Here is a 57,671-nt window from a genome sequence, read left to right on the forward strand (position 1 = left end):
GAATGAGCCAGTAGGAAGGCTCATAATGATAAGGGGCAAAAATCCAGTATTCGCCGCCAATGCGGTAGCCCCTCAACTGATGATGCGCGAGGATCAGTTCCTGCAGTTCCATATGAAAATTCCCTGTTTTCCTGAAATCAAAGAGCGTGATTTTCTGTCATCCATATCAGGGTTGTCAAAGGAATAGCTATAAATACAGACACTTAACCATTTAGACATAGGCCGAAATGACTATTAAAAACAAATATCCGAGATAATGTCTGGTCTATTTTTGTGGTGTTTACTGGCGGTCTAGCTGTAAACCTGAGGCAAGTATATTCGCGGCAGAATTTGGGCTTGTCGTTGAAAATCCACCTAGAAACCGATCGGACCCTGTTGGTTTTATCTATTGGATATCTTGGTTACGTCTCTTTGTAGGCTGTTCTGCTTCTCAGAAATCCACCCATCTATTTTGCTCTTTGTCCAGCCTTACCCGGATCATTGCGTATTCGTGATTCTCACCTTCAGTTGACGAACCAACATTTCCTATGAGGATTCTTAACTCCTTAGCATTACAAAGCGCTATTTTTTCACCCAAATATTCAGACAAAAGATAATGCAATTCAGCACGAACTCTTTTCTCCTGTGACTTAAAGCTGTTTAAAGATTCATAGGCAATACTATAAGCTTCATCTTGAATACACTCTTCCTCTTCAATGTATACAACATACTCATCATGTAAAAAATGAATTCTCTTCGGATCGTTACCATTCATTAAAGACGCCGCTAACAACTTGATTTTTTCCATAACACTTTGGTGGTTGCCCGCTTCCACCATTAGACCAGCTGAGATAGAAAAAACTACTTCGCGGCCCTCTATATTTGTGCTTCGTACTAAAATTATTCCTGTTCCTTCCACTGAATAATCACATTCAAAGCGATACTCCTTGCTGACCTCTAGAGGCTTTTTGGTTGAGACAATTATCATTGCCAAAAAATCCTCTTTCTCCGTATCACGACAGCCTGATGCATCGCCAAGAATACGGAATACTGTACCCAGTTCCCATTTAAGCTGTTTTCGTTTGGAATCGGCTTCCTCCGGCTCAAAATAGAAATATGTCAGCAATGTATCTATATCACCTTCCTCAAAACTATTAACAAACTTCTCTTTAATAGGGTTATCTGAAGCTAAAGCAATAGATGATATCAAGACACATAAAACAAATAGAGCGATGCTTTTATAAAACATGAGAACCACAAATTGATGACTTAAAACAAAGACTAGCGCTATAGATCTGTGTAAGCATAATAGAGCTTGCTCATAACTAATCAACAATTAGCTATCAGCCAAGCAGTGATAAGACAATTCATTGATGAATAATTTTCGTCTAATAGATTATGACGACCTACTCATATGAGGGGCTACTGGTCGAAATCCGTATGCAAATATTTTAAAAAACCAAAAGCGGGCCCATAAAATTCACGAATCAGAGAAAAACCTGAGCAATTCGATCACAACGCATCTTTTCCGTGTTCCAACCAGGCAGCACATTCTGGTGATAGAGTGCGGGTGACCGCTGATTCATATTGAGCAATTTCCTGATCCGTCAGTATATGCTTCCAGCGGCCATTAGTTCCTTTATGAAAGAAGGCTTCCGGGCCATCCTTGAATTCACCTTCAAACAAGGGAGCGTATTTTTTTGCATCATTCTTCATATTCTCAAAGGTCACTTCTTCAGCAATGTCGGATCGCCGAGTTGCGGAAAGCGAAACCCCAAGATGGTCCGCGATACGTTGAATTTCGCCGGTTAGGTCGGCCAGTAAATCAGCAAAGTGCACAAAAATGATATTGGGTAGATGTCTATATTCCCACCAGCTTTGAATAAAGTGAAAGTGTGACCAAAAGGGATATCCATCCTGCTCCCAGTCAAACCATCCCTTGCTGATCCAATCCGCCCAAAATTCTTGAAAAGTTTCCGGCCTGGGAGGAAATGAAACACCTTCATGACTATTTAGAAGAGCGAGCAACTCATCAGAGTAGTTGCCGTAGTGGTTCCACAAAGACACGGCAACATCCCGACCATCACGTCCCAATACGATGTATCTAACCTGGGGAAAATAGGGCAACCCATCCAGGGGCAGATGAGTTTTGATAATGCGACGGTGCGGTTGTGCTTCCAATAACGCGATCAGATCCTGCAACGGATCTTGTTGCGGATCTGTACGCCAATCCAACCAAGGCGCGATATCCAGCAGCGATTTTGGATTGTAATCCGACAACAACAATTTCACAGCAATCCACTGTGTCCATGTGGTGCCAGATTTAATGGAACTCGCTACAACCACATCGCCGTCACAGGGAGAAAATGCATTCCAGCGCGTACTGTCCAGATGATGGTGCTGGTATGTGTGAGAAACGGAGGGCAACGATTTATTTAGCATCTGGCGGCCTCTTCCAATATATCAACCGCCCTGCGTACGTGGTGTTCTTCTGTTCGTATTTGCCCAATACAAAAGCGTAAAACGTATCGTCCGTTTAACTTTGTGTGGGTCAGATAAATCTGTCCCTCCTGGTTCACCTTATCGAGGATTCGCTCATTGGTTTGGTTGTCCCCTTTGTGGCGGAAGCAGACAAGGTTGAGAAAGGGCGGCGCTGCCAGTTCAAAAGAATTTGATTCTTCTATCAGGTCGACAAATAGTTTCGTTAAGCTGACGTGTTTGCGAATGTGTTTCTGCAATCCTTCGATTCCATAATATCGGATAGTCAACCAAAGTTTCAGCGAGCGGAAACGCCTCCCAAGCGGGATCTGCCAATCTCGATAATCGATCACGTCGCCGGTTTCAGTCGCCACATTCTTCAAGTATTCCGGCAAAATGGAGAGCGCATTAGTCAACGCGGTTTTATCGGCGACATAAAAGCAGTCACAGTCATGATTGACTAACAGCCATTTATGCGGGTTAAAACAATAACTGTCCGCATGTTCCAGCCCCTGATGCAGATATTGATACTCAGGACACACTGCAGCCGAGCCCGCCATAGCGGCATCCACGTGCAGCCACACTCCTTCTCGTTGACAAGTACGACCAATTTCCGAGACGGGGTCAACCGCCAATGATGATGTAGTGCCTATCGTGGCGCACACAAAACAGGGTACCAGACCGTCCTGTCGATCTTTTGCTATTTGTGCGGCAAGCGCATCAGGCAGCATCGCAAAGTTATCGTTCACATTGATCAGGCGCAGGTTTTCACTACCAAGACCGGTAATACGAACGGCCTTTTCTATCGATGAATGGGTTTGGGTGGAACAGTAAGCAACCAGTTTGTCTTGGTAGCCCGCCCGGTTGCTTCGTCCTTCTGTCGCACGCTCGCGAGCCGCCAATAACGCACATAGAGTGGCGCTACTGGCATAATCCTGCAGCACGCCGCCGCCCGTCCCCGTGGATTTAAATTTGTCCGGCAAATCTAACATCTCTACCAGCCAGTCCAGCACGTGGGTTTCCAATTCTGTGCAGGCCGGACTGGTCACCCATAACATACCTTGAACCCCTAGTCCGGCGCATAACAGCTCTCCCAAAACCGAAGGAGCGGAACATGAGGTGGGGAAATAAGCAAAGAAATTTGGCGATTGCCAATGGGTCAGGCCGGGCAAGATGATGTTTTCAAGATCTTTGACCACATCCTCCAAGGATTCGCCAACGCTGGGAGGTGAAGGGGGTAATCGTGAGCGCACTTCGTTTGGAGCTACCTGCGAAAGAACCGGGAACTCCTCCACCCGCCCCCAGTAATCAGCAATCCAGTCAATGATCTGGTATCCCTGCCGACGAAATTCCTCTGGGGTCATATGAAGATCTGTTGCGGAAGGTGTTTTATTTTTCATGCGAGCTATCCCTGATAATTAATTAGTGTGAACAGACCCTGATATTTCCTAATGCCGTTTTGATTCGCATGCGATTATGCTGTGTATGCTCGGCCAAGCGATGCAAAATTTCCATGTCATAACCGCCGCTCCCTTTTGAATTCCGCTCTCGAATACTAAAATTCTCCTCCGCTACTTTGATGTGCGGATAGCGGAATTTAACCAGCACTTTCAATATCTCTAACAAGGCAATGGCCACCGCTTCAACCTTACACGGATTCCTCTCTTTTAAGGCTCTCTCGGTTACAGAAACATAGGATTCCGCCAACCCTTGCAGCCTCCGGTAATCTCTAATAACAATCGGTGAATATTCGATATTGTGTTCAAAATACCTGTGGTAATCAGCGTCCGGACAATCGACCCCCCACATAGCCCAATCAATAAGAAGTAGAGGGAGTTGTGCAGCACTGTGTCCAGCCCATAAACGCCCCCCTATCTTCAGTGGCTCAAAGTAAGGTCGAAGTATGTAGGAAAAGGTTTCGGGAGAAATCTTTCTCTTTACCGTGACAATCGATGAAGTCAAAATTTGCAAGCAACCGGCACACCTAAGCAGTAAATCTGCGCATTCCTGACTTTCGGGATCAAACGCTTCTGCTACTGGAAACAGGCAAAGTAGCTTTAAAAGGTCCTCGATTGACGTGCTAAGAAGTTCGATAAAAAGAAGCTCTTCATCCATCCCTGTGAAGCTACGCCTTCTTTTGCCTGATGGATTGCGAATAGAGTATGAGTAGACATTATCTCTCGGTATCTCTTGAGTAATTTTGGATATACTTAACAAGAACTGTTCCAGCCCCGGAATTTCATCCAAACTTGCGCCATGCCTGAGCAAAGAAGAAGCCAAGAAACATAAATCTCTTGTCATTGCATGTGCAGTTATCTGCGAGATGTATTGCGTCTGCACGCTAGATAGTGCGAGGCTGTTCCCTTTTTTAATAATGCCTTTTACATGGCATAGGTGATTGCAATGATGAAACTCATCCATAAAGAATTCATCTAGCGAGAACGGATCCAGGAGGGATATTTGTTTCGTTGACTCAATCAATCCTTCGATCATTTTGCATCTTCCTAACTTTGTGTAACGTTCCGTCACATTGAGGAAAAGGCTTAAGTAGTAGTCCCTTTTATCATCCGAGATTGCGCAACCATCTGATTAGCTTCAAAGGATACGCTCATCACAAGATGTTACCGCTCAGGTGATTTTGATTAAGTATGTGCTATTCCGGTCAGGATGCAAGAAACTACCTCTCACCAGATATAGTGGTGATAGACCTCGTTCATGCAGCCACGGGAGGTATGTAACCGTGCCAACCCAACCCCATGATCTGTCGCCCATTTTTGACTCCTTGAAAAATTCAAAATGTCTCACTGACATACTGGGCTGTTGAATCACGCGTCGAGCCATGCTCCAACCACACAGCACAATCCGGGGACAAAGTCCGGGCGACCGCTAGTTCGTATTGGACGATTTGCTGCTCCGTCAGTATATATTTCCAACGGCCATTAGTTCCTTTATTAAAAAATCGCTTCGGACCATCTTTCAACGCGCCTTTAGGCACGGGAGCGTATTTTTCCGCTGCATTTTTCATATTCTCAAATGTCAGTTCTTCAGCGATTTCGGATCGCCGGGACTCTGAAAGCGAAATCCCAAGATGATCTGCGATACCCTGAATATTTCCGGGTAGATCAGCCAACAAGTCAGCGAAGTGCACAAAAAGAATATTGGGCAAATACCTGAAATCCCACCAGGTTTGGATAAAATGCAAATGTGACCAATAGGGATAGCCGTCGTGTTCCCACTCAAACCATCCTTTGCTGATCCAGTCCGCCCAGAATTCATTAAAGGTGCTGGATCGTGGGAAAGGAGCGCCTTCGTAGCTGTTTAAATACGCAAGGAACTCGTCGGAGTAATCTTCGCAGTGGTTCCATAAAGATAAAGCCACATCCCGTCCGTCACGTCCCAGCACGATATACCTAGCCTGGGGGGAATAGGGTAATCCGTCCAAGGGGAGATGAGTTTTGATTACACGCCGATGTTTTTGAGCCTCCAACAGCGCAATTGGATCTTGTTTCGTGTCTTTGCCTGGGTACGGTCGCCTTTCCAACCAGGGTGAAATATCCTGCAATCGTAAATCGCGATTTGGAAATAGTAATTTCAACGTAATCCACTGTGTCCAGGTGGTGCCCGATTTCATGGAACTCGCTATGATGATATCGTCGGCTCGGGGCGAAAAAGCATTCCAGCGCGTGCTGTCCAGCAGGTGATTTTGGTATGTGTGTGAAACCGTGGGCAGTGCTTTTTTCATTAATTGGCATCCTTTTCCAATTTTAATGACTTACTCTCCTGAACACCTCTCTTATGGTGGCGATCATACTACCTAATTTGGTGTCCGGGATTATTAGACCACTACACATTGGTGATTTTGCTATCTCAACTTCTGCAAAAAATAATCTTATTACAGTTCATACTGAGTCATGGGTTTTAGCAAGTTCCGAAGTGGTCAAAGCTACCAGTTTGTTAATTGCCAACTCCCTGTTACCGAGGTCCGCTCACAAAACACAAACATTAATATGCTTCCACAACATCAAACACTATTACCCGCCGCAAACCCGGACGCCCAGGCCCACTGGAAATTGTGACCACCTAAGTGTCCGGTTACATCGACCACTTCGCCGATAAAATACAAACCTTCCTGTAAATTGGACATCATGGTTTTGGAGGAGATTTCCTTTGTATTGACGCCACCTAAGGTCACTTCTGCTGTGCGGTATCCTTCTGTGCCGTTGGGTTTGATCTTGAGATCGGACAAAACGGCGGCGATGTCCGTCAGGCGTTGGTTGGAGTAGCTTTGCATATTGCCGGACCAGCCTTTCCACTCACAGAGAATCTGCGCCAGACGCTTTGGTAAAATTTGCGACAGCATCTGTTCCAGGGATTTGTTGGGGGCCTCCTGTCGCCATTGTTTGAGAGTGGCCTCCAGGTCTGTGTCCGGCATGAGACGGATATGTACATCCTCTCCGGGATTCCAATAACTGGAAATCTGTAGAATGCCGGGTCCGCTAAGTCCTCGATGAGTAAAGAGAATGGGCTCTTTAAAGCTGATGTCGTTCGCCGTCACCACAGCATCAGCGGCTATTCCGGAAATGGGAGAAAAACGTTCCAGATCAGCGGGCTGGAGCGTCAATGGCACCAACCCTGCCCTTGTTGGTAATACCTGATGCCCAAACTGCTCGGCGATTTTATATCCGAAAGGTGTGGCCCCCATGGTGGGAATGGACAGCCCTCCGGTAGCAACCACGAGTGCTTCACACTGAACCTCACCGGCGGTGGTCTGCAATAGAAAACCTTCCTTTGATGCTTCTATCGAATTGATGGTAGTTTTCAGGGAAACCTCAACACCCGCCCAGTCGGCCTCGGCTAGTAGCATGCTAAGGATATCCTTGGCACTATGTTGACAGAATAATTGTCCGGGTGTTTTTTCAAAGTATTCGATACCGTGCCTTTCCACCCACTCCAGAAAGTGATGAGGGGTATATCGCTTCAAGGCGGAAATACAAAAATGAGGGTTGTCCGAGAGGAAGTTAGCCGGGGTGGAATTCAAATGGGTAAAATTGCATCGCCCGCCTCCTGACATCAGGATCTTCTTTCCGGGCTTGTTGGCATGATCCAGCACCCGCACTTTTCTACCTCTGTAGCCGGCAGTAATAGCACACATCAGCCCGGCAGCCCCGGCCCCTATGACCACCACATCAACAATTGTACGACTCAATGAAAACTCCGATATGACAAGCCACTTACGGTTCCAAACGCTCAATGCGCTGGAACTTATTGTTATCATCAAAATAGATGACAAAAGTACCGTGCACCCCTTCGCGGGTGACAAAGCGCTGCAGGATACCGGTGGGGAACTGAACCCTGAGTCCGTCCCGACTGACCGTCTCCACCATGCTGGCGACCCGCTGATAGTGTTTTAGATATTCATCCGCCGATATATTCAGATCGACGATTATCTGTCTCATAGAAAAGCCCGATGCAGCATTCACGATGCGGCCTATGGTACCACAGAGGCCTATTATGGTTGGCCAAAGATAGACAACATTTTTGGCTAATTCAGGAGTTTCCCAATGTCAGGTACTTGATAATGATGTTATCAATAATATCCTCTTCGCGGACCTCGTTAATCAGGCGGTTAATACGTTCACCAAGGCCATCATTCTGTTCAATAATTCTTCGAGACAATGCAATGACAACCGGACGGGTGGATATTTCCTCAACGACCTGCAAATCATCGAAGTAATGAAGTTTTCTGGCTTGGTACATAAAAGTTATGTCTTCCGAAATGGCACAGTCCACCCGGCCGTACATGGTGAGTTTAACCAACTGTTCTGCGCTATCTACCTCAACCGGGTTTTTGAAGCGACTGATATCCAGGTTTGGAAAGCGATAACTGAATCCTCGAAGGATTCCGGCTTTCACACAAGGAATCATTTCCGGTGGGGAGCCGGACTTCGGAGCATCTTTTCGGGAAATGGTGGACACGGTGGAAACATATAAAGGCACCGAGAGCCACAAGGTTTCCAGCATATCCTGATCATTATAAGCCGTTGTCGTTAGCAGCCCATCAAGGAACCCCTGTTGCAGCATCAGACTGATACGGGGACGGGGAAAGCTCTTCAGATCAAACGAAATTGACGCCCGGCCCAGAACTTCGCGAACGATTTCATAGTCGATACCGGCAACCTGCCCGCTTTCCTGATGATATACATAGGGTTCCACGTCCTCAGCGGAAGCCAGTCTCAGAGGTCGAACCTCGGCATGACTATATTGGCTGCTCACTCCCCAAAGAGTGAGCAAAACCCAAATTGGCAGCTTTACCAGAGACATTTATACACCGCAGTGAACCCTTTGATCCGAGAGGATTTCTCGTGGAAAGAATCCTGGAGAGATCAAATACAGATATTTCAAGCGTAGCCCCGGGGTACAGGCTTGTCCATTCATTGCCAGCTCCTCCGTTTCTCGCCTTCTCCCCCATCTCCTCCATCTCCGTTCCTGAGCTCCGCCACCAATCCGTTCATGAGCTCCGCCACCAAAATTGTCCTCTTTCCTGGGCCTCTTTCCTGGCGCTTCTCATCCCAAATATCCCTCTTAGCCTCAATTAATAGGATTTTCCCGACTGGACACCGATTGTCCTGCAACTACGCTTATAGGTGTGATGACAGAACAAGGTCGCAACAATGAAAACAACAGTGTCTTGTCTATGTCTGGCTCTTTTAGTTAGTCATCCTGCATTTTCTGCTTTTGCAGATGAAAGAATTCAGATCAATGGTTTCGGCAGCATTGTGGGAGCGACAACCCTCGATGATGAGAAGCCTTATTTTGGTTATGACGACAACATTGATTTCAAGAATGAGTCATTGTTTGGCCTGCAGGTCCGGGCAGATATGGGCGCTAATCTCTCTGCCACCGCCCAGATCCTGGCTCGCGGCGCAGAAGACCATGAAGCAGAATTTGAATGGGCCTATTTAACGTACACGTTCAATAATCAGTGGACGGTTAAGGCCGGTCGTTTCAGAACGCCCTTCTTTGAATACAGCGACACCATTGATGTGGGCTATACCTACCATTGGGTCAGGCCGCCGAAGTTTGTCTACGTCCCCTTATTCAATAATCTGGACGGCATCAACGTCACCTATTCCTCGCCCATCGGTCAATTCGATTCCACGCTGGATTTTTTCTACGGCTCGGTCCGGGAGACGATCCCATTAGGAGAGGTGGATCTTGAATATGTTGCCGGCGGTTCCTGGAGAATAGGAGTAGACTGGATCGGCATGCGCTTCTCTTACTTTCGTTCTGAGCTGTCCATTCCTCCCATCCTGCCAGGCCTGACCGAGATTCTTCCGGCAGACCCTGACGCACCATCCACTGCACCGCCATCTACCGGCCCCACAGTTTCTGCAGAGGTCGCCGAAGCCATTCGGGCCAAGAACGATGTGGGAACCTTTGGCAGCATATCCTTGAGAGTCGACTATCAAAACGCCTTCCTGATAGCGGAAATCACCAAAAGCAGAATTGAAGAGAGTGCCTTCGAAGATCCACTCGCCTATTACATTTCGACCGGCTACACCTTCAACCAGTTTACGCCACACCTCACTTTTGAGGTGTTCGATACCAAACCGAAAACTGAAATCCTTGATATGGTCCCGAATTCAGATCCGGTCAGAAGTGAGCTGGAGAGCCTGCTCGATCAGACAGATCAGGACAACACCGTGATAACGCTGGGGGTGCGTTATGATTTTCACCACAGTGCATGCCTCAAATTTGACGTGAGCAAAGTTGATTATGACAAGGGCGGTCCTTCCAGGATCGATACAAAACTGTTCAGCACAGCAATTAGTTTTGTCTTTTGATGGAGCGCCCCATGTTACTGTTACGCAGCAATACGATACTGATGGTCATTCTTTCCATTTTAATACTGATACCAACATTCATACTGGCCCCAGCGGTAAAAGCGGATATCGCCGTCATCGTCAATCCGAATTCTGAACTATCTCTGAGCCCCGAGGATATCCAGAACCTCTTTCTTGCGAAAAAAGCCTTCTTCCCTAACGGAAATAAAGCCACACTCGTGACAGTTGAAAGCTCCTCGGCTCTCTTTGAAGAGTTTTGCCATAAAGTCGTTAACAGGCGACCAAGACAATTTCTATCTTACTGGGCTCGTCTCGTTTTTACCGGGAAAGCAGCTCCTATGATTCGCGCCTCCAGCGATCAGGATATAAAAGTATTGATTTCCCAGAATCCAAACTACATAGGTTTCATTTCCACATCGGAACTGGACGATTCCGTTAGATCTGTGCAGCAATATTAAACATCGCAAGAGAAAAGATACCTGCCCGAGGTATAGCCATACACTGCTCTGGCTGCAGTTTTTGGAACTGCCAAGATCGAAAAAACATGAGTTTGAATATTTTTTAACCATTCATTTGACACTGTTCAACTTACAGACTATCTAGGGTAGTGTCTGTAACCTCAATAAGAAAATATCCAGTATTTGTTTTCTAATTTGTTTTCTCAGGGACAACCGTCTCTGTCGAAAACCAGGGAACCCAAGGAGCAGTCTTTGGCTGCATGAATGCATGATGCATAAGGAAACGTACTATGTCCCTTCAACAAAACAGCCTTCAGCACAACCTCTCCTACCTCTACTTCCAGTTCAGTTGTACTTAGCTTCTTTTCCGGCTGGATCGTAAAACCGTTCCACCCCTTAAAGACTTCAAAACATCAGCTGTAACAACTCCAACAAGATGGTTAATCACATCGGACAGTCATCCGGGGCGTGATGCCATTCAATCGAACAGCTCAACCAGTAGAGGAATCTGATAATGAGAACACCTCCTGTTTTACTCATTGCTATTGCACTTATCGGCCTGACAAGCAGCATTCTTAGTTACGCCGATCAACCCGAAAATTCCTGGCGAAAGCCCCCGATATTGCCGGTCCTCAACCCAATGTTCTATGACTCGGAACATTTCCTGGAAGATATATCCGTCATCTCATGTGAGTTGGAAAATGGGAAAAATTCCCTCTGTTTTAAGTTGAAAGTCAAAAGCAACCCAGTGCCAAATGGTCCCTATTGCCCGGAAACCATTAATGATATTGGCGGTGTCTATCCTTATGATGGCGCCACAAATCCCGGACTACGAGTCTTAAAACGGGACCTTTTTGAGGATATGGAGCACGACGGTTACGATATCGTGGACGATAACGGGAATATCCGATTTGTCATGCTCAGGCCGGGAGAGCAACCCAACCTGGATCCAGACCTGTCTTACTGCATCGAGGTGGAGCCCGATAACACTTTGCAACTTACCTACATAATCCCCGTTTTCCCCAGGTTTGCTTCCAAACCCACTCCCATGGATGATGCCATGGATATTGTGGGTCTATCGCTGATTGGTATGCCAATCAACGGACTGCCCCCCTCTGTCGCCAACGGCATACCGGGAGCTCCCAGCGGTTTAGGCAGCATGCCCGCATTGGATGCTTGTGGAGGGCACATTAATGAGGGGTTCTATCATTCCCATATATTCCCGGAAACCATCAATCAGATTTATGCGGATCATCAAATTTCCGAGATTCGCTGTGAAGAGGTTTACCAGAAAGGTTCAGGGGATCTGCTGGGTTATGCCATGGATGGATTTCCCATCTACACCGATCTCCCCGTCAGTGGAAACCACCCCCAAAACCTGGATAGTTGCGGAGGGCATTTTGGTCCGACCATCCACTATCCTTTCGGGATGTACCACTATCACGCTTCTCTTGATAATGAGCTCAACGTCAACATACCGCTGTGCCTAACCGGCCTTATGGCAAAAGAGCAGCTGATCGTGGAGCAGTCATTATGAGGTTACGACGTTTAACGCCCATGGTGGCTCTCATGCTGACGCTGCTCGCTCCACTTGCGTACTCACACCATTCGTTCATGTCGTTCTTCAACCTTATCAAGGGTGTCGACAGTCAGTGGCGTCTCACCGCAGTTCTTTCACAGTCAGGCGTGACCACCCAGCTTCAGCATACGGGGCCAGAGACAGATACAACAGATACAGAGGAAACGACAACGTCGGAAATTTCGATGGAAAGACAACTGACGGAATATCTCGACAGCACAATAGAGATCAGCCTTGATGGCAAGCGGGTCATCTTAACCCCGGAATCGGTCGATCTGGGAAACCATGAAACCAGAGTGATCTTCGTGTTGCAGGGTGCACCCTCGGAGTTCAATCTATTGGAGGCCTCCATCCGCAGTTTTGCCGACGACAAAAACCATCACAACATTTTGACACTGGTTCAAGGGAGCAAAAGAAACCGGCAGATTTTATCTGCTAGAAATAACTTCTCAGCAAGTATAGAAGTGGGGAGTTACAGGGATACAGAGTGATCCTGGCCGTCCAGACTCGGATTAGGGCTAAATCGGGTTAGGAATAACCAGGTTAGAAAAAATAAGTTAGGAAAATCGAGTTAGGACAGAATCAGGTTGAAAGAAACAGCCCCAGCCTGCGGAATAACCGCTGGCTGGGGCTTGATGCACTATTGCCCCTCCGTCATACCCCCTGGGTAGCGTGGGTCGTGGACTGCGCCAGGTCAAGAAGCTCGCGAAGTGCCACAGAGTACATGGGGAACTCAGGGTCCTTAACGGCTTTCAACTCGGTCAGCATTCCCTTCCAGCGATCAAGCAGATCGGTGTATGACTCAGACCAGGTGCTGATGCGCTCATCAATGTCCTCTGGCGCTTCCTTCAGACGCAACACCCCAACTGTCAGAGCACGTTGCTGCCAATCCAGGTCTTCCCGGAAGCTCTCACGGGCCAGAGCCTGCCAGTGGGAAGTAGGCTGAGCCATGTTGATCTGGTGGCTGAACCATTGCAGATCCAGTTTTTCACCAAGCCGGAAGAACAGTTTCGCAACATAACCAAGTTCCAACCCGGTCTGTTCCTGGGCTTCGATAATCCCCAGAGCGGAATACAGGAACGGCGCACCAGCAATGGTTTCCGCCAATTCTTCAGGGACACCGGCAGAACTGAATTCCTGATAACGCTGCTGCCACAACTCATGTTGTTCTCCGGTCAGCAGATCTTTGAAATCATGGGCAATGCGGGCAATACCTGCTGTGAATTTATCCATGTTGGACATCACATTGAGTTCACTACGACGATTACGCAGGAACCAACGGGTAGCGCGACGCACCAGACGAATCAGCTCAGACATCATGCGAATCTGAATGTCTGCACTGACTTTGTAATCCAGCTCTTCAATCTGCTGCCAATGCGTATTCATCCGGAATACATCCCGGGCAATGACGTAACCCTGGGCAATAGACGACACCGAAGCTCCGGTTGACTGACGCAAACGATCCACAAAGGTGATCCCCATGTGGTTGACCATGTCATTGGCCACCTGGGTCGCAATGATTTCGCGGCGCAGGCGGTGCTCTTTCATCTGCGGGCCGAACTTTTTCACCAGCACTTCGGGGAATTCGGTATCCAGCTCCGCTGCCAAGTGCTCATCATCAACGATATCACTATCAATCAATGATTCCTTCAGCCAGCCTTTCACGTAGGAGATCAGCGTACACAGCTCCGGCCGAACCAAGCCGCGCTTCATGGATTTACGTTCCGTGATGGTTTCGTCATCCGGTATAAATTCCAGAGCCCGGTTAAGTTTGCCGATAGATTCCAGATGCGCGATCAGGCGACGGTATTCTTCAATACGATTACTGGCGTCAAACTCCGCGATACTCAGCGCCTGGGTTTGACGGTAGTTATTCTGAAGCACCAACTCTGAAACATCTTCCGTCATGTCCGAAAGCAACTTGTTACGCTGCTTCATGGTCATGTCGCCGTTGGCAACGATTTCATTCAGAAGGATCTTGATGTTGACCTCGTGGTCAGAGCAATCCACGCCACCGGCGTTATCAATAAAGTCGGTATTGAGTTTTCCACCTTTAAAGGAGTATTCGATACGTCCCAGGTGGGTCATCCCCAGGTTTCCGCCTTCACCGATAACCTTGACCTTCAGGTCCTTGGCGTCAACCCGCAGGGCGTCGTTCGCCTTATCCCCGACATCGGCATGGGACTCATGAGAGGCCTTGATGTAGGTACCGATACCGCCAAACCAAAGGAGATCCACCGGGGCACGCAGCAAGTGCGATATCAGCATATTCGGCGGTAAACGGTCCTGTTTGATACCAAATCTGGCTTTCATTTCGGGACTGATGGGAATGGACTTGGCGCTCCGGTTGAATATCCCTCCACCCTTGGAGATCAATTTCGCGTTGTAGTCGGTCCAGGATGAACGAGGCAGATTGAACATGCGCTGACGTTCTTTAAAGCTTTCCGCCACATCCGGATTCGGATCGATAAAGATATGCATATGGTTAAACGCGGCCACCATTTCGATATGCTCGGAACGCAGCATACCGTTTCCGAATACGTCACCGGACATATCCCCAACACCCACTACGGTAAAGTTGTCCGTGGCCGTATTAATTCCCATTTCACGGAAATGGCGCTCGACAGAAACCCAGGCGCCGCGGGCAGTGATTCCCATTTTTTTATGGTCATAACCCTGGGAGCCGCCGGAGGCAAACGCATCCCCCAACCAGAAATCGTATTCTTCAGAAATCGAGTTGGCGATATCACTGAATGTGGCCGTACCTTTGTCTGCGGCAACGACCAGATAGTAATCGTCTTCATCGTGACGGATCACTTCCGACGGCGGCACCACTTCCCCGATTTTCAGGTTGTCAGTGACATCCAACAGGCCACGGATAAAGGTTTTGTAGCAGGCGATACCCTCCTGCAACATTGCTTCTCGGTCACCTTCAGGCAGATGTTTGGCCACAAAGCCACCCTTCGCTCCCACCGGAACGATAACGGAGTTTTTCACCTGCTGGGCTTTTACCAGACCCAGGACCTCAGTTCTGTAATCCTCAAACCGATCCGACCAGCGCAGACCTCCACGGGCCACTTTCCCGCCCCGCAAATGCACCCCTTCCATTCGAGGTGAATAGACGAAGATTTCAAACATCGGCAATGGCAACGGCATTTCCGGTATGTCGTTTGGAGAGACTTTAAACGACATGTAGGACTTAAGATCGCCGTTGGCATCTTTCTGATAATAATTGGTTCTGAGCGTGGCTTTGATCAACTCGACAAAACGTCTCAGCACCCGGTCTTCACTCAGGTTTTCAACACTGTCCAGCGCCTGGTTGATTTCAATCTCCAGTTTTTGCTGGGCAGCACCACACTGGGCTTCACTCTGAATTTTTTCGGGATTGAAGCGGGCTTCGAACAACCTGAAAATCAGATCCGCAATATTGACATGATTGACCAGCGTCTGTGCCAGGAAATCCTGACTGTAGCTGAAACGAATCTGGCGCATATAACGGGCATAGGCACGGAACATGGCAATCTGACGCCAGTCCATGTGAGCCGCCAGCACCAGGCGATTGAAGATGTCGTTCTCCGCTTCCTGAGTCCACACTTTATAGAACAGCTGTTCGAACTTACTGCGGACCTTGGATATGTCTATCACCCGTCCGTCACGGCTTTGCAGGGCAAAGTCATGGATCCAGACGATTTTCTTGTCGCGGGAAATCGTCTCGAAGGGATGTTCACCCAATACCCTTAATCCCAGGTTCTCAAACAAGGGGAACACATCAGACAACGGCACTTGCTCGTGAGCATGGAAGAGTTTGAAATGCAGAATGCTTTCGTCTTCCTCAATGGCACGGTAGAAGCTCATTCCGAGTGTGGATGTCTCACTTAAAGAAGCAATGTGATCAATGTCGATCACCGCACGACGTGGCGAGAAAGTCTCCCGATAGCTGGCGTTAAAAGCCTGGGCGTAAAGGTTGATATAGGTATTGGCCAACTCTTCGCCATGGGCTTCGTTCAGGCTTTCCATCAAGCCGTCCTGCCAGGACTGGGCAGCCGCCACAATCTTGTCTTCCAGCTCCTTGGGCTTCAGGGTACGTTTTTCGCCCCAGGGCACCTTCAGGGTAAACTGCGTTCTGGCCAGAACAGACTCGGAGAAGAATGTGGTGAATTCCACATCTTCTGCATTGGTCGCTTCCACGAGGATGTCGGAAATCTTGATTCTCAGTTCGGTGCTGTACAGATCTCTGGGGACAAATACCAGCGCACTGACAAACTGACCGTAAATATCCTCGCGCAGGAACAGACGTATTTTACGACGCTCCTGGATATACATGATCCCCATTGCCGCTTCGTACAATTCATCACGTTGAATCTGAAACAGCTCATCCCTCGGGTACACAGACAGGATCTGTTCAATCTCCTTGCCGGCATAGTCAGTCGGATTGAACCCTGAGCGGCGGACAACATACTTCACTTTACGACGCAGCAATGGAATGTTTTCCGGCGGCTGCTGATAAACCCGGGAAGTATAGAGACCAAGGAAACGGCACTCACCAACCACTTCCCCCTGGTCATTGAATTTCTTCACAGCGATATAGTCAGGATAGGCAGGTCGGTGGACAATGGAGCGTTGGGAGGATTTGGCAAAGGTGAAGATTTCGGGACTCAGTAACTCTTTTGAAGTTCTTCTCGGAAGGTCACTGAACTTCAGGGTGGTGGGTCGCTCCTTGTGACTTTTCAGGATACCCAGCTCGGACCCCTTCACCTGCTGCAGCACCATATCCTTGCCGGATTTCTTGAAGTCATATTCGTCATATCCCAGGAAGGTGAAATGGTCTTCCACCAACCATCTCATGAACTCCTGGGCTTCTTTGACATCCGTCTTCTTAAGGTTGGGAATGTCGTCTTTGAATCCTTCCATCAGTCGGGCGGCGTGGGCCTTCATATCCGCATAATCGACCACCGCTGTCCGTACCTCTGCCAGCACCGATTCAAGGCTTGATTTGATTTCAGCCAGGTGCTGCTCGTCGGCATGACGGTCTATTTCCACATATAGAATAGACTCCGCCAATTCCAGAGGCCGCTCTTCTTCACGGTCGAGAATGCGTTTGAACTGCCCCTTACGGTCGCGCTCTATGTACAGCACTGCCTGCTGCATCGAGTAGATATTCAGTTCCTGCCGGTTCAGTTCCATACGGATACTGTCGACAATAAACGGCATGTTTTCGTGAAGGACCCCGATGACAGTATGGGTGGACTGCCACCCGTGCTGATCCAGATCAGGGTTGAAAACTTTCACTTTCGGTTCGCTGAACTGGTGCTCCTGAACAAAGTGCCAACAGGCCATGATAGCGCCGTAAATGTCGGCTATTCTGCGGCCCTGTGCTTCTTCGAGTGGAGACATTTCAAGATACAGACGGGTAAACCGGCCAAGTTCAGCGGCAAGCTGGGGCTCCAGCTTCTGCTTGAACTCATTTTCGAGCAACGTGAAAAATTGTTCTTTGGTTTCAACGTTGACCTGCTTCATCACTCACCTTCTTTTTATTTATGCGCTCGTATAACCGTGCCAGTGCCTGTGATTCGATAAAATCCCGGGCATGATACAAAAAAGGCAATTATCCATGGTCACTTAGGGGCTATATGTACGTAGTTTCCCGCTTCTTATACTTTTGTCCATGACAGCATCGCACTTAACGGCCTTTACCCATGGAACTCAATGGCCTTCACTTTTAGATAGACGCACACGCGAACCTGCCCGCCAAAGATATGACCTGACAAACATAAGACTTGCCCGCCAAACATAAGAATAGTTCAGCTCCTGGAAATTTCAGGTAGTGACAGCATATGACGAATAATTAATGGCGATAGGCCCGTTGCACCTGCATAATCGCCACACTTTCATGTAAAAACACGTATTAAAACGACAGAGTTCTGAACCGGGGGTTGATTAGAATCGCGTGACCTTTCCTTTTAAGCAGTCAAAGGTCAAACCGCGCCATAGTGATGGTGACTTCCTGGTCAGTTACAAAACGGAATCAACATGTCACTGCAGAACACGTTTTTAGAGTTAAAAGAACATCTGAGCCACCGAATCATCGGTCAGTCCCACCTACTCGACCGTCTGCTCATTGCCCTGCTTGCTGACGGCCATCTTTTGGTGGAAGGGGCTCCCGGCCTCGCCAAGACCAAAGCCATTAAAGAACTTTCACAAACTCTGGAAGGTAACTTTCAGCGAATCCAGTTCACTCCGGACCTGTTACCGGCGGATCTCACCGGGTCGGATATTTACCGTCCAGAAACCGGTGTTTTCGAGTTCAAGCAAGGCCCCATCTTTCATAACCTGGTCCTGGCAGATGAGATCAACCGTGCCCCGGCGAAAGTGCAAAGCGCGTTGCTGGAAGCCATGGCGGAACGCCAGGTTACAGTGAGTGGTCGCAGCTACGCACTGGGCGGGTTATTCATGGTCATGGCAACTCAGAATCCGATTGAGCAGGAAGGTACCTACCCGTTACCGGAAGCTCAGCTCGACCGTTTCCTGCTCCACATCAATATCAGCTATCCGGACGCTGAGTCGGAATTGGCCATTCTCCGGCTGGCCAGACAGGAAGCCACCGAGCAACCATCTCACGTCGCCAAGGCGCTTTCTCAACAGGATATTTTCAGCGCCAGGAAAGAAGTGCTCGACGTCTATATGTCCGAGCCGGTTGAACAGTACATTGTTCAACTGATTATGGCGACACGGAACCCCGGTGCTTTTGACGACCAGCTGGCCCAATGGCTTGAATTTGGCGGCAGCCCAAGGGCAACCATCGCCCTCGACCGATGTGCTCGGGCACATGCGTGGCTGATTGGCAAGGACTTCGTCGCACCAGAGGATGTTCAGGCAGTGATCCATGATGTCCTCCGTCACAGGCTGATCACCAGTTTCCGGGCTGAAGCAGAAGGCATTTCAACCGACCAGGTTATCGACCGAATTATATCGCTGGTCCCTGTCCCCTAACGGACTCAACCGGACGGCTTTTAGCTTTGCCCCCGGGAGGGCATACAAACGATTGATAATAACTTCTGGTTAATTGATACGACATGCGGCCACATCGCGTTTATACAGCACTGGAGGAACTTCTCAGCTTGCGGATTTCCGCCGCCAAACTGAGTCTGCGCTTCGATCCTAGAAAACTTCAGCAACTTGCCGGCACTCACCTGTCCCGGTTTCGCGGCAGGGGTATCGACTTTTCCGAACACCGACAGTACCAGCCCGGCGATGATCCCCGCTCCATCGATTGGCGGGTCACCGCCAGAAGAGGCCGGGTTCACACCAAAGTTTTTCACGAAGAAGTCGAGCGTCCCGTACTCATCCTTGTCGACCAGTCCATCAACCTGTTTTTCGGCAGTGACAAGGCCTTCAAATCCGTTACCGCCGCCGATATTGCTTCACTATTGGCCTGGGCCGGACTGAATAAAGGTGACCGTATAGGCGGGTTGGTATTCTCAGACCTTGGCCACCAGGTCATCAAACCCTCCCGCCACCCAAAGCAGGCGTTACGACTTCTGGAATGTGTCCACGAATTCAACAACCAGTTAAGGCTTCCGTTACCAAGCCCCTCCAGTTTCAGCCTGAATGATGCTCTGGTTGAACTGCGACGGGTTGCACGCCCGGGCAGCCAGTGCTATTTGATCTCGGATTGGCGCCAGTATGACAGCACAACAGAAAAACTGCTTTTTGAGCTGAAACGACATTGCCAGATGCTGGCATTTCAAGTCTATGATCCTCTGGAAACTTCTTTTCCGCCGGGTTCATTCCGACTGACGGACGGGGTGAATGAATTGGAGATCAACACCGACGATAAAATGCTGGAGCAACGTTTTGAGCAGCAATACCAAGCTTGGCAGCAACGCGTCATTGACCAGTTTGCAGGCCTGGGCATGGGATGTGCCAGAATTTCGACCCAGGAAGATCCGTTCCAGGCATTGCTGCTTCTGCAGCAAAACGGCAGAATCAAAAGTCCACTTTCAGGAGTTGCACCGGAAGCTGTGCCAGGAGTTGCACGATGAGCTTAGTGCAACAATTGCAGCTAAATGATGTCATTGAACCAACGCCCGTTGCCAACTGGCCTGTGGCCCCAGGCTGGTGGATAGTATATGGGCTGGCCATCCTGTTGGTCGTGCTGGGGATACTCTGGCTCATCAAATTGAGCAAACAACGGGCAAACCAGAAGCGGACTCTGGCGGCACTACAGCAATGCTGGGAACAGCATCATGCGACGTCTGACTTCACCGGATTCCGCCAGACAGCCAATCTGGTCCTCAAACGGCATTGCCTGCAATTGGGCCATAGAGACATCGCTGCCATGCCGGCAACATCCTGGCAGTCTTTTCTACAGAAAAAGCTACCTGAAAAATACCATACGGATATTGCCGATTTCTGCGGCTCCCTCTACCGTCCGCAGATCACCACAGAATCTGAAGCCCATGAATGTCGCACACGGGTGCAGCAGTGGATCAGGAGGTTGAAATGCTGACATTCGCCTGGCCCTGGCTGCTCATTCTTCTTCCTCTTCCCTGGCTGCTGCGCAAACGCTCAAAGCCAGAGGTAACTTCCTCCACCGCGGTAAAAGTGCCGTTTTATAAGCAGGCAGAGTCCGCTTTAGCCGGATATGGTGCCCAGCGCACTTCCAGGCCCGGCCGATCCCTCTGGAGTAAACTTTTGTTGCTGCTTGCCTGGGTATTTCTGATCGCAGCCTGCACCCGCCCCCAATGGCTGGGAGACCCCATCCCGGTGAAAACCGAGGCCCGGGATCTGATGCTGGCAGTGGATATTTCCCCCAGTATGCAGGAAACCGATCTACTGCTGAAAGGCTATCAGGCGACACGTCTGGAAGTGGTGAAATCGGTCGTCACTGAATTTATCAAGCAGCGTCAGGGAGACCGCATGGGACTGATTCTTTTTGGCGCTCAGCCTTATATCCAGGTCCCCCTCACCTTTGACCTGACCACGGTCTCGCAACTCCTGGATGAAGCCGCTCTGGGTATTGCCGGTAACGCCACCGCGATTGGCGATTCCATCGGCCTGGCCATCAAAAGGCTCCGTGAGCGGCCCGCGGATTCGCGGGTTTTGATTCTGCTGACCGACGGAGCCAACACCGGCGGTGAAGTCAGCCCGGAACAGGCAGCAACTCTGGCGGCAGAAGCAGGAGTCAAGATTTACACCATCGGCGTCGGCGCTGATGAGGTGCTTCGTCGAGGACTATTTGGATATCACAAGGAAAATCCCTCATCTGACCTGGATGAGAAGTTGCTGCAAAAAATCGCCAGTGATACCGGCGGCCAGTATTTTCGAGCCCGTAACACGAGTGAGCTTGAGCTGATTTATGAGTCGATTAATCAACTGGAACCCATTGAGCAGGACCAGAGAGTGTATCGCCCCACCACTGAGTACTATGCCGTTCCCCTCGCCATTGCCCTTATCCTGCTATTGGTGTTCTGGGCATTCGGCTGGATTTCGGCACGACTTCAAAATGCGGGACAACCAGGCTTTGCCCGTCAAGGCATTGATACGCAATATGATGTGCATCAACAGGGGGGAGAGTAACGTTGAATCAGTTTCATTTTCTTCGCCCCGAAGCACTATGGTTACTGCCGCTGGTCGTCTTACTATGGTGGTTGATGCGGCAGAAAGCCCGCCGCAGCAACTCCTGGAACCAAGTCTTACCGGCTGAGTTTCTGAAGGCGCTGACATCAGGACCATTAACAGACAAGCCCTCAGTCATTACCTGGATCTGGCCTGCTGCAATACTGCTGTCGGTACTGGCTCTCTCCGGCCCGACCTGGTACCAGGAAGAGACCCCGACAGGCTTAAAAGAAGACCCCGTTGTCATCGTTTTCGATCTGTCCTTGTCCATGCTGGCAACAGACCAGTCTCCCAACCGTCTGAAACGAGCCCAGCAAAAACTCTATGACATTGTGCAATACCGCAGAGAAGGCCAGACCGGTCTGGTGGCCTTTGCCGGGAGTGCACACGTGGTCAGTCCGTTAACTGAAGACTCGGACACCTTACGCGCCATGATCCCCGCCCTTGACCCGTTCATTATGCCGGAGTTGGGCAGTAATGCGGCTTCCGGTGTCAGTAAGGCAATTGAAGCCCTGCAACAGGCAGGCTCCAGAAATGGAAGAATCCTGCTGATCACCGATGGCATTGAAACCACCGATATTCCCAATATAGAAAATGCCGTACAAAATGCGGGAGTCCAGCTTTCCGTCATTGGTGTCGGCACTGCAGACGGTGGCCCGATTCCCATTCCGAATCGGGGCTTTATCAAGCAGAACAACGAAATTGTTGTGGCCAGGCCTAATTTCAGTGATATGCAGTCAATTGCAGCCAAATCCGGAGGTCGATTCAGTCAGTTGACGCTGGATGCCGGCGACATTCAGTACACCCTTCCCGATCAGGAGTTATCCATCAGCACGGAGGAATCCCAGCAGACGTCGTTGGATTGGCATGACGCCGGTTATTGGTTGCTGTTCCCAATCCTGGTATTAGTGCTTTGGCAGTATCGCCGTTCGGGCATCGCGATCGCCCTACTGCTCGTAGTGATCTATCCGGACACCAGTCATGCCTTCGAATGGCAGGATCTATGGAAAACTCCGGATCAACAGGGCCAGCAAGCTTATCAGAGCCAGGATTTTGAAGAGGCTGGAAAGCTGTTTCAGGATCCGATGTGGCAAGGCATGGCCGAATACAAGGCGGGCAATTTTGCTGACGCGGCAAAGTCCTTTGCGGCGCTGGACAACCCTCAGGCCCACTTCAACCGGGGGAATGCCCTGGTGGAGCAACAGCAGTTCGAAGAGGCCCTCAAAGCCTACGAGAAAGCGATAGAGGAAGACCCGCAATTTGACGAAGCCCGCAAGAATAAACAGAAGCTTGAGGACTACCTGAAGCAACAGCAGAACCAGAACCAGAACCAGAACCAGAACCAGAACAATCAGAACTCGGGCAACGATTCCCAACAACAGAACTCGCAGGATCAAAGCTCACAGCAACAGCAGAACTCGTCCCAGTCTTCCGGCCAACAGTCTTCGCAGGACGCTCAGTCCGAGCAGCAGGCCAATCAATCTCCCGATGCTCACCAGGATAAAGGCCAAGACGCTGACAACCAGTCCGCTCAAGGCCGAAACCAGGATCAGGAGAAACAGCAGGATCAGGAAAACCCGGCGGCCAATAGTCAGCCACAGCAAGCCCAGTCGGAAGAACAGCAGAAGAATCCGTCACAATCAGTGACTCAACCTGAAGATAAATCCAGTCAGGATCAGGATGCCCAGGGACAAACACAAAGCAGTGCCCTGGATAGCGATGCAAGCCTCAAAGACCAGCAGACAGAACAATGGCTGAGAAGAATCCCGGACGACCCGGGCGGTCTTTTGCGACGTAAATTTCTTCAGCAATATCAATCCAATAACAGGCGACAATCCAACGGCAACGACGGTCGGACGATATGGTAATGGGTAAGTTACATATGACAGGCAGCAACAAGACCTTTCTACAGCAAATCCTGGCCCTGTTCATGCTGATCGGGATGTCGGGTATTGCACTGGCCGACCTCAAGGCGGAGGTTGATAGAACAGAGATCCGTGAAAACGAATCCCTGCAACTGACGGTCACCAGCACTCTGGAAGTATCCTCCACCCTGGACCTGTTCAGCTTGAATAGTCTGTCGATTCCCCAGCCGGACATCAGTGCCGTTGAAGATGATTTTGAGATCCTCGACAGACGCCAGAGTTATCGCGTACAGATTGAAAACAACCAGAACAATTCGGTCATCACCTGGGACTACACCCTACTTCCCAAACACAGTGGTGAAGTCGTCATTCCAGCCATCGAGTATGAGGGGAACAAGTCCACCCCGATCCCCATCAAGGTGGTGGCCGCCTCCCAGAATATTCCGAACCAGCAAAAAGACGTGTTCCTGGAATCGGAAATTGACCGCTCTGAAGCCTATGTACAGCAGCAGGTCATCTATAAGGTTCGACTGTATTACAGCCAGGACCTGATACGGGGTGAACTGGAGCACCCGGATCATCCGGATGCCCTGTTCAAGCAGATAGGTAAACAAAAAGAGTATTCCCGCTACGTGGGCTCCCGTCGCTTCAATGTGATTGAACGGCAATATGTGCTGTTCCCACAAAAAGCCGGAGAACTCGAAATTCCCCCGTTGCAGTTTACCGGCACTCTGCTGGAGCGACGCATCGGCCGCCGTATCTATTCCAAGGAATCCGCACCGGCAGTCAAGATTCAGGTCAAAGCGCCGCCAGCTTCCTTTTCCGGTAAAACCTGGCTTCCTGCACAAAGCCTGAATATTCGGGATGTATGGAGCGACCCCGGCAGGGAAATGAATACCGGGGATTCATTGACCCGGACCATCTCACTTCAGGCATTGGGATTGGAGGGCGTACAGCTGCCTCCTCTGACCTCCCCCGATCTGGACGGCCTGAAAGTCTATCCTGAGCCAGACACCATCGATTCGGATGAACATGCCGCCGGAGTCACCGGGAAAAGAGAAGAAACCCAGGCAGTCGTCGCACTGCGCCCTGGCGTCTACACTCTGCCTGAAGTCAGAATTCCCTGGTGGGATGTGGTCAATGATGAAGAGCGGGTTGCGATCCTGCCCAGCCGCACCATCACTGTAAGCGGCGCGCCTACTCAAAATACAACGGCGGCACAAACAACGCCTCCACAAACACCGGTAGCAACTCCGGGCACATCGGCAAGCAGCCCAGCCCCCTCCGCTACCTCCGGTGTAACAAGGCCGATTGTCGAGGACGATGTGTCCCCGTTCTGGCAAATACTGTCAGCCGTGTTTTTCCTTCTATGGATACTGACATTGTGGGCATGGTGGAAAAAGCCTGGCATGTCGATTAAGGAAAAAGAACCAGCCGTAGAGAGACCAAAGCAGGCTACCACCTTGCAGCAGTTGGAAAGATTTGCCGCCATTGGCGATCCCCGTTTCGTAGAAGCTTTCCTCCAATGGCTGCAACAACAGAAAGCCTCCGGAAAGCTTTCAGGAAAAGAATGCGATGCTCTTAACACTGACATTCGTGATCTCCTGAACCAGATCCAGCGCCTGCACTACGGCCAGAATACCGGTGCAGAATCCCACTCAGACAATACCAAAATCACCGAGCTGGCGAGCCAGATTCTTACTCACGCCAAAACCGTTCTGGCTCAGTCAGAAGAGAGAAATTCCAACCAACTTCAACCTCTGTACCCTGCCGGTTGAGTAAATGTCTCCAGGTTCAAACCTGGAGACATTTTTCGTACTAATACTGATCGTAAAATCACCAAAAGGATAACTGCGTATTCCTTTTGGATGAGAATCCCACTAGCCTGAAGCCTGTTCTGACTGGTTTGGATGCCTGTTTTTTCAGCGACATTTCGCCTGACAAGATAACGTTCATTGAGATGGCGTTATCTGGATGACTGTCGATCCAATATAAGGTCATGAGGGGTGTAGCATGAGTTACCCTGAACCCACAACCCAGCGCTTTAATACCACATCTACCCGCAGTATGAGTCCGTTTTTCAGAAAGCCGATTTTTGCAACGCTTGCTTTCCTTTTTTGCCTGTCTCCCCACATCCATGCAGATGCCATCAGTATCTATACCGAAGAGTTCCCGCCGTTTAACTACGCGAGTCAACAAAGTATTGATGGTGTTTCCACCCGGATTATCCGGGAAGTCATGGACCGGACCGGGCTGGCATATTCGCTTCAGCTGTTTCCCTGGGCCAGAAGCTACCGTGCCACACTGGAGCAACAGAATACGTTCATATACTCCATCAGCCGTTTGAAGCAGCGGGAAGGGCTGTTCAAATGGGTCGGGAAGATCGTCCCGGTGGGGTACAGCGTGTTTACGCTGCAAAGTAACCATGACATTAAAGTGGACTCTCTGGAGGACATGAAGAAATACCGGATTGGGACCACCATCAACGATGCCCGGGAAGACTATCTGCTCAGCAGGGGATTTGATGTCCGCCATTTCGACCGCTTAAGCGGAGAAGATGCCAATCTGAAGAATTACCTCAAACTTAAAGCCGGCCGAATTGATCTGTGGCCAATGCCGGACGCTGTCGCGTATTACATTGCCCGTTCTCAGGAAGATAACCCCAAAGCCGTTTTACGCCGTGTCTACACGCTGTCCGAACTTTCTACCGGGTATTACCTGGCCAGCAACGTCAATACGCCCGACCAGGTACTTGAGAGTGTCCGAAACAGCCTCAAACAATTCAAAACCACCAGGGAATATATCAATATCCTGAAGAACTGGGGGCTGGAAGAGCTGTACGAAGAATGCATAGATCGTTACAGCTCGATCCAGACGACAGAGGAGTGCTGAAGAGTGTTGGAGTGTTAGAGAGAGGCGACTAGTTCGCCTTCTCTACCTTCCTATCCTTTTTGCCCTTATCCTCCCTCTTAACCTTCGTAACCTTTACCTTTCTACCCTCTAACCCAATGACCAGATAACGTCGAGTGTTTTCCGGCAGAGAAATGCCAGGTCTTCATCTGACATGACATAGGGGGGCATCGTGTATATCAGGCGGCCAAACGGACGCAGCCAGATCCCCTCCTCTACAAGCTTGGGCTGAATAACCGTCATATCAACCGGCTCTTCCATTTCAATGACTCCAATGGCCCCCATGATTCGGACATCTTTGACGCCAGGAATCTGTTTGGCATCAGTCCAGTGTGCCTTCAGTCCCGCTTCGATTCGCTGAATATCCGCCTGCCAGTCCCGTTCAAGGAGCATCTCGATGCTTTCGTTGGCGACCGCACAGGCCAGAGGATTCCCCATGTAGGTCGGGCCATGCATGAACACGCCCGCTTCACCACGGCATATACCGTCAGCGACCTTGTCCGTACAAAGGGTGGCCGCCAGGGTCATATAGCCGGCTGTCAGAGATTTTCCGAGGGTCATGATATCCGGACTTATCCCGGCATGATCACAGCCGAACATCATCCCGGTCCGGCCAAATCCGGTGGCAATTTCATCGGTAATCAGCAACACCTCAAATTCATCGCAGAGCTGGCGAACAACCTTCAGATATTCGGGTGAATACATCCGCATTCCCCCTGCCCCTTGCACGATGGGTTCAACAATCATCGCAGCCAGTTCGTGATGGTGCTGCTCAAACAGCCGACGTAACTCCTGAACGTCCTCGTCTGCGAGTGGCCGTTCGTATCCCATCGGTGGCGCAGGGGCAAACAGATTCTGAGGTAACACAGCACTGAACAGGTGATGCATCCCGTTCACGGGATCACAGACCGACATCGCACCGAAAGTGTCACCATGGTATCCATTCCGTAATGACAGCAAACGGTACTTTTCAGGCCGCTGCTGCGAGTTCCAATACTGAATGGCCATTTTGATGGCCACTTCAACAGACACCGATCCCGAATCAGCCAGGAACACTTTTGTCAGAGCCGAAGGGGTAAGGTCTACCAGATGCTGCACCAGCTTTGCCGCAGGCTCGTGGGTCAGACCTCCAAACATCACGTGGGACATCTGTTCGATCTGACGGGTGATTGCCTGATTGATTCGGGGATGGTTGTATCCGTGAATCACGCACCACCAGGAGGCCATTCCGTCGATCAATTCCCGATCATCCATTAACCGTATCCGTACGCCTTCCGCACTTTTTACCGGAAACAATGGGGGCGGATTAATCAATGAAGAATAGGGATGCCAACAGTGCTTTTGATCGATACTGATAATCTCTTCTTGGGTAAGCATGAATATCCTGTTTATCGGGAACTTTATTCAACGAACGACTATTAAACCTTTTCTGCGGACATAAAAAAACCGAACCCAACGGGTTCGGCTTTTTCGCAGCAACCGTGCCGCCTAGACGTTCAGTACTTCCACCAGAACGGTCTTGATAACAAATCCCAGGGCTCCCATGCCCAGCGCACCAAAGAGAACCATGGTGCCAAACTTACCTGCTTTAGACTTTTTAGCCAGATCGAACACGATGAAGCCCATGAAACAGATCAATGCTGTAATCAGGACAACCAGGCTGATATTTTCAAATTGCTCAACGCTCATTAATCTCTCCTCCCAGAAATCGGGAGCCATTATACGGGTGCAGGTTAATAAGTAAACAGTATCTTATGTTGTTTTAATATACGAAATCGCTATATCGAGATGTCAATAAAACCCGGCCCTGCTGTCACGCGCCAATGTGTCCCGACTCACAAAAGCAACATTGTATTCAGGTATTGATACCAGTCAGTTAAACAACCAGCTCATCATGTTATACACTTATGCGCGATCAGCAGATATCCAACCCGGAGCTGGCTATCGCCGTATGCACGAGTTTCGCCCCTGTTTGCCTGTGAAGGCATGAAAGATTGATCTTCATGGGGCGAGTAACCATTACAAACAACAATTACACCAACAGAATGCTGTTTTTCCGATATTTATTGACGGGAGTATGGCTGTCATTGGCTTCCGGCCTGACATTGTCCTCTGAACCCATTGCCAGTTTTTCCACCGCCGAGGTTCCTCCGTGGGGTTATGAAGGCCCTTACGGTCAACCAGCCGGACTTTTATCTGTTCTCGCCGAGCGTCTGGGGGCGATTGCTGGTATCAGGATCACCAACGACCTTCGCCCCTATCCCAGAACCATTGATGAAATCCGGTCCGGAAAGGTCGACTTTGCCATCATGTTTGCCGGACCCAGCTCAGAGAGCATTGGGATTCCATTAGGGGTCGTCACTGACATGGACATCATACTCACCGGCATGAACAATCATGTGCCGATTGAAAGTCTGAATGATATGGCCGGAGAGTTTGTGGGGTATATCAGGGGTTCGCTTTACGGCAAGGTGTTCGAAAGCAATTCCGAGATTCAGAAAATTCCGGTGCAGGATATGGAACAGGGGTTGCGGATGCTGGCTGCGAACCGGGTTGCCGGGATGGTGGGGACGGATCAGGCCTTATATCACGGTCTTAAAAATGAGCAGATTGATCCGCTAAAAGTGCGTCCTTTACTCATTTTGGGGTCAGCCCAGGCAGTGCTCTATTTCTCACGGGCTTCGAACCACAAGGACTTCATCAAACCCTTCCAGGACGCCCTGCAAACCATGCGGGAATCCGGCGAATTACAGGATTTGTTTGCACTGCCCGGTAAGCCCGCCGAGCATTTTGTTATTCACTAGCAACTGAAGCTTTCTATCCAGTTTTTTACGGCAGCTAAAGTTTTCTATCCATTTTTAACTTCGGCTGACGTCTTCTATCCGTTACGTCAGTCCACGCCTGAGATTCGGGCAGAGCAAGAGAGCCAAGCCAAGGTCCCGGGACTAGTGATCCCGGGTGAACACCCATTCATCGCCACGGCTCATTTCTTCGCGGAAACGATAACCATCCACCGTGAAGTCCTTCAGTTGATCAGGCTGTTCGACACGATTCTGAATGATGTATCTGGCCATCAATCCCCTGGCCTTCTTCGCCCAGAAACTGACCACTTTGTATTGGTCCCCTTTCTGATCCTTGAAAACCGGCGTAATCACACGGGCATTGAGCTTCTTCGGCTTCACAGATTTGAAGTACTCATTGGACGCCAGGTTGACCAGTATCGGTTCAGCTTTTTCTTCCAGCTCCTGATTCAGGGTTTCCGTAATCGTGTCTCCCCAAAACTGGTACAAATTAGTCCCTCTCGGGTTTTCCAGCCGGGTACCCATTTCCAGTCGATAGGGTTGCATCAGATCAAGCGGCTTAAGCACCCCATAAAGGCCGGACAGGATACGCAGCCGGTTCTGGCTTTCGTGGATATCCTCGTCGGTCAGCGTTTCGACATCAAGTCCGGTATAGACATCCCCTTTAAAGGCAAATATGGCAGGACGCGCATTATCAGCAGTAAAAGGAACCGACCACTGCTGATAGCGGTTGGCATTCAGGTTTGCCAGGTCACTGCTGATGCTCATCATCTCCGACAGTTCCCAGGGTTCCTTGCCTTTCAATACGTCTATCAGCTCTGCACTGTGGTCCAGAAATGCAGGTTCCGATGGCGTGACAGCAGGAATTTCAGATTCATAATCCAATGTCTTGGCAGGAGATACAACAGTTAACATGCAGCCCTCAAAATGCTGTTTAGAAATTCCACAAAGGCCTGATGATCAAAAGGCCAATTCAATTCTTTATCACTCTGTTCATGCCCCAGCACAGGGATTCGCTCGGCATACAGCGCCATCATTCTGTCCGAATCACTGATATCGGCATAATTGAGATTGACTATGTCCGCTATAGCCGGGTTGGCCTCAAGCACATCGCGGATGATCGCCTGCGCATCATCGCACAGGTGGCAACCAAGCGTTCCGTATAGCACCAGGTCGATTGACATGACAGAGCATTCCCAAAACCAAAGGTCGGGATGCTAACACATCAGGCTAATTTCACAACTTGAGATAGCCGGCCGGCCCAAACTAAAACCGGCCACCCCAAACTAAAAAAGGCCGCCTGTTGGGCAGCCTTTTTAAATACGATTGAGGATATGATCAAATCAGACGATAGGATCAAATCAGTAGGTGCGAATTCGAATGAAAGCCTCATCGCTAAACTCGATGCCATCCAGATGAACACTGCCCATCGTAGCGCCCCCTACCTGCCCCATCGGACGTATATTATTGAAACTCACGCGCTCGATACGATTGGGTAATGTTACATTGAAATAACCATCTTCGGTCATCAGCGGCTTGATCCGATCCGCTTCAATATGAACGCCCTCCACTTCGACATCTGCATCCAGCACATTGGCAATGGGGAAAAATATCTTACCGATAGAGCCGACAACCTCAACACCATCCAGCCCGCCCTCTTCTTCCAGCTTTTTCAAAGCCTCTTCATCCACCAGGGCTTCCTGCAGACGGCTGTATATATCCACGACATCCTGCTGAATTCCCTGGGCGCTGACCAGCCCCATTTCCATTTCATCCAGTGGACGCAGGCCTTTACCTCTTTGCTGCGAATTTTCGATTTGCTTGACCGGCACGGCCTGCACGGGAGTACTGGCTGCCAAAGCGACCAACGGCTGTAATGGCGTCACTGCCATGGCGACAAACGCCGCAGTGTAGCGATACCGGGATTGATGCTTCAGGGTGCGGGAAAGTTCTTTTTCTGAGATCCAGCCTTTCTCAATCAGCAATTCCCCCAGACGCATCTGGTGTTGCTGTTGTTCCTGCAGGGCTTGGTTCAGCTGAGATTCGGTAATGTATCCCCGGTTTACCAGCAATCGGCCGAGGCGCGATTTTTCCAATGAATTCTTATGTACCGCCATGGCGACACTCCAGTGTAGTTTGAGTAGTCTTATAATCATGGAAAAGGGATTGAATTTTGTACACCTGGCGCTCGTAATTTTTTGTCACTTTTCATGCAACTAGATACGAAACGGGGATTACGCGTTAACTTTTGTAGCAATTTTCACCAAAGGGTAAAATACTGACATAATTGATTTTCCCCAGCGTAAAAAGCTTTTATCATCAGACTGACTCATAGATAAAAATAAAAAACCCGACGAAGTGACGAATTTATGGGTTCGGGTTTGCATACAGGGAGAGGAGAGCTTTACAACGGATTTTTAAGGCGTGAGAATCGAGGATTTGTAGAGGGCTACACAGGTTTCCTGCTTTTTAATCCCAGAGGTGTAAATGAATAAATTTCTGATCGCCGTGACGCTATTCATCACTTGTTGTATATCCACCTACACTCAGGCTCAGGGTCCCCTGACAGCTCTGGTCAAAACCAACCAGGGTATTATCAAGTTGCAACTTGATCCGGAAAAAGCTCCGGAAACGGTTGATAACTTCCTGAAATACGCCAATTCCGGATTCTATGACGGCACAGTATTCCATCGCACAATCAAGGATTTTATGATTCAGGGCGGTGGGTTTGACCAGCAACTGGCCCAGAAACCAACGTCTCCCCCAGTTAAAAATGAATCATCCAACGGACTATCGAATGTCCGTGGTACCGTGGCGATGGCCCGCACCAGCGCACCGAATTCAGCAACTTCCCAGTTTTTCATTAATGTCGTCGACAACCTCTACCTGGACTACCAGAACGGGCGATCCGGGTATACGGTATTTGGAAAAGTGGTTGAAGGAATGGAAGTAGTGGATAAAATTGCCAACACGCCGACCGTACGTAAAGGCGCATTTACCGACCTGCCCGAGGTCCCAATCGTTATAGAAACAGTGGTAGTTGATCAATCTTCATGAAGCCCCCCGGTATCAAGGAAGCCTGTATAGACTGGAGTGACGATAACACTCCCGTGTCAGACCAGTATCAGGATGTGTATTTTTCCCGCCTCAACGGCAAAGCAGAAACCGAACATGTTTTCATCAACGGTAACCGGCTCAGAGAGAGATTCCAGTCTCTCCCTGCCGGCAGCCGGTTTGTCATCGCAGAAACGGGATTTGGCAGCGGCCTCAATTTTCTGGTGGCCTGGCAAATCTGGTCGGAGTTTGCCCCCAAGGACGCCAGCCTGCACTTTATTTCTGTAGAGAAATTTCCTCTCAGCCTTGTCGATATGCAAAAGAGCCATGGTGTGTGGCCGGAGCTCAGCATTCATACGGAACAACTCCATCGCCAGTTACCTCCTCCGGTGCAGGGAGTTCACCGATGCCAGTTCGAAAATGACCGGGTTCACCTGACTCTCTTTTATGGTGATGTCCTCGACTGGTTGCAGCATATGAGTTTTCAGGCAGACGCCTGGTTTCTCGACGGTTTTTCCCCCAAGCAAAATCCTGACATGTGGTCAGAAGACCTGTTCACTGGAATCGCCAGCCATTCAGGAGAGTCCACAACGTTTGCCACCTTTACGGCTGCCGGTCATATTCGGCGGGGACTGGCTGCCAATGGCTTTAATGTCTCCAAAACAGAAGGGTTTGGCCATAAGCGGGACATGACCGTGGGCGTCATGGGGAACTATAGTGCCATTCCACCTGCCAGGGGCCTGGCGAAGTCCTCGAAAATAACGGTCGTTGGTTCGGGCCTGTCCGGGGCCATGACCGCTTCGGCGCTTGCGCGGCGGGGATTCCAGGTTACCGTCCTGGAGCAACATGACAAACCGGCACCGGCCGCGTCCGGTAACCCCCAGGGGGCACTCTATATCAAGCTGGCCGTGGACTGGAATCCGCACACCCGGATACATCTGGCTCACTATCTTTATGCTCAAAGAGCCTATCAGAATATCCTGGAATTAAAGAACCATATCTGGTCCCCATGCGGTGTTATCCAGCTGGCATATAACCCCAAAGAGGAACAGCGCCAGCATAAGTTTGCTGAAAACAGCGATTACCCCGACACCGTTGTCTACCCTTTAAGCGTCTCGGAAGCCAGCCGTCTGGCCAAAGTCGAACTGACACAAGGCGGGCTGTATTTCCCGGGTGGTGGATGGGTAAACCCACAAGCATTGTGCCGTCATTTACTGGATCACCCCAATATCCATGTCCAGTTTAATACCCAGGTCAGCGGTCACCAGTTTCTTAATGATCACTGGCAGATTGTGGATAGCGAAGGAGGCATACATCAGACGGACCTGTTGATTTTGTCTGAGGGACATAGCAGCAAACAGGATCCCCTGCTTCAGCATCTCCCTTTTAAATCCATTCGTGGACAAATCAGTGTGATTCCAGGCAGAAAGGATACCTGTCCTGACAGAGAACAAGTCAGTGCCGATAGAGAGCAAGCCTCGCCTGGTGAACAGCAAGCCTGCCCTGGTGAAGAGCAAGCTTCCAAGGCAACCCGTTACCCTCTTGATAAAGTACTTTGCGGTGATGGCTATGCCCTACCCGCTATCAATCACCAAGTGGTATTCGGTGCTTCTTTCCATCCCAATTCCGAGTCCCTGGAAATTACCTCAGGCGATAACCAGGAAAACCTGAACAAGCTGCGCAATATCGCCACTGAGCTATTCGACAGCGTCAGCCCCGACCAGGCAGAAATACAAGGGCGCGCGGCGATCAGATGTGCCCTGCCCGATTACCTGCCGGTCATTGGTCCTGTGGCAGGAAAGGCTTCTGCGGAGACCAATGCGGATGCAACGCCTCCCAAACTCTTTGCCAACACGGCCTATGGCTCGAAAGGACTGGCGATTGCTCCACTGGCCGCCGAAATCGTTGCGGACATGATCGAGGCGGTTCCCCTCCCTTTGGAGGACGAACTGGTTCGCAGACTTGCCCCGGAGCGCTTCAATAAAGGAAACTAGGAGAAACTCCGGAAAGCGTTGATGCAGCCATGGCAACGTAGGTAGGTTTTTAGAGGTACCCTGGAGCGAATATCTCCGGACAGGAGGCCAAGCCGATGTCAGTATATGTGGTGGATTCCGGGCGGCGGGTGGTAACCCCCCTCAAGATCGATCCCAGAATCAGAAGCGTTGAGGAGCTGGATAGCATCACGGCTATTCACCCCCTTGGCGTTGCAGACTCAGGAACCCATACAGAGCTCTACTACTCACAACTGGAGCCTATCGGACAACGGCAGGACACAACTTCTTCGCCATCCCAACCCGAGCGCCGCCAGCAACCGGCGGTCAGTACGATTATGAGCAGCCCGGTCTTATTGTTGCAAAGCGATTGGTCAATACAACAGTCGCTGGATTTCCTCGATCAACACAGCATCAAGCATGGACCGGTCATCAAAGATCAGGAAATCATCGGTCTGCTGAGTGAAAATGAATTGTTGAAAGCGGCCATGCAAGAGGATGTTCCGGAAGTTGTTGAGGATGTCTGTATGCCTTTCCTTGTCATCGAGGGAAACAGTCCGGTTGCCACTGCATGTGTGGCCATGCTGCACAGAGAAACCAACGCCGCGGTAATACGCAACGGCGCAGGTCAAATGACAGGCATCCTTACCACCAGCGACATTCTGAAAGCTCTGGCAGATCTGGAACTGGAAGTCTGGGCTTGAGTCTGCTTTGCGCTGTCAGCACCCGTCAGTCGTTTCACGGCAGGCAGCATACTGACTGATACCATCCACAACGGACAGGTTTTCTACCTTCAGATAATTAATTCCGCCGACCTCTTCCTGAAACACCCCAAACAGCTTGCCAAACAGTGTAGGAACAACCTTTACCAGCCGCTCGTCGCCGGAAGTGCCGATTTGATGTTTCCAGACTTCCTCAAAAACCTCGGTATCGAGCTCTTCGTCATCCACAATGTCATAGCGCGCTGCCCAGCCATCCTCTCCACCGGCATTGGTACCAAACAGATTACCGGTGCTGTAACCACTGACATATACCTGGGATTCTACCTGCTTGGTATCCAAAGCCCGGTCGTCACCACTGGTTCCCCACTGTTCCACTGCGGTGATTTCCGAAAGGTTCCGGTGATAAACCAGGAATGCATCCCATCCACCCTGATTAGTAGACAGACGCGGAATAGCATCAAGAGTTGCCCCTGCCAGAATCGCCCCGGTAGGCGCCGGATTCACAGCATTGACCTGGTCATCTGCCGGTGAGCCATATTCAGCCGAACGGCGCAAAGAGCCGTCTTTGGAGAGAGAACGCATCTGAATATTGTCCCCCTTGTCTGCCTGCGATCGCTCGACGATGGCAAAGGTGGAAATATTACTTGGACCGTCCTGGGCCACATGATTCAGATATTCATCCAGGTCCGTACCATACTGGACCACACTGGTCACTTCTCCGGAAGCATCGACTTTCATGAAGAAGCCGTCTTTGCCGCCGGCATTGGAGCCTCCCAGAAAGCCGCCATGGGTGCCACCAACGATGTTAATGTTATCCTCGCTATCAATGGACATGGACTCGGCAAAATCGTTTTGCTCCGTCCCGATCTGACGCTCCCAGACCAGCTCAAAATCCCCTACACCGTTAACGTTTTCATATTTCTGCAGCAATATGTCATCCCCACCCAGCGTAAAACCGCTGCCACTGGGAATCGACGCAATCACTTTGTCGACGGTTGCAAGAACATAAAGATTAATGATTTCGTCTGCGGAAGAGTCAAACCGATCGATCGCAATATCGTTCAGAAGAATATTCACGTCGTCATGTTTTACCTGAAGTTCACGAAGCAGAGAGCTCCCATAACTCCCATCCGCAATTAATTCGCGGGTACGACTTAAATGAACGATATTCGCAATGCCTTTGGAACTGCCGTCAAAACTTTGATAGCCGACATAAAGGTCCGCTTTGTCATCTGCATAGGCTTCGACGATCTTCGCATTGGTACCAATGGCGACCTCCACATCCGACAGCCATTCGTTCACATAGATCTTCAAGGTGGAATCAGAAGCTCTCACGGTATCGGTATCCACCCACCCCAAGGTCAGAAACTCATCCGTGTCACCGTCATCCCCGGACGCATTATCCGGTGCCCTCAAGTAGATTTTTGCTTCTTTAATGCCTTTGGCAAACTGCACGGTATAGTTGGACGGGGTGATCACCAGATCATCGTTACTGCCGCCAATTTCCGCATCGGCTCCCGTTCCCGTCTTCACTTCAAATTCAGCAGATACTGACTGTTCCGGCGGGCGATCCAGCTTTACGGTTACCGGTATCACAATATTACGGCCCACCGAGGATTCGGTAACTGTCACCTTTGGAATCGCGAAAGATACCTGGGGTTCATTATCCTCGATGGTGATGGTAGCCCGGTTGGAGACATCGGCTGTAATGTCTCCAACCTTGTCGATTGCCAGGTCGATGGCGAAATTCTCATCATCTTCCGCAATCAGGTCATCGACCACGAACAGCATGATATAACAGGTTGTGTCACCGGCAGGAACAGCGAAATATCCATCCTTAACATTGGCAGAACCACCGCTGGGCTTCTGAACACTTTCCAGATAGTCAGCCCCGCTTTGGGTTCTCAAATCAACCAGGGAGAACGTACCGAGAACGTCCAGATAAAACGGATCGCTCAGAATCACGGGCAGGAATTCCAGCCGAACTTTTTTTCCGTCCCAGGCGTCCGGATCAAGTTGGTGTTCTACGAAATAATCGATGTCTGATTTGGTGAACAAATCTTTGCCGTCAGCATCCTGCATACAGATCGTGCCGGGCTCGGTGTCATCCGCGGCATCAATAACACCGTTGCCGTTACTGTCGACCTTGTCTTCCGGATAGGTCGCCCGCCCGCCTTCATCAATGGTACCGCTGATATCGCTAAAGCTGGCCTGACTGACTTCAACCCCGAACTCCACCGTCGCTACCGAATTTCCATCGGTCACACTGAGAATAATGGTATCGTCTTCGTTGAATGAATCATCAGCGCCAGTCGCACCGGGAATGCCCCTCAGGACAACGCCGCGGCGCAGCGCATTATCAATAATATCGGTTTCGAGCCAGTCCGGAGCGTTGGTCAGACTGTAATTGAGAGTACCGTCGCCGCCGTCAACGCCGACTTCATAGTAGTATTCCACCCCGACATAGGCCTCTCCGGGGATAGAGCCGAGAATTCGAATCGGCAGGACGTCGCCTTCACTTTGGGAACCACACCCACCAAGAGACACCAATACCACACTCAATACTAAAAAGAGGCAGGTCCTTAACATAGATATCCTGTAATCTTGTTATAGATTTTTACAGAATCTTATAAAAGTTTGTTTTTTGTAACCACAACAGGCTGCCAGAAACCACAACCTGATCACATAGAAAGTACCGTGGCATCACCCCCAGCCTCCTTCTACCTCTGACAACTGTTCAATCAGGCTCTGCTCAAACCTACCCAGAATTGCTGCCAAAGTGCCAGCACTTCAGCAGCCGGGGATCTAATTTAACTTCCCTGCCATTCCTTTACCTTGGCAAGAAACTGCTCTTCGTTATAGACCTGCACGCCCAGTTGTTCGGCTTTGGCCAGTTTGGATCCTGCTTTTTCTCCCGCCACCAGGAAGCTGGTTTTGGCGGAGACACTACCGGCGGCTTTGGCTCCCAATGCCACCAACAGGTCCTTGGCTTCATCCCGGGTCATGCTTTCCAGTGTGCCGGTCACCACGACGGATTGGCCATCCAGCGGAAGTCCTTCACGGCTGGCCAACTCAATATCCGGCCATTGGACACCATGTGCCCGCAATTCTTCGATGGTTTCCAGGTTATGGGATTGCTCGAAAAAGCTCTTGATATGACCCGCACTGACGGGCCCGATATCCTGCACAGCCTCAAGCTCTTCCACACTGGCCTGTTGCAGTTTATCCAAGGACCCGAAATGGTTTGCCAGAGTCTTCGCCGTGGCCTCTCCAACTTCCCGGATTCCCAAGGCAAAGATAAAACGAGGCAGGGTGGTCTCTTTCGCCTTTTCCAGCGCAGCGATCAGGTTCTCGGCGGACTTTTGCCCCATTCTTTCCAGTGCCGCAATATCCGCGGCTCGAAGGGTAAACAGTGACGCGGGTGTACTGATCAGCTCTTTCTCGATCAGAATATCGACCAGCTTATCTCCCAGCCCGTCGATATCCATGGCTTTACGGGAAGCAAAATGTTTAATCGCCTCTTTTTGTTGGGCAGCGCAATAGAGGCCACCCGAGCAGCGAGCCACAGCTTCACCTTCCAGCTGCACAATATCCGATCCACATACCGGACAGGTCCCGGGCCGCTCTATCTCTGCGGCATTCTCGGGTCGTTTATCCTTTACGACGCTGACCACCTGGGGAATAACGTCACCGGCACGGCGAATGACTACTGTATCTCCAACATGCAGATCCAGCCGGCGGATTTCGTCCATATTGTGCAAAGTGGCGTTGCTGACGGTGACTCCACCGACAAACACAGGATTCAGACGGGCAACAGGCGTTACCGCTCCGGTTCTGCCGACCTGAAAATCAACGGCCTGCAACACGGTCATTTCCTCCTGGGCGGGGAATTTATGGGCGATAGCCCAGCGCGGAGCACGGGAAACGAATCCAAGCTCCTGCTGCAGCTCTAGATCGTTGACTTTGAACACGACCCCGTCGATGTCATAGGCCAGACCGTCACGCTGTTCGAGAATGCTTCGATAGTATTCAAGACAGGCTTCAGCTCCGGTAACCACTTCCGTCAACGGATTGATCTTCAGCCCCCACTCTTTCAGCTTTTCCAGAATCTGGCGATGGGAGCCCGGCAATTCTCCGTCTTCCACAAAGCCGACACTGTAACAGCACATCTCCAACGCGCGGGTCGCGGTAATTCGCGGATCCAGCTGACGCAAGCTACCTGCTGCCGCGTTTCTGGGGTTCACAAAGGGTTTTTCCCCTTTTTCCAACGCTTTTTTGTTGAAGCTATCAAAAGCGGCCCGAGGCAAATAGATCTCTCCCCGAACCTCCAGGGTCTTCGGATATCCTTCACCACGAAGCTTCAGCGGAATATTCGCGACGGTTTTGACATTCTGCGTAATGTCTTCGCCGGAAGCCCCATCCCCCCGGGTCACACCACGAGTCAGGCGTCCGTCTTCATACCAGATACTGATCGCAATACCATCCAGTTTCGGTTCACAACAGTAGGTGACTTCCTCTTCACGTTTCAGCCGGTCTCGAACACGACGATCAAAATCCACCAGATCCTGCTCTTCAAACGCATTATCCAGAGACAGCATGGGAAGCCTGTGCTCCACCGTGGTAAAGCTGTCAGAAGGCATTGCTCCGACTCTCTGAGTCGGCGATTCCGGCGTGATCAAGTCGGGGAATTGCGCTTCAAGTTGCCGCAGACGTTGCATCAAGCGGTCATATTCGGCATCGGGAACACTGGGATCATCCAGCACATAGTAGCGGTAGTTATGGTCTTCAATAGCCGTACGAAGGCTGTTGGCTTCCTCGGAAGCCGCTTGAAAATCTTGACTCATGGAAGGTCCTAAAACTTGGAAGTCTGCACTTTATTTGGCGATATCTCTGAACTTGGCGATACCTCAGATAACCGGGCTATAGCCTGATAGCCCGAGCTGTATCTGCAAAGCCCGGGCTACCCATTGGATAGCCTGAGTAGTATCTTGAAAGTCGAACTAAACCTTGGAAGACAGCTGCTTACGTTCGAATTCCCGTACCCGTTGACGGCAGTGTTCGATGGTCTGACTGGTCATGACGCTCAGGTTTTCATCCTTAAGCTCGCCATCCAGGTTCCTGACAATGCACTGGGCGGTTTCGATCATATAGTCGAATGCCTGCATGCTATCGTCCGGCCCGGGAAGCCTGATAAAAAAGCTCACGCCCGGTGTGGTGGTATCATCCATATCCCGCCCGAAGGTGCCGGGTTTGACGGCATTCGCCATGCTGAATTGAACCGGACCTTTGTCGAAATCATATTCGTGGCGATGGTAAATAGACATTTCGCCGAGCTGCATCCCGCAAGCTTCCACCAAATGCCTGAGCTTGGAACCTTCAAATCCCTCGGGAGCTTTCGCCAAAACGTTGACGACAATGATTTCTTCCGTCGAGTCTTTTGACTTGCGTGATTCCTGTCTTTTGACCTTTTTGCTTTTGTGCTTTTGATGTTTCTGCTGAAGACTTTCCTGGATAGCATCCACATTGGACGTAATTTTCTTCAGGAACCGATCTTTGAAATCATTGTGTTTCTCTTCGCTCCTGACCGGCTTGTCCTCGACCTCTGCATGGAGTTCTGAAGGATCAGCAGACTCGGAAGAAGCATATTCTTCCATCGGGGATTTTTCATCCAGCGACGCACTTTCTTCAACTGGTTCCTCATCTTCCCAATGAGGCTCTGCTCTCAAAGGCTCTTCGTTGTAATACTCGGGCTCTTGCTCCGCAGCATAATAAGGCTCGTCGGCCTCGTCACGCTCATAGTCCTCCGATTCATTGCGCCCATAGCTCTCGGAATCATAACGATAAGAAGCCCTGGATTCGTCCCGATAATCGTCTTCGGAAACGGGTTCGTCCCATTCGCGCTCATCCTCATCCATCTGATGCGCATTTTCAGCCAGGCTTTCATCGTCGGCTGACTGATTCTCGTCATCATATGAAGAATAAGTGTCCCGGCCATTGCGAACGACCCTGAATCCGCCACCGGGCAGTTCAGGATTGAAGTTATCATCGAGTGGAGTGTTTTCGAAATTCCCCCCCATACCCTGGGAAATTTCCATAGAGTCGCGCCGGGCACGCCGGGCACGGCGAACACCGTCCAGCACGACAAGAATTATAATAAGGACACCGAGAATAATGAGCCATTCTCGTAAACTAATATCCATTCCCTAAGTTACCTCGGTAAAAGCGGTTTTGAGTATCGCCTATCGGCTTTGCATCGCCCTGTTTTTATCGTATCTGGCGACATAATTTATTCAATTCCCGACCCCATTACAATTCGGGCGCCGGTCTTTCTTGTCAGCAGGCCTACATCTTCAGACCTAATGCCGTAAAAGACTACAATTCAGCCAGTGCCGCAGCCTCTTCCACATCAACAGATACCAGGCGGGATACCCCCGGCTCGTGCATGGTGACCCCCATCAAATGATCGGCTTTTTCCATCGCGATCTTGTTGTGGGTGATATAGATAAACTGCACTTGATCCGACATCTCTTTCACCATTCTGGCATAGCGTCCGACATTTGCATCGTCCAACGGCGCATCGACCTCGTCCAGCATACAGAACGGCGCAGGATTAAGCTGGAAGATAGAAAAGATCAACGCAATTGCGGTGAGCGCTTTTTCTCCACCGGACAACAGATGAATAGTGCTGTTCTTTTTGCCAGGCGGGCGTGCCATGATCGCCACACCGGTTTCCAGTAAATCTTCGCCCGTCAGTTCAAGATAGGCATGGCCGCCGCCGAACACCCTTGGGAAAAGAGTCTGCAAACCTTCGTTGACCTGATCAAAGGTTTCCTTGAACTTGTTGCGGGTCTCCTTGTCGATTTTCCGGATGGCCGTCTCCAGAGTGTCCAAAGCTTCCTGCAAGTCCTCATATTGACCGTCCAGATAGACCTTACGTTCTGACTGAGCCTGATATTCGTCAATGGCGGCCAGGTTGATGGCGCCCAGCCGATTAATCTTATTCGCGATCTGCTCAATTTCGTCCTGTAATGCCTGCTCTGTATCCTCTTCTGCCAGCATCGGCAAAAGCTGCTGGATATCAAGTTCCTCTTCAGCCAGCTGGTCACGTAACGTGTTCTTGCGGATATCCGCTTCCCGCTGCTGCATACGCATGGATTCGATCTGGCCACGCAAGGTCTGTATTGACTGTTCGTTGCGGTGGCGACGGACCTCATCATCCTGCATGGATTTTTCCAGATCAGATAACCGATCCCTTTGCCGGGCCAATACCTGCTCCTGGTCCAGACGCAGGCCCAAAAGTTCTTCCAGTCTTTCCTGCAGATCCTCTTCCGGCGCCTGATGCGTATTCAGATTCTCCTCAACCCACTGTTGACGGTCTTCTGAACGCTTGATGTTCACCAGTCCTTTTTCCAGTGCCTGACGCACAGAATCCCGACGCGTGGACAGAGCACTGACACGTAACTGTAACTGGTGCGATTGTTCACGGTCCTGGCGCGCTTGCGAGCGCAGGTGATCCAACCTCTGGCGGGCACTGTCGCGCTGATTGAGCAAGGATTCTTTCTGCTCGACACACTCCTCCAGCTCCATCAGGGACTGCTGCCACACTTCCCTGCTCAACCGGAGATTTTCATTCTCTTCGGCCAGCTGTTCATCTATTTGTGCCACTTCACTGGCGATATGAGCCTGGCGCCGTTCGATTTGTTCCTGACGGGCTTCCTTGGCACTGATTTCCGCTTTGATCTGTAACTGCTGCTTATTGAGGTCAACCAGCGTTTTCTGGTGCTCTTCCGCCGTGGATTCGAAATCTTCAAGCTTGAGCTGTATAGCGGACTTGGCCTCACTGACCTCCGCCGTACGATCGCTGATCTCCGCCAGCTGCTCTTCGATTTCCACCAGCCGGCGGGTGCGGGTCAGAACACCGGCGGTCGAATGTTCCGCATGAGGTCCCTGCATCCAGAATCGGGCGACACGACTACCATCCGGCAGCACGAAATATTCTTTCTCTCCCAATTCATTGAGACGGGATATGGCATTCTCAAAGCTGTCACAAGACCTGGCTCCGTCGAGCCACTGGGCAACAGAACTTTGGCATTGTCCCTCTGCCGCCCCGGAAAACTGACTGAAGACGTTACTTGGCGAGACATGATCCGCTACCAGACAAACGCCCGGTGCAGGAGGTTGCCGAACATTCTTCAGCTGCTCCGGACTCAGCACCCGGGCCTGAATTCGTTCATGCAGCAGAGTTTCCACCGCCGCCTCCCATTGGGAGTCAGCCTTGAGGCTGTCGGACAGTATCGGGGCCTGATCAAACCCTGCCTGCTGCAACCAGTTTGCAGCACTTTCATTGACACTGGCTTCATCGTTGGCCTGAAGTGCCAGTAACGATGACTGCTCTCCCTTTAGCGTCTGTTCACGAGTATGAATCTCATTGAGCTGATCGGAAAGTTCATCCAAGCGCGCCCTCAATTCCTTCTCTGATTGACGATGGGAGTCATGAACCTGATTTTGGTCTTCAATCTGCAGTTCCAGCTCAAGCAATTGTTCCCTGAGCATTTCAAGGGACTCGGAATCCCCCAGGGATTGCGTGGCTCTTTGCTCATCGAGTAGTTTGTTGCGGCGATCCTGAAGCTGCTGGACCTGTTTCTCTGCCTGCTGAATACGGGACTGCTCAATCTCAGCCGTTTTCTGCAGATCATTGTTACGATGCGAAAACTCATCCCAGGAATGCTGCCAGCGCTGCATGGTTTCCTCTGCTTCGGCCAGTTGATCAGCAGAGGTCTCAGAGCGCATCAGCAGCTCTTCCAGTTCCGGTTCGAGTTCGAGCAACTCTTCTTCCACTTCAGCCTGTTGGCTTTCTTCCAGAGAGCGCTCTTCGCGCAGCTCAGAAAGGGTCTGCTGCAACTGATCAAGTTCGGCTTTGAGCTGCTCTTCCCTTTCCCGGGCACTCTTGATCTGTTGTTCGATCTTGGCGATTTCGGCGCCGGTCCCGTAATAATCTGCCTGGGCCTGGTTCACCGCTTCACCGGCTTCATGGCGTTCCTGGCGAAGGGTTTCCAGCTGGCTGTCTACATTGGTACGTTCGTACAACAGACGCTCAAGCTCCACTTCACGATCGCGAATGGAAACGGCCAGTTCAGAAGATTCCCTATCCAACTGATTCCACTTAAAGCTGTTTAGGAGCGCCTTCTTCTGCCGCTCTTCGCTCTTCAGTTCTTTATAGCGTTCAGCGGCCTTGGCCTGGCGATGCAAGTGTTGTAACTGGCGGTCAAGCTCTTCCCGGATGTCCGTCAGACGGTCAAGGTTTTCCCGGGTCCGCTTCATCCGGCTTTCGGTTTCCTTGCGCCGCTCCTTGTATTTGGAAATTCCGGCGGCCTCTTCTATAAAGATCCTCAGATCTTCCGGCTTGGATTCAATCAGACGGGAAATCATTCCCTGCTCGATGATGGCATAGCTCCGGGGCCCCAGACCTGTCCCTAGAAATATGTCAGTGATATCTTTTTTTCGGCACTTATTGTTGTTGAGGAAGTAAACAGATTGTCCGTCGCGGGTCACTCTGCGTTTGACAGACACTTCGTTGTAGCGAGCAAATTCCCCTTGGATCGTGCCGCCGGTATTGTCGAATATCAGCTCGATTGAGGCTTGTCCGACCGGCTTACGGCTGTTGGAACCGTTAAAGATGACATCCGCCATGGATTCACCCCGCAGGTGCTTGGCGGAGCTTTCCCCCATGACCCACCTGACGGCGTCAATAATGTTGGATTTTCCGCAACCATTCGGCCCGACTACCGCCGACATGTTACTGGGGAAATGCACTGTTGTCGGATCGACAAAGGATTTGAAGCCGGCGAGCTTGATCGATTTCAGTCTCATATCAGATCTTGAAGGATGAGAAAAAGAATTGCGTACAACGTGAGGCTGGAGTTTAGCGGATTCCTATTGGTCAGACCAGCGACTATTCTGCCTACATCTCCGCCCAAATCCGGTACCGGTACCAGCAAACAACACAACAGCCGTCCGCTCATGCCTTGATCAGGAGCTTCAGGCTGCAGAACGATCTTCCAGAACCGACAACACCAGATCTTTCTGGTGTTCGGCAAAGCTGTCTATGACCAATTTGAGCCCCGACAGATCCCGGGCTTTGACCGACTTCAGGAGACCATCGTAAAAATGCAGGGATTGCATCAATTCATCCCGGCGTGACCTCATGGCCAGATAATAGGTTCGGCTGATCGAAGGTCTCAGATTTTCCATGATTTCCTGCAGATAGGGGTTATTACAGAACCCCATACACATATCCATCAATTCGAACGAGTTATCCACGACGGATTCAATCGAAGCCTCTTTTGTCAGGATAATTCCATTAATTTTCTGGATCTGGTCAGTGATGGGTTTTAAATCCGCTTCTTCCCAACTGGTGGCCACCTTGCTGGCCAGCATGGTCAGCAGGACAGCAAACATGTCATAAAGAGAGGCGACCTGATGAGGACTGAGATCAGACACCACGGCTCCTTTGCGCGGATAGATATCGATCAGATGTCGACGCTCCAGGATCAATAAAGCTTCTCTGACCGAACCTCGACTGACATCCAGCTCACTGGCCACCTTCAACTCCTGAATCCGCTCAAGGGGTTTGAGCGTGCCTACCATGATTAATCTGCCCAAATGCTGGGCGATCTGCTCAGCAAGACTCTCTGGAGCTTGAAACCTCATACCTTACCTGTCCCACGCAGGGATCTGTCTGTGAATGGAAATATTGATCGTTGTGGCCAGCCAAAATCAACTGGTTACCTGATACTTACACAGATACTTCACCAGATTTACCCGCTAGTCAATGTCCTCCATGGTCTTGCCCATACCATTTGAAGAAGACAGGCCGTTCATCGCAGCAAAATTGGCTAACTATTGACCGCATCAATTTTCTTGTCCTACAATCTAACACTCCTACAATAATTCAAACAAGAAGATGTCATCATGCTTACCCACCTACCTCAGCAACTCACACTAAATGTAAAGAAATGGAGCTTCCTGCTGTTCTTGCTCCCGGCAACACTCCCGTATGGCAGCTATCTGGCTGGAAAACTTTTGGGAGACCAGACCGTGACGCCCTACCTGACGTTCCTGTTCGTGTTCGGCTTGGTTCCAATACTTGATCTAATCATCGGGAAAGACCCCACCAATCCGGATGAACAGCTTGATACTCCAATTATGTCGCAGGATCCGTTCTATAAATGGCTCACGCTGGGATCCGTACCGCTTTACCTGGTGCTCATAATGTGGGGAGCCTACGTGTTCTCAACCAACGAATTTTCCCTGGCCGGAAAAATCGGCTGGATTCTTTCTATCGGAACGGTTGGAGCTTTGGGCATTACCGTCGCTCATGAACTGATTCACAAAGATGCCTTCGTGGAAAAAAATGCAGGCGGCATCCTGCTCAGCATGGTTTTCTATGGAGGGTTCAAGGTGGAACACCTCAGAGGTCACCACGTCAACGTATCAACACCTCTGGACGCGTCTTCTGCCCGCTATAACCAATCCCTTTACCAGTTTCTCCCCCATGCCTATCTGCATAACTTTCTGAACGCCTGGAAATTGGAAAGCAGGCGACTGAAGAAGAAAGGCTGCTCACCATTTTCTCTACAGAATGAATTGATATGGTGGTATGGACTCAGCCTGATATGGCTGGCGGTCTGTATCTTTTTCTGGGGAATCGAAGGGGGTCTGTTCTTCCTGGGCCAGAGCTTTATCGCCTTTACACTGCTTGAAATCGTGAACTACCTGGAACACTACGGACTACATCGCAGGCAATTAGACAACGGCAAGTTTGAGAGAGTCACCCCAGAGCACTCCTGGAATTCAAATTACTTTCTGACCAATCTGTTCCTGTTCCATCTGCAGAGACACTCTGATCATCATGCCAACGCCAAGCGGCGATATCAGGTGTTGAGACATTATGAAAGCGCCCCTCAACTGCCGGCAGGCTATGCTGCCATGGTTGTATTGGCACTGATCCCACCTCTTTGGTTCAAGGTGATGAATCCAAGAGTGGAAGCCTATTATGAGAATGAATTCCACCACCTCACATAACCGCCAATAGCAAAACTCCCTATTCGCTCTCTCCTGAACGCAGCGATCATGCTCCAGGCCTCCCGGAACCGGTAATTCGACCAGCACTCTCGCCGGTTCCGGCTTTTATTCTGTCTACAGATACCTCTTTCCTGCTCAAAAGCCTGACTATGTCGTGGTCAAAACTGTGAATGAAGGTTCGTCATTTTTTTGTCACCCGGTTTAAATATTCCTTGATTAGCGCCAGCAAACCGTCTTAGCGGCAATCTTTACCTTTCGGCAATATCTCTACCTTATTGTTTTAATTGAACATTTAAAATTGGCACGAAAATAGCTGTAAGAGCATTGAGAACCAGAAGTTTAGCCAGTTGGTATCGAAGCGTGAATTCAGGAGCACTTATGCCTAACTCAAGATCTGACAGTCGGAAGCCCGCGGGTACAAGGTTGGCCCTTGCGCCAAGCCCAGGTACGCGCACACTGAACACGGAAGATCTTTCGCTTATCCTGGTACGCAAACTACAGACCACCCTGGATACTGAACAATTGCTTACCTGGTTTCTGGAAGGGGTTGCACCTTTGCTGGGTGAACTTCGTTGCCAGTTTGATTCGCCTCAGATTAAAACGTCTATCGGCGATGTTGAAAAGTCACGTCACTCGGCCAGTTACAATCTCACTCTGGAAGGAAACCCCATAGGCCAGATCGAGTTCAGGCGCGCCAGCCGGTTTACAGAAGAAGAGCTGGCAGCACTGGAAGCCCTGATGGGATGCCTGATCTATCCGCTTAGAAACAGCCTGCAATATCATGAAGCCATCAGCGCAGCCATGACAGATGCGTTAACGGGTGTGGCTAACAAGCGCTCTTTCGATTACCAGATTCATCGGGAAGTAGCCCAAGCCCGTCGTTACGGATCTGTGCTGTCCTTACTGATATTTGACGTGGATTTCTTCAAGTCGATCAACGATACCTACGGCCACAGTGCGGGAGATGCCGTGCTCAAGCAACTCACAACCGTCGTAGAGGACAGCTGTCGGGATACTGATATGGTATTCCGTCTGGGCGGGGAAGAATTCGCTCTTCTGCTGCCGAAAACAGGCCTCGCAGGTGCTCTAACCATTTCAGAGAGAATTCGCGAAGCGGTAGCCTCCACTGTCTTCTGCTACGAAGGACAGAAGATCAATGTCAGCATCAGCCTGGGAGTTGCCTGCCATGAAGGGAATGAAAGCCGGGCGAGCTTAATGGAGAGGACAGATCGCGCGCTCTATAGCGCCAAGCACCTGGGCAGAAACAAATCAGTGCTTGCAGACAACTATCAGGATTTCCGGGAACAAACGATTGAAGCGACCGGGCCAGTCACTTTCTAATTGACTGGATAGGGGAGCCTTACGCCCCCCACCCGGCTTATTTTATTTCTCAATATTTATCTTATATCTCTATAGAAGAAAGAGACTCGCGTAACACTAACGCTTTGTCGGCTTGGAACGCGCTTTCTGCGCCCGTCTAACTGATCCGGCAGAACCGTCCGCCGGCTTCCTGCGCCCTGATGGCCTTGATGTATTCGAGGGTTTTGACGCATTAGACGATTTGGATGTACTAGACGACCTTGATGTACTAGATGGCTTTGACGTAGACGGTCTTGATGTCTTTGATGTCTTTGATGTCTTTGCCGAAGAAGGCTTTCTCACTTGATGTCCGGACTTTTCCATTTGCCGCTTCAGCTTCACCTTTTGTTGAGGCTTAAGTTCCACCAGCTTTTTGGGTTTCAATCCAGCCATCTCATAAAGGACATTGACGTCCTTCTGCGATAACAGCTCCCAAGCACCCACTTTGATGCGACTCGGCAGAAATATGAAGCCGTATCTCACCCGCTTCAGCCGACTGACCGTCACCCCCTGGGATTCCCACAGTCTGCGAACCTCTCTATTGCGGCCCTCCTGCAGCACCACATGGAACCAGCGATTGGACCCTGTACCTCCAGCTTCACTGATATCACTGAAACGTGCCGGTCCATCTTCAAGAAACACACCTTCCTTAAGGCGCCCGATCATTTCCTCGTCCACTTCACCCAGGACACGAACAGCATATTCCCTGTCGATCTCCGAAGAGGGGTGCATCAACTTGTTAGCCAGCTCGCCGTCAGTGGTAAATATCAACAAACCACTGGTATTAATATCGAGTCTGCCTACAGCCACCCAGCGGCCCTGGGCCGGTCTGGGCAAACGGTGAAATACTGTGGGCCTGCCTTCAGGATCATGCCGGCTGGTCACTTCGCCTTCTGGTTTGTTGTATACAAGCACCAGTGTTTCTTCAGAGGATTCCTCGGGAATTTGGTGCCCGTCCACCACGATCTTGTCGCTGTTGGACACCCTGTCACCGAGCTTGGCGACCTGGCCGTTAACACGCACCCGCCCCTGCGAAATCCATTCTTCTACCTGTCGACGTGATCCAACACCACGACGGGCAATAACTTTCTGCAGTTTTTCATCAACGGATTGCGGCATATAACACCTGAGTTAAAAAAGAAAAATTTAGTGAAGCGTTTTGTCTTGCGGTAATTCGGGAGAGACAGCTCCCTGACTGGCAACCTCTTCTTCCCCGGCATCATCGCTGCCTGCGAGATTGAGGTTAAGTTCGAGGGAACGGCCAATTTCATCGAGATCTCTCACTTCGGCCAGTGGAGGCAATTGATCAAGACTTCTCAGATTAAAATAATCCAGAAACTGTCGCGTTGTAGCAAATAGCGCAGGCTTACCGGGAACGTCTTTATGACCGACGACCCTCACCCATTCCCGTTCCTGAAGCGTCTTCATGATCTGGGTACTGACGGCCACACCACGGATATCTTCAATATCTCCCCGGGTGATTGGCTGCCGGTATGCAATAATCGCCAGCGTTTCCAACAAAGCCCGGGAATACCTTTGAGGCCGTTCTTCCTGCAACAGTCCAACCCAGGGAGCATAATCCGAGCCGATCTGAAATCGGTACCCACTGGCTACCTCAGCCAGGCTCATCACCCCGTCTTGATATCGCTGCTGAATTTCAGCAATGGCGGACTTTACATCATCCCGGCTGGGTTTCAACTCATCCTCGGCGAGCAGTGTCACCAGTTGATCCACCGACATCGGTTTCTCAGCTGCCAGCAGGATGGCTTCGATGACATTATTCAGGGTCATTCTGAACCTCTAACTCTACTCTCGGATCCTGGTCTTCGGATATTGCGGCGTCATCCTTATTTGCTCTTATATCCTTATCTGCTCCCTGGTCCTCATTCTCGCCTTTTTCCATGCCATCAGCTTCATCCATGTTTTCAGCTTCTATGGAATGAGGAACGGCTTCTTCAAATGCACTCTCGACATCTACCGTATCAGCAGGAGACTCATCCCCGTCAACCTGGTCATCAGTATCGAGTTTATCCCCTCGTGCACGGACATGAATTTCGCCGAATATTTCAGTCTGAACAAGTTCCACCAGCGATTCCTTCACCAGCTCCAGCACCGCCAGGAAAGTGACCACCACTCCCAGACGCCCTTCTTCAGCCTTAAACAGATCAACAAAGCGGGTAAATTGGTCAGCCGACAACCGATCCAATACCTGGGTCATACGCTCCCTGGTGGACAGCTTTTCCCGTTCCACCTGGTGATGCTCGAATAACTCGGAACGCTTTAGCACTTCCCTGAATGCCAGCAGCACTTCCACCAGCTCCACGTCCGGATGTTTCTTGACCTTGGTAATCTTGGGCACTTCGGGCTGAGCTTCGGCATAATCCCGATCCATCCGGGGTAGCTCATCCAGATTTTCGGCTGCCGTCTTGAACCGTTCATATTGCTGCAGCCGACGAATCAACTCTGCCCTGGGATCATCTTCCTCTTCTTCCTCTGACTCTCTTCTGGGCAGCAGGAAGCGTGATTTGATTTCCGCCAGCATTGCGGCCATCACCAGATACTCTGCCGCCAGCTCAAACCTCATATCCTGCATGATTTGAATATATTCCATGTACTGACGCGTCACTTCGGACACATCAATATTCAGGATATCCATGTTCTGGCGACGAATCAGGTAAAGCAAGAGATCCAGGGGGCCCTCAAAGGACTCCAGGAAAACTTCGAGTGCATCCGGAGGAATGTAGAGATCCTGAGGGATCTCAGTAACCGGCTTACCCTCAACGACCGCCAGTGGCAGTTCCTGCTGTTGCGGGAGCTGCTGTTGATTGTCGGAAGGGTTTTGCTCAGTCATTCAGTTTTTTCTGGGCAGGTTATTCGTAGGATAGACCCATCGCACTGCGGACCTCTTCCAGAGTGGATTTAGCCGCATCACGGGCATTATCACAACCTTCAGCAATAATACTGCGAACAAGACCAGGATCATCTTCGTAGCGCAATGCACGCTCCCGGATTGGACGCTGTTCTTCAATCACGGCATCTGCCACAGGCTTTTTACATTCAATACAACCGATACCGGCAGAACGACACCCGCTCTGCACCCATTCTTTGGTGCTTTCATCGGAATAAACTTCATGAAGCTGCCAAACCGGGCACTTGGCCGGATCTCCGGGATCGGTGCGACGAACACGCTGCGGGTCGGTTTGCATTGTCTTGATTTTCTCTGCAACCGTATCCGGATCTTCACGTAGACCAATGGTGTTGTGATAGGACTTGGACATTTTCTGTCCGTCCAGCCCCGGCATTTTGCTCTCTGGGGTCAATAACGGCTGCGGCTCGGGCAGGATCACCTTGCCGCCACCCTCTAGGTAACCGAACAGGCGCTCACGATCACCCAGCGATATATTCTGCTGATCACGCAGTAACGCGCGAGCCGTTTCCAGTGCTTCTGCATCACCTTGCTCCAGATAACGCTTGCGCAGCGACTCATAAAGCTTACTGGCCTTCTTGCCCATCTTCTTGATGGCGGCAATAGCGTTTTCTTCAAAGCCGGCTTCTTTACCATATATGTGGTTGAAGCGACGCGCCACCTCACGGGTCATTTCAATATGGGAAACCTGATCCGCCCCGACGGGTACATGTCCAGCCCGGTAAACCAAAATATCCGCACTCTGCAGCAGTGGGTACCCCAGGAAACCGTAGGTCGCCAGGTCTTTCTCTTTCAGTTTCTCCTGCTGATCCTTGTAGGTGGGAACCCTTTCGAGCCACCCCAAAGGCGTTATCATCGACAACAGAAGATGGAGTTCAGCATGTTCCGGAACACGGGACTGAATAAACAGCGTTGCTGCCCCGGGATTGACTCCGGCGGCCAGCCAGTCAATCACCATATCCCAGGTAGATTGCTCGATGCCGTAGGGATCATCGTAGTTGGTGGTAAGAGCGTGCCAGTCTGCGACGAAGAAAAAACATTCATACTCGTGCTGCAGCTTAACCCAGTTCTTCAGCACGCCATGATAGTGCCCAAGATGCAACTTCCCGGTCGGGCGCATACCAGATAAAACCCGACTTTGCGAATCTACAGATCCCAAAATAACTCCCAGATGATTGTCATAGTAGCTTTTATTACACGGATATCCGGCTTGAATCCGGAGGGTGCAGCGCCACAATTGTTGTAGGTTGAAGGGCGGATTATAAACACAATCGGCGAGGAGTTAAACGAACCTTGTGCGAAAACGACAGGCACAAAAAAAGCCGCATATAGCGGCTTTTTCGATAACCGGAGGGAATTATTTCCAGCCAGTGATCTCTGCCAGAGCCTTACCGATGTCAGCCAGACTGCGAACAGTCTTAACGCCGGCATCTTCAAGTGCTGCAAACTTCTCAGCCGCAGTACCCTTGCCGCCCGCGATAATCGCACCAGCGTGGCCCATACGCTTACCGGCAGGAGCCGTCACACCAGCGATGTAAGACACAACAGGCTTGGTCACGTTGTTCTTGATGTACTCTGCTGCTTCTTCTTCAGCAGTACCACCAATTTCACCGATCATCACGATAGCTTCTGTTTGAGCATCCTTCTGGAACATTTCCAGAATATCGATGAAGTTGGAACCAGGAATCGGGTCACCACCGATACCGACACAGGTAGACTGACCGAAACCGAAGTCAGTGGTCTGCTTAACGGCTTCATAAGTCAGGGTACCGGAACGGGAAACGATACCGACCTTACCTGGCTTGTGGATGTGCCCAGGCATGATACCGATTTTGCACTCTCCAGGAGTGATAACACCAGGGCAGTTAGGACCAATCAGGCGTACGCCCAGCTCATCGCACTTCACTTTGGCATCCAGCATATCCAGGGTAGGAATGCCTTCAGTGATACACACGATCAGTTTGATACCGGAGTTAGCTGCTTCCAGAATGGAGTCCTTACAGAACGCCGCAGGAACGTAGATAACAGAAGCTTCTGCACCAGTGGCTTCAACGGCTTCCTTGACGGTATTGAATACCGGCAGGCCAAGGTGAGTCTGTCCACCTTTACCAGGAGTGACACCGCCGACCATCTGAGTGCCATAGGCAATCGCCTGCTCGGAGTGGAAAGTTCCCTGGGAGCCGGTAAAGCCCTGACAGATAACTTTGGTGTTCTTATCAATCAAAATACTCATTATTTACCCTCCGCTGCTTTGACCACGGCTTCAGCAGCATGAGTAAGACTTTCTGCCGCAATAATGTTCAGTCCGCTGTCTGCCAGTTTCTTGGCGCCCAGCTCTGCGTTATTACCTTCCAGACGAACAACCACTGGAATTTTCACGCCTACTTCTTCAACCGCACCGATGATGCCGTCAGCAATCAGGTCACAACGAACGATACCGCCGAAGATGTTGACCAGAACCGCTTTAACGTTGTCGTCAGACAGGATGATTTTGAACGCTTCAGTTACACGCTCTTTGGTAGCGCCGCCGCCTACGTCCAGGAAGTTGGCAGGTGCACCGCCGTGCAACTTGACGATATCCATGGTACCCATCGCCAGACCTGCACCGTTGACCATGCAACCGATGTTACCGTCCAGAGCTACATAGTTCAGCTCCCACTTGGCAGCGTGAGCTTCACGAGGATCTTCCTGTGAAGGGTCATGCATTTCGCGGATTTTTGGCTGACGGTACAGAGCATTACCGTCCACGTTCACTTTCGCGTCCAGGCAGTGCAGATTACCCTGCTTGGTGATCACCAGCGGGTTTACTTCCAACAGAGCCAGATCCAGGTCTTGGAACAGTTTGGCCAGACCGAGGAAAATTTTGGTGAACTGCTTAACCTGGTCGCCTTGAAGACCCAGTGCAAACGCCAGCTCACGTCCTTGGTATGGCTGTGCACCAGCCAAAGGATCGATTGTCGCTTTCAGGATTTTCTCAGGAGTTTCTTCCGCAACTTTCTCGATTTCCACACCGCCTTCGGTAGACGCCATGAATACGATACGACGGGTACCACGGTCAACGACCGCACCCAGATACAATTCCTGATCGATATCAGTACAGGATTCCACCAGAATCTTGTTAACTGGCTGACCTTTCTCATCTGTCTGATAGGTGACCAGGTTCTGACCAAGCCATTTTTCCGCAAAAGCCTTGATTTCTTCTTTGGAAGAAACCAGCTTTACACCGCCAGCCTTACCACGGCCACCGGCGTGGACCTGTGCTTTGACAACCCACTGGTCGCCACCAATAGAGTCGGCTGCAGACATGGCTTCCTGTGCCGATTCACAGGCATAGCCCTTGGAAACAGGCAGGCCGTATTCCGCAAAGAGTTGCTTAGCTTGATACTCATGAAGATTCATAACGATTTCCGCTTTAAGTCAGCTTATGACTGATTTCCACCCGGCTAACACCTGTGCGATGCCACCGGATGGACCTGTTAAACAGTTGAAAGGTTTTCCTTCCCGACTGTCAGTTAGCGCTTCTTGCGCTGAGCTACGTGAATGGCATGACCATCCACTGCCAATGCTGCTTCGTGCACCGCTTCTGAAAGCGTTGGGTGCGCAAACACAGTCATGGCCAGGTCTTCTGAACTGGAGCCGAATTCCATAGCGATAACCGCCTGAGCAATCATCTCGGAAGCTTGTGGCCCAATAATATGAACACCCAAAATCCTATCCGTGGTTTTATGGGCGACGATTTTCACCATCCCCATAGTTGCGTTGGCGGCCATTGCCCTGCCGTTTGCGGCGAATGGGAAGGTTCCAACCTTGTACTCTTCGCCTTCAGCCTTCAACTGCTCCTCAGTCTTACCAACCCAGGCAATCTCAGGATGCGTGTAGATAACCCATGGAATGCAGTCGTAGTTGACTTTGGCTTTGTGTCCGGCAATACGCTCAGCCACTACAATGCCTTCTTCTGAAGCTTTGTGAGCCAGCATAGGACCACGCACTACATCACCAATCGCCCACACACCCGGCATGTTGGTCTGACACAGGTCGTTCACGTAGATGAAGCCACGCTCATCCAGGTTAACCCCGCTATCAGAAGCCAACAGGTTATCGGTCACCGGTGCACGACCGACAGCCACGATCAACTTGTCGACCTTCACTTCATGATCGCCTTTGGTGTCACTGTAGGTCACCTTAACAACGCCACGCTTGACTTCCGTGCCGGTAACACGAGCTTTCAGACGAATATCCAGCCCCTGTTTGGTGAACTGCTTCATGGCATCTTTGGCCAGCTGCTGATCAACTGAAGCCAGGAAGTTATCCTGAGCTTCCAGCACGACCACTTCAGAACCCAGGCGGCTCCATACACTGCCAAGTTCCAGACCAATGACACCGGCACCGATGATACCCAGACGCTTGGGTACACTTTCGAAATCCAGAGCGCCGGTGGAGTCCACAATGTGCTCACCAATAGGTGCAGGTGGAATTTCCGCAGGACGGGAACCGGTAGCGATGATCACATTGTCAGCATCGTATACGGTGACCTTGCCGTTGTTATCGGTCACTTCCACTTGTTTGTTGGCAAGCAGTTTTCCACTTCCGTGAATGGAAGTAATACCGTTAGCCTTGAACAGCGACGCTATGCCGCCGGTCAGGTTTTTAACGATATTATTTTTACGATCCAGCATTTTGGTGACATCCATGGCGACATCTTTCACCTGGATACCATGCAGATCGAAATCATGCTTGGCTTCTTCATACTTATGTGAAGATTCCAGCAATGCTTTTGAAGGAATACATCCCACATTCAGACAGGTTCCGCCAAGCGTTACCTTACCACTGTCATTTGTCCATTTTTCCACACAGGCTGTTTTCAATCCCAGCTGGGCTGCGCGAATTGCAGCGACATATCCGCCAGGTCCTGCGCCGATGACGATCACATCGAATTTTTCAGACATATCAGATTCCAAAATTCTCTTTATCTAAGCGATTAAATTTCCAACAAAATTCGAGCAGGATCTTCCAGCAGATCCTTGATTGTCACAAGGAACTGCACCGCTTCCTTGCCATCGATCATACGGTGATCATAGGACACAGCGAGATACATCATTGGCAGAACCACCACCTGTCCGTTAACCGCCATTGGGCGCTCCTGGATTTTATGCATCCCCAGGATAGCGGTTTGCGGTGGATTCAGAATCGGGGTAGACATCAGGGAACCAAAAATACCACCGTTTGAAATGGTGAAAGTTCCACCGGTCATATCTTCAATCGCCAGTTTGCCATCGCGAGCTTTCTTACCGTAGTCAACGATCGAAGACTCAATGTCTGCCAATCCCATCTGGTCCGCATCACGCAATACAGGAACAACCAGACCACGTTCAGTAGAAACCGCAACACCAATATCCTGGTAACCATGGTAAACAATGTCGTTGCCGTCGATAGAAGCATTCACACCAGGGAAACGCTTTAACGCTTCACAGGCGGCTTTAACGAAGAACGACATAAAGCCCAGCTTGGTGCCGTTATGTTTCTTCTCAAACATATCTTTGTATTGTTTGCGAAGATCCATAATCGGCTTCATGTTGACCTCATTAAACGTGGTCAACATGGCAGAATTATGTTGTGCATCCAACAGACGCTTCGCGATGCTGGCTCTCAAACGAGTCATCGGTACACGCTTCTCTGGCCGAGCACCGGCCGGAGACTCAATTGCAGGCATTTGCGCTGAAGGCTGAGCTGCAGGAGCAGCTGGCGCTTTCGCAGTAGCCGGCTTGGAGGAAGCCGATTCCAGATGTTTAACAACATCTTCTTTGGTGACCCGGCCACCTTTTCCTGATCCTTTAATACTTGCTGGATCCAGGTTGTTTTCATCGACCATTTTACGGGCGGATGGGCTAAGCAGAACGTCACCTTCAGAAGCAGCCGGCTCAGCAGCTTCAGCCGCTGGAGCAGATTCGGCAGCTTTTTCTGGTGCTGCTGCAGTACCGGAGGCACCTTCTGCGAAGATGGCAA

General features: G+C 50.5%; 44 protein-coding genes (1 of these 44 running past the window's edge). 17 read left to right on the plus strand and 27 right to left on the minus strand.

Annotated features, from left to right (window positions below; translation table 11 throughout):
• Nucleotides 1-430 precede the first annotated feature (430 nt).
• The 8 genes from BTA51_RS21370 to BTA51_RS21405 form a co-directional block, all read right to left on the minus strand.
• Nucleotides 431-1,228, minus strand: coding sequence for a hypothetical protein (locus BTA51_RS21370; RefSeq protein ID WP_094711050.1), 798 nt, complete (start codon nt 1,226-1,228; stop codon nt 431-433).
• 263 nt (nt 1,229-1,491) lie between these two features.
• Nucleotides 1,492-2,421: a sulfotransferase domain-containing protein gene (locus BTA51_RS21375; protein WP_094711052.1), complete on the minus strand. Its 930-nt coding sequence runs from the start codon at nt 2,419-2,421 to the stop codon at nt 1,492-1,494.
• Nucleotides 2,415-3,857 carry a pyridoxal-dependent decarboxylase gene (locus BTA51_RS21380; protein WP_210404890.1) on the minus strand — a complete coding sequence of 481 codons (1,443 nt, stop codon included), beginning with the start codon at nt 3,855-3,857 and terminating at the stop codon, nt 2,415-2,417. The genes BTA51_RS21375 and BTA51_RS21380 overlap by 7 nt, the downstream gene beginning before the upstream one ends.
• Nucleotides 3,858-3,879: 22 nt before the next feature.
• Complete coding sequence (locus BTA51_RS21385; protein ID WP_094711054.1) at nt 3,880-4,950, minus strand: monodechloroaminopyrrolnitrin synthase PrnB family protein; 1,071 nt, start codon at nt 4,948-4,950, stop codon at nt 3,880-3,882.
• 298 nt (nt 4,951-5,248) lie between these two features.
• Nucleotides 5,249-6,199 (minus strand): sulfotransferase domain-containing protein, encoded by a 951-nt coding sequence (locus tag BTA51_RS21390; protein ID WP_094711056.1) that lies wholly within the window; start codon nt 6,197-6,199, stop codon nt 5,249-5,251.
• Between the two features lie 279 nt (nt 6,200-6,478).
• Nucleotides 6,479-7,663 (minus strand): NAD(P)/FAD-dependent oxidoreductase, encoded by a 1,185-nt coding sequence (locus BTA51_RS21395; protein WP_256385746.1) that lies wholly within the window; start codon nt 7,661-7,663, stop codon nt 6,479-6,481.
• 25 nt (nt 7,664-7,688) lie between these two features.
• Complete coding sequence (locus BTA51_RS21400) at nt 7,689-7,913, minus strand: DUF2835 domain-containing protein (RefSeq protein ID WP_094711060.1); 225 nt, start codon at nt 7,911-7,913, stop codon at nt 7,689-7,691.
• Nucleotides 7,914-8,004: 91 nt separating this feature from the next.
• On the minus strand, nt 8,005-8,778 hold the full coding sequence (locus tag BTA51_RS21405) for an ABC transporter substrate-binding protein (protein ID WP_094711062.1): 774 nt from the start codon (nt 8,776-8,778) through the stop codon (nt 8,005-8,007).
• Nucleotides 8,779-9,128: 350 nt separating this feature from the next.
• Between BTA51_RS21405 and BTA51_RS21415 the strand changes: the two genes are divergently transcribed.
• From BTA51_RS21415 to BTA51_RS21430, 4 genes are all read left to right on the plus strand, one after another.
• A complete protein-coding gene (locus tag BTA51_RS21415) occupies nt 9,129-10,301 on the plus strand; it encodes a porin (protein ID WP_094711066.1) in 1,173 nt (390 codons plus the stop codon).
• Between the two features lie 11 nt (nt 10,302-10,312).
• Nucleotides 10,313-10,759: a hypothetical protein gene (locus BTA51_RS21420; protein WP_094711068.1), complete on the plus strand. Its 447-nt coding sequence runs from the start codon at nt 10,313-10,315 to the stop codon at nt 10,757-10,759.
• A gap of 514 nt (nt 10,760-11,273) precedes the next feature.
• A complete protein-coding gene (locus tag BTA51_RS21425; protein WP_094711070.1) occupies nt 11,274-12,296 on the plus strand; it encodes a YHYH protein in 1,023 nt (340 codons plus the stop codon).
• A gap of 32 nt (nt 12,297-12,328) precedes the next feature.
• The gene (locus tag BTA51_RS21430) at nt 12,329-12,829 is read left to right on the plus strand and encodes a hypothetical protein (RefSeq protein ID WP_141215646.1); all 501 of its coding nucleotides are present in this window, start codon (nt 12,329-12,331) and stop codon (nt 12,827-12,829) included.
• Between the two features lie 163 nt (nt 12,830-12,992).
• Here BTA51_RS21430 and BTA51_RS21435 read toward each other — a convergent pair whose 3' ends face one another.
• Entirely contained in the window at nt 12,993-17,855 is a 4,863-nt protein-coding gene (locus BTA51_RS21435; RefSeq protein ID WP_094711074.1) for an NAD-glutamate dehydrogenase, read from the minus strand.
• A 513-nt stretch (nt 17,856-18,368) separates the two neighbouring features.
• Here BTA51_RS21435 and BTA51_RS21440 point away from each other — a divergent pair.
• The 7 genes from BTA51_RS21440 (at nt 18,369) to BTA51_RS21470 (ending at nt 26,713) form a co-directional block, all read left to right on the plus strand.
• On the plus strand, nt 18,369-19,328 hold the full coding sequence (locus BTA51_RS21440; protein WP_094711076.1) for a MoxR family ATPase: 960 nt from the start codon (nt 18,369-18,371) through the stop codon (nt 19,326-19,328).
• Nucleotides 19,329-19,411: 83 nt separating this feature from the next.
• Complete coding sequence (locus BTA51_RS21445) at nt 19,412-20,380, plus strand: DUF58 domain-containing protein (RefSeq protein WP_094711078.1); 969 nt, start codon at nt 19,412-19,414, stop codon at nt 20,378-20,380.
• On the plus strand, nt 20,377-20,847 hold the full coding sequence (locus BTA51_RS21450) for a DUF4381 domain-containing protein (protein ID WP_168188254.1): 471 nt from the start codon (nt 20,377-20,379) through the stop codon (nt 20,845-20,847). The genes BTA51_RS21445 and BTA51_RS21450 overlap by 4 nt, the downstream gene beginning before the upstream one ends.
• Nucleotides 20,841-21,917, plus strand: coding sequence for a VWA domain-containing protein (locus BTA51_RS21455; protein WP_094711082.1), 1,077 nt, complete (start codon nt 20,841-20,843; stop codon nt 21,915-21,917). Before BTA51_RS21450 ends, BTA51_RS21455 begins: the two co-directional genes overlap by 7 nt.
• Before the next feature lie 2 nt (nt 21,918-21,919).
• Nucleotides 21,920-23,824 carry a VWA domain-containing protein gene (locus BTA51_RS21460; protein ID WP_094711084.1) on the plus strand — a complete coding sequence of 635 codons (1,905 nt, stop codon included), beginning with the start codon at nt 21,920-21,922 and terminating at the stop codon, nt 23,822-23,824.
• On the plus strand, nt 23,824-25,599 hold the full coding sequence (locus BTA51_RS21465; protein WP_246841123.1) for a BatD family protein: 1,776 nt from the start codon (nt 23,824-23,826) through the stop codon (nt 25,597-25,599). The genes BTA51_RS21460 and BTA51_RS21465 overlap by 1 nt, the downstream gene beginning before the upstream one ends.
• A 235-nt stretch (nt 25,600-25,834) precedes the next feature.
• Nucleotides 25,835-26,713, plus strand: coding sequence for an ABC transporter substrate-binding protein (locus BTA51_RS21470; protein WP_094711088.1), 879 nt, complete (start codon nt 25,835-25,837; stop codon nt 26,711-26,713).
• A gap of 108 nt (nt 26,714-26,821) precedes the next feature.
• Here the strand turns inward: BTA51_RS21470 and bioA are convergent, their stop codons facing one another.
• Nucleotides 26,822-28,108 carry an adenosylmethionine--8-amino-7-oxononanoate transaminase gene (gene bioA / locus BTA51_RS21475; RefSeq protein WP_094711090.1) on the minus strand — a complete coding sequence of 429 codons (1,287 nt, stop codon included), beginning with the start codon at nt 28,106-28,108 and terminating at the stop codon, nt 26,822-26,824.
• A gap of 111 nt (nt 28,109-28,219) precedes the next feature.
• Nucleotides 28,220-28,420: a DUF2788 domain-containing protein gene (locus BTA51_RS21480; protein WP_094711092.1), complete on the minus strand. Its 201-nt coding sequence runs from the start codon at nt 28,418-28,420 to the stop codon at nt 28,220-28,222.
• Between the two features lie 314 nt (nt 28,421-28,734).
• Here BTA51_RS21480 and BTA51_RS21485 point away from each other — a divergent pair, with 314 nt between their 5' ends.
• On the plus strand, nt 28,735-29,535 hold the full coding sequence (locus BTA51_RS21485; RefSeq protein WP_094711094.1) for an ABC transporter substrate-binding protein: 801 nt from the start codon (nt 28,735-28,737) through the stop codon (nt 29,533-29,535).
• A gap of 141 nt (nt 29,536-29,676) precedes the next feature.
• Here BTA51_RS21485 and yaaA read toward each other — a convergent pair whose 3' ends face one another.
• The 3 genes from yaaA to BTA51_RS21500 form a co-directional block, all read right to left on the minus strand.
• On the minus strand, nt 29,677-30,447 hold the full coding sequence (yaaA, locus tag BTA51_RS21490) for a peroxide stress protein YaaA (RefSeq protein ID WP_094711096.1): 771 nt from the start codon (nt 30,445-30,447) through the stop codon (nt 29,677-29,679).
• Entirely contained in the window at nt 30,441-30,716 is a 276-nt protein-coding gene (locus tag BTA51_RS21495) for a glutaredoxin family protein (protein ID WP_094711098.1), read from the minus strand. Before BTA51_RS21495 ends, yaaA begins: the two co-directional genes overlap by 7 nt.
• Nucleotides 30,717-30,893: 177 nt before the next feature.
• Nucleotides 30,894-31,649 carry a type II secretion protein ATPase gene (locus BTA51_RS21500; protein WP_094711100.1) on the minus strand — a complete coding sequence of 252 codons (756 nt, stop codon included), beginning with the start codon at nt 31,647-31,649 and terminating at the stop codon, nt 30,894-30,896.
• Between the two features lie 370 nt (nt 31,650-32,019).
• On the opposite strand from BTA51_RS21500, the gene BTA51_RS21505 reads away from it, so the two are divergent.
• From BTA51_RS21505 to BTA51_RS21515, 3 genes are all read left to right on the plus strand, one after another.
• Complete coding sequence (locus BTA51_RS21505) at nt 32,020-32,589, plus strand: peptidylprolyl isomerase (protein ID WP_094711102.1); 570 nt, start codon at nt 32,020-32,022, stop codon at nt 32,587-32,589.
• On the plus strand, nt 32,586-34,580 hold the full coding sequence (gene mnmC, locus BTA51_RS21510; protein ID WP_094711104.1) for a bifunctional tRNA (5-methylaminomethyl-2-thiouridine)(34)-methyltransferase MnmD/FAD-dependent 5-carboxymethylaminomethyl-2-thiouridine(34) oxidoreductase MnmC: 1,995 nt from the start codon (nt 32,586-32,588) through the stop codon (nt 34,578-34,580). Before BTA51_RS21505 ends, mnmC begins: the two co-directional genes overlap by 4 nt.
• A 95-nt stretch (nt 34,581-34,675) precedes the next feature.
• A complete protein-coding gene (locus BTA51_RS21515) occupies nt 34,676-35,281 on the plus strand; it encodes an HPP family protein (RefSeq protein ID WP_094711106.1) in 606 nt (201 codons plus the stop codon).
• Between the two features lie 15 nt (nt 35,282-35,296).
• Here the strand turns inward: BTA51_RS21515 and BTA51_RS21520 are convergent, their stop codons facing one another.
• From BTA51_RS21520 to BTA51_RS21540, 5 genes are all read right to left on the minus strand, one after another.
• Nucleotides 35,297-37,888, minus strand: a complete 2,592-nt coding sequence (locus tag BTA51_RS21520) for a hypothetical protein (RefSeq protein ID WP_094711108.1) — start codon at nt 37,886-37,888, stop codon at nt 35,297-35,299.
• 221 nt (nt 37,889-38,109) lie between these two features.
• Nucleotides 38,110-40,143 (minus strand): NAD-dependent DNA ligase LigA, encoded by a 2,034-nt coding sequence (gene ligA / locus BTA51_RS21525; RefSeq protein ID WP_094711110.1) that lies wholly within the window; start codon nt 40,141-40,143, stop codon nt 38,110-38,112.
• A gap of 156 nt (nt 40,144-40,299) precedes the next feature.
• Nucleotides 40,300-41,499 carry a cell division protein ZipA gene (gene zipA / locus BTA51_RS21530; RefSeq protein WP_094711112.1) on the minus strand — a complete coding sequence of 400 codons (1,200 nt, stop codon included), beginning with the start codon at nt 41,497-41,499 and terminating at the stop codon, nt 40,300-40,302.
• Nucleotides 41,500-41,671: 172 nt separating this feature from the next.
• A complete protein-coding gene (gene smc / locus BTA51_RS21535) occupies nt 41,672-45,169 on the minus strand; it encodes a chromosome segregation protein SMC (protein ID WP_094711114.1) in 3,498 nt (1,165 codons plus the stop codon).
• Between the two features lie 168 nt (nt 45,170-45,337).
• Nucleotides 45,338-46,009: a GntR family transcriptional regulator gene (locus BTA51_RS21540; protein ID WP_094711116.1), complete on the minus strand. Its 672-nt coding sequence runs from the start codon at nt 46,007-46,009 to the stop codon at nt 45,338-45,340.
• Between the two features lie 261 nt (nt 46,010-46,270).
• Between BTA51_RS21540 and BTA51_RS21545 the strand changes: the two genes are divergently transcribed.
• Entirely contained in the window at nt 46,271-47,383 is a 1,113-nt protein-coding gene (locus tag BTA51_RS21545) for an alkane 1-monooxygenase (RefSeq protein ID WP_094711117.1), read from the plus strand.
• A gap of 378 nt (nt 47,384-47,761) precedes the next feature.
• Nucleotides 47,762-48,724 carry a GGDEF domain-containing protein gene (locus tag BTA51_RS21550; RefSeq protein WP_094711119.1) on the plus strand — a complete coding sequence of 321 codons (963 nt, stop codon included), beginning with the start codon at nt 47,762-47,764 and terminating at the stop codon, nt 48,722-48,724.
• 96 nt (nt 48,725-48,820) lie between these two features.
• Here the strand turns inward: BTA51_RS21550 and rluB are convergent, their stop codons facing one another.
• From rluB to odhB, 8 genes are all read right to left on the minus strand, one after another.
• The gene (gene rluB, locus BTA51_RS21555) at nt 48,821-49,861 is read right to left on the minus strand and encodes a 23S rRNA pseudouridine(2605) synthase RluB (RefSeq protein ID WP_246841124.1); all 1,041 of its coding nucleotides are present in this window, start codon (nt 49,859-49,861) and stop codon (nt 48,821-48,823) included.
• 27 nt (nt 49,862-49,888) lie between these two features.
• Nucleotides 49,889-50,533 carry an SMC-Scp complex subunit ScpB gene (gene scpB, locus BTA51_RS21560; RefSeq protein ID WP_094711121.1) on the minus strand — a complete coding sequence of 215 codons (645 nt, stop codon included), beginning with the start codon at nt 50,531-50,533 and terminating at the stop codon, nt 49,889-49,891.
• Entirely contained in the window at nt 50,520-51,593 is a 1,074-nt protein-coding gene (locus BTA51_RS21565; protein WP_094711123.1) for a ScpA family protein, read from the minus strand. The genes scpB and BTA51_RS21565 overlap by 14 nt, the downstream gene beginning before the upstream one ends.
• Before the next feature lie 19 nt (nt 51,594-51,612).
• On the minus strand, nt 51,613-52,827 hold the full coding sequence (locus tag BTA51_RS21570) for a tryptophan--tRNA ligase (protein ID WP_094711125.1): 1,215 nt from the start codon (nt 52,825-52,827) through the stop codon (nt 51,613-51,615).
• Between the two features lie 198 nt (nt 52,828-53,025).
• The gene (gene sucD, locus BTA51_RS21575; protein WP_094711127.1) at nt 53,026-53,901 is read right to left on the minus strand and encodes a succinate--CoA ligase subunit alpha; all 876 of its coding nucleotides are present in this window, start codon (nt 53,899-53,901) and stop codon (nt 53,026-53,028) included.
• Nucleotides 53,901-55,067 carry an ADP-forming succinate--CoA ligase subunit beta gene (sucC, locus tag BTA51_RS21580; protein WP_094711129.1) on the minus strand — a complete coding sequence of 389 codons (1,167 nt, stop codon included), beginning with the start codon at nt 55,065-55,067 and terminating at the stop codon, nt 53,901-53,903. The genes sucD and sucC overlap by 1 nt, the downstream gene beginning before the upstream one ends.
• A gap of 113 nt (nt 55,068-55,180) precedes the next feature.
• Nucleotides 55,181-56,614 (minus strand): dihydrolipoyl dehydrogenase, encoded by a 1,434-nt coding sequence (gene lpdA, locus BTA51_RS21585; protein WP_094711131.1) that lies wholly within the window; start codon nt 56,612-56,614, stop codon nt 55,181-55,183.
• A gap of 32 nt (nt 56,615-56,646) precedes the next feature.
• Nucleotides 56,647-57,671: the 3' portion of a 2-oxoglutarate dehydrogenase complex dihydrolipoyllysine-residue succinyltransferase gene (gene odhB / locus BTA51_RS21590; protein WP_094711133.1), read on the minus strand. 217 nt of this gene lie beyond the right edge of the window; the window shows 1,025 of its 1,242 coding nt (coding positions 218-1,242); the start codon falls outside the window, past its right edge; it ends in the stop codon at nt 56,647-56,649.

Source organism: Hahella sp. CCB-MM4, assembly GCF_002260525.1.
GTDB lineage: Bacteria > Pseudomonadota > Gammaproteobacteria > Pseudomonadales > Oleiphilaceae > Hahella.

Coding starts and splice junctions, on each gene's coding strand:
- BTA51_RS21485 (WP_094711094.1), top strand. CDS start 28,735: ATGGGGCGAGTAACCATTACAAACAACAATTACACCAACAGAATGCTG.
- BTA51_RS21505 (WP_094711102.1), top strand. CDS start 32,020: ATGAATAAATTTCTGATCGCCGTGACGCTATTCATCACTTGTTGTATA.
- bioA (WP_094711090.1), bottom strand. CDS start 28,108: ATGCTTACCCAAGAAGAGATTATCAGTATCGATCAAAAGCACTGTTGG.
- sucC (WP_094711129.1), bottom strand. CDS start 55,067: ATGAATCTTCATGAGTATCAAGCTAAGCAACTCTTTGCGGAATACGGC.
- BTA51_RS21405 (WP_094711062.1), bottom strand. CDS start 8,778: ATGTCTCTGGTAAAGCTGCCAATTTGGGTTTTGCTCACTCTTTGGGGA.
- zipA (WP_094711112.1), bottom strand. CDS start 41,499: ATGGATATTAGTTTACGAGAATGGCTCATTATTCTCGGTGTCCTTATT.
- BTA51_RS21435 (WP_094711074.1), bottom strand. CDS start 17,855: ATGAAGCAGGTCAACGTTGAAACCAAAGAACAATTTTTCACGTTGCTC.
- BTA51_RS21375 (WP_094711052.1), bottom strand. CDS start 2,421: ATGCTAAATAAATCGTTGCCCTCCGTTTCTCACACATACCAGCACCAT.
- BTA51_RS21380 (WP_210404890.1), bottom strand. CDS start 3,857: ATGAAAAATAAAACACCTTCCGCAACAGATCTTCATATGACCCCAGAG.
- smc (WP_094711114.1), bottom strand. CDS start 45,169: ATGAGACTGAAATCGATCAAGCTCGCCGGCTTCAAATCCTTTGTCGAT.
- BTA51_RS21545 (WP_094711117.1), top strand. CDS start 46,271: ATGCTTACCCACCTACCTCAGCAACTCACACTAAATGTAAAGAAATGG.
- lpdA (WP_094711131.1), bottom strand. CDS start 56,614: ATGTCTGAAAAATTCGATGTGATCGTCATCGGCGCAGGACCTGGCGGA.
- BTA51_RS21450 (WP_168188254.1), top strand. CDS start 20,377: ATGAGCTTAGTGCAACAATTGCAGCTAAATGATGTCATTGAACCAACG.
- BTA51_RS21470 (WP_094711088.1), top strand. CDS start 25,835: ATGAGTTACCCTGAACCCACAACCCAGCGCTTTAATACCACATCTACC.
- scpB (WP_094711121.1), bottom strand. CDS start 50,533: ATGACCCTGAATAATGTCATCGAAGCCATCCTGCTGGCAGCTGAGAAA.
- BTA51_RS21440 (WP_094711076.1), top strand. CDS start 18,369: ATGTCACTGCAGAACACGTTTTTAGAGTTAAAAGAACATCTGAGCCAC.
- BTA51_RS21540 (WP_094711116.1), bottom strand. CDS start 46,009: ATGAGGTTTCAAGCTCCAGAGAGTCTTGCTGAGCAGATCGCCCAGCAT.
- BTA51_RS21465 (WP_246841123.1), top strand. CDS start 23,824: ATGGGTAAGTTACATATGACAGGCAGCAACAAGACCTTTCTACAGCAA.
- sucD (WP_094711127.1), bottom strand. CDS start 53,901: ATGAGTATTTTGATTGATAAGAACACCAAAGTTATCTGTCAGGGCTTT.
- ligA (WP_094711110.1), bottom strand. CDS start 40,143: ATGAGTCAAGATTTTCAAGCGGCTTCCGAGGAAGCCAACAGCCTTCGT.
- mnmC (WP_094711104.1), top strand. CDS start 32,586: ATGAAGCCCCCCGGTATCAAGGAAGCCTGTATAGACTGGAGTGACGAT.
- BTA51_RS21495 (WP_094711098.1), bottom strand. CDS start 30,716: ATGTCAATCGACCTGGTGCTATACGGAACGCTTGGTTGCCACCTGTGC.
- BTA51_RS21415 (WP_094711066.1), top strand. CDS start 9,129: ATGAAAACAACAGTGTCTTGTCTATGTCTGGCTCTTTTAGTTAGTCAT.
- BTA51_RS21520 (WP_094711108.1), bottom strand. CDS start 37,888: ATGTTAAGGACCTGCCTCTTTTTAGTATTGAGTGTGGTATTGGTGTCT.
- BTA51_RS21445 (WP_094711078.1), top strand. CDS start 19,412: ATGCGGCCACATCGCGTTTATACAGCACTGGAGGAACTTCTCAGCTTG.
- BTA51_RS21370 (WP_094711050.1), bottom strand. CDS start 1,228: ATGTTTTATAAAAGCATCGCTCTATTTGTTTTATGTGTCTTGATATCA.
- BTA51_RS21420 (WP_094711068.1), top strand. CDS start 10,313: ATGTTACTGTTACGCAGCAATACGATACTGATGGTCATTCTTTCCATT.
- BTA51_RS21500 (WP_094711100.1), bottom strand. CDS start 31,649: ATGGCGGTACATAAGAATTCATTGGAAAAATCGCGCCTCGGCCGATTG.
- BTA51_RS21565 (WP_094711123.1), bottom strand. CDS start 51,593: ATGACTGAGCAAAACCCTTCCGACAATCAACAGCAGCTCCCGCAACAG.
- BTA51_RS21425 (WP_094711070.1), top strand. CDS start 11,274: ATGAGAACACCTCCTGTTTTACTCATTGCTATTGCACTTATCGGCCTG.
- BTA51_RS21390 (WP_094711056.1), bottom strand. CDS start 6,199: ATGAAAAAAGCACTGCCCACGGTTTCACACACATACCAAAATCACCTG.
- BTA51_RS21455 (WP_094711082.1), top strand. CDS start 20,841: ATGCTGACATTCGCCTGGCCCTGGCTGCTCATTCTTCTTCCTCTTCCC.
- BTA51_RS21430 (WP_141215646.1), top strand. CDS start 12,329: ATGCTGACGCTGCTCGCTCCACTTGCGTACTCACACCATTCGTTCATG.
- BTA51_RS21515 (WP_094711106.1), top strand. CDS start 34,676: ATGTCAGTATATGTGGTGGATTCCGGGCGGCGGGTGGTAACCCCCCTC.
- BTA51_RS21400 (WP_094711060.1), bottom strand. CDS start 7,913: ATGAGACAGATAATCGTCGATCTGAATATATCGGCGGATGAATATCTA.
- BTA51_RS21385 (WP_094711054.1), bottom strand. CDS start 4,950: ATGATCGAAGGATTGATTGAGTCAACGAAACAAATATCCCTCCTGGAT.
- BTA51_RS21550 (WP_094711119.1), top strand. CDS start 47,762: ATGCCTAACTCAAGATCTGACAGTCGGAAGCCCGCGGGTACAAGGTTG.
- yaaA (WP_094711096.1), bottom strand. CDS start 30,447: ATGTTAACTGTTGTATCTCCTGCCAAGACATTGGATTATGAATCTGAA.
- BTA51_RS21480 (WP_094711092.1), bottom strand. CDS start 28,420: ATGAGCGTTGAGCAATTTGAAAATATCAGCCTGGTTGTCCTGATTACA.
- rluB (WP_246841124.1), bottom strand. CDS start 49,861: ATGCCGCAATCCGTTGATGAAAAACTGCAGAAAGTTATTGCCCGTCGT.